We start from the raw sequence: 57,671 nt of genomic DNA, 5'->3' as shown, positions 1-57,671 counted from the left end.
ATTGTAATATTTTAGGTTCTCCATCAATATTCTCTTCATCCAATTCATAATCTGCATAAATATTGATTCCTGTTTGAAAAACTGCTCTTACTTGTTCAGGATCATCAATCATTGTTTCTATGAAAATACGTACTAACCATCGAAACTGCTCTTCCATTGATAAGTTTTGTTTCTTCTTTAATTCCTTATCAACCGTTTCCACAATTTCTGTTGATTTGCGAATAATTATACTTTTAATTATATCTGCCTTATTTTGATAATAATTATAAATATTGGTTGCTGAATAATCTATTTTAGCAGCAATCTTCCGTAACGATAATTTATCATACCCTTCACTTCTTATTATTTCGATAGCAGCGTTTTGAATCTTCACCTTCATTGCTTGCTTCTCTTCCACTCTTCGCTTACTCAAATTATCATCACCTTTCATTAACATCGTTAATTTTATTAACACTGTTAATAATACTCCATTATTTTATATATGTCAAAAAAAGCTGATCCTTTTTGGACCAGCTATTATTTAAATACTTTTACTTTTTCATCAATTGGCATAAATTCTTTATCTCCAGGTTCCCCTGTTGGTTTTCCAATTGGCATTTGTGCATATAACTTCCAAGACTTTGGTAAGTTCCACGTTTCTTTAACCTCATCATCAATGATTGGGTTATAGTGCTGCAATGATGCTCCATATCCTTCAGATTCTAAGGTTGTCCATAAAGCATACTGCAACATTCCATTTGCTTGAGTTGACCACGTATTAAAGTTTTCTCGATATGATGGAAACTTGTCGCCCATACTCTTTACTACATCTTCATCTTCAAAATATAAAATTGTTGCATATCCTGCATCAAATGCTGTTTTAATTTTTGCTTCTGTTGTTCCAAACTTTTCCTCTGGAACCATTTTACGAAGTGTTTCTAATACGATGTTCCATAATTTATGATGTTCTTCCCCTAACAACAATACAACCCTTTGACTTTGCATATTGTAAGGTGATGGAACATGTTTTGTAACTTCCTTTATCAATTTCTCTAATTCTTCATCCTTTAATACTGGATTATCGTTTATTGTATAAATTGATCTTCTATCCTTAATACTATCCAAAATTGTTTTCATATAAATATCCTCCTATTATGTGTCTTCATTATAACATCACCTGTTTTTAATGCCATGAAAGTGCTCAAAAAAAAAGACTTGCGTCTTTTTATAACTTCACAAATTGTTCTACATCTAATACAAATATAGTTGCTCCACCTACCTGTACTTCCACAGGGAATGAGGCAAAACGACCAATATCATAAGATGCTGTTGAAGGTACTACTTCTGTTCTCTTTCTACTGTATTCTCCAATTACTTCAATTGCTCGATCAACTTTATCGTTATCTGTTCCAACAATTAAAGTTGTGTTTCCAGCTCTTAAAAATCCACCTGTTGTTGCCAATCTAGTAACTTGGAAATTATCCTTTGTTAATGCACTTGAAACACTGTGACTATCATCATTTGACATAATTGCTAAAATTAATTTCATATCTTTCACTTCCTTTACTAAATTATATCAACTTCTTTAAAACAAGTCTACGTTTTAACTAGCAAATCTTTTTTCATTTCATTAATATATACTTGTTAATTTCAGATTTTTTTGTTATCATTTGAAACTATATAGAGGTGATATTTATGTATAAATCTTCTTTACTTTTAGAAGGTGGAGGTATGCGTGGCGTTTATACTGCAGGTGTTCTTGATTTTCTTTTAGAAAAGCAAATTGAATTCGAAACCGTCATTGGTGTAAGTGCAGGTTCTTGTCATGGCTGTAATTATTTATCAAAGCAAATAGGAAGGAACTTTCAGATAAATACCGACTATCTTGATGGAAGTGATTATTTAAGTTTTCGAAATTTGATTAAGACAAAAAGTGCTTTTGGGATGGACTTTATGTTTGATGATATTCCTAACAAACTAAATTTATTTGACTATGAAGCATATCACAACAATAAAGCTCAACTAATTGCAGTTTCCAGTGATGTTGAAACAGGATTGCCTGTATACCGCAATATAGTTAATATGTATACAGATATCGATTACTTAAAGGCTAGTATTTCTATACCCCTATTAGCTCCAATTGTTGAAGTCGATGGTAGAAAATTATTGGATGGTGGAATTGCTGATTCTATACCACTTCGTTATGCTGAAAGTTTAGGTTATGAGAAGCATGTATTAATTCTTACTCGTGATCCTGCATATCGCAAAGGAAAAAACCGTTTAATGCCATTGATTCGTAAACAATTTAAAAAGTATCCAAACTTTGTAAAGGCGGTTGAAGAACGACATCTCAATTACAACAATACACTTAACTATATTGAGTTGATGAAAAGACAAAAGAAAGTATTTGTTATTCAACCACAGAGTGAAGTGAAAATATCACAATTAGAAAAAAACAAACAAAAATTACGCTCTTTATATGAACAAGGCTATCAAGATGCGAAAGATAGTTATGATGATTTACTAAGTTTTTTAAAATAACTTGTATACCTTTAAAGTGAAAGCTTTAGAGGTTTTTATTAATGCAAATAAAAGCAGTTAGTCCTAGATCTAACTGCTTTATGTATATAGATATAGAATTGAATTTAATCTTGAATAGGTATCCAAATCTCAATAACTGAATTATCTCTTTTCCAATGAAAACGGTGATCATATTTTTCAAAGTGTAGGATAACATCTTTTATAGGCGTATATGGTGTACTAGGAATAATTTCTTGATATATCTTTCTATAAGTTTCATATATTTTATCCATGGCACCAATATGTTGTGCAACTAAATATTTATAAGAAGGTATTTCTTTATACAGAAAGCCCTCTGGAGTAATTGTCTTCTTTGGAATAGAACAAAAATAATAAAGTTTCCCGTTTCTTCTTTCCATAAAAGCATATTTTACCCAATTCCCCGATTGTGAAAGATGTGATTTTTTTAAATTACTATTAAACTTTCTCCAAAACTGTGTACTAATTTGAATATTCTTTTTTTGATGCTTAGTAACTTCTATTTCCTGTCCGATAACTGAAAATGCGTTTAATTCCTTTATAGAATAATTCATCATTTTTTATGAGCAGTAATCATGGTATAACTATACGCATTTACTGTAAAAATACAATTATCATTCATTATATACCTGCTTTTTCCTTTTCTTTTGATTTCCGCATTGGAAAGCCTAATTTTTTCTTTGCACCTTTTAATCACATTTTCTATATTCTGACACCTCAATTTACAATCCGTTTATTTATACTTCATATTCAATTATATCATTCTCATATTAACACCACAATGTAAATCTAAAGGCTTATTTAATGGCCGTGAATTGATATTTTTGTTTCTTTAAAGTTTTGATAGATATTGTGTTTTAGTCATAAACAAAATACACCTTGCATAACACAAGGTGTACTTTATTCATTTCCTATTTCATTTTATTACGGCCTTCTAATGCTTTAATTAAGGTCAACTCATCTGCATAATCTAAATGACCTCCCATAGGTAAGCCATGCGCAATTCTCGTCACAGTAATATTTTTATTCTCTAATAACTTTGATATATATAATGCTGTTGTTTCCCCTTCTACTGTTGGATTTGTAGCGATTATTACTTCTTCTACTTGATCATTTAATCGCTCCAATAGTGATGCTAGATTAATATCTTCTGGCATGACTCCCTTCGAAGTTGAGATTACTCCATTTAATACATGATATAACCCATGATATTCATTTGTCTTTTCCATTGCAACCACATCTTTAGGGTTTTGCACTACAAAGATTACTTTTTGATTTCTACTCTCATCTTTACAAATATCACAAAGTGTATCTTCAGCAAGATTACCACATCTTTCACAACGATGAATAGAATCTTTTAATCCTTGTAAACTTTCAATGAAGGCTTCTATATCTTCATCAGAATAATCCAACATATCAAAGGCATAACGTTCTGCACTTTTTAATCCTACCCCAGGAAGTTTACGCAAACAATCAATTAAATTTTCAAACTTCTTTGGATACATCAAAACATTCCTGGCATATTGATACCAGAAGTCAATGCTGCCATCCTTTCATCTTTATCTTTGGTTGCTTGTTCTAACACTTTATTTATAGCTAATTGAACCAAATCTTCTACAACACCTTTATTATCTTTTTCTAATAATTCATCACTTATAGAAACGTTTTCTAATTGAAAGTGACCATTGAGTGTTACTTCCACAACACCTCCACCAACACTTTCCGTATATTTTTTTTCTTTTAATTCTTTTTCGGTTTCCTGTAAATCATCTTGCATCTTCTGTGCTTGTTTCATTAATGCATTTAAATCCATTATTCATCCTCCTTAATATCAATATTCTTACCAAATAAAATATTTAATGATTCCATTGTTTCATCTCTTTCTTCTTCTATATCGTTAACCTGTACGATGATAGGTTCAGGTAACGCATTGATTCTTTGTTTATTTCTAAATTCATCAACAACTCTTTCATATTGAACATTCGTAATAGCAAATACTTTTTTCTTTTTCTTTATTAATAGATTTATAAAAGAAATAAATTCTCCCTGTTTATCTAATTCATTGATTTCATTTGCCAACGCTTGCGAATTGGTACACATGATTAAGAAGCCTTCTCCACTTGCAATAATTTCATTTGATCCTAACAAATTCGCATATTTTGCATAATCTAAATCAAGTCTATAATCATAAATACCTTTCATCTGTTCTTTATCTTCTTCTTTTTCTTTCTTATTAGCACTCACTAATAATTGAAGAATATAAGAATCATCTAAAGTTTTAAATTCCCTTGGTTTATCCTCTACGTATTCTTCAGCAACCTGATCAATCGTTTCAATTATTTCTTCTTCATAGTCTTTATCAGTTTGTTCAATATCTGTTTCTCCAAGAATATATGAATTATCTTCTTCGGGTTCTGTTTCAGATTGTTCAAACAAAGCATTTTCACTGCTTACTTCCTCTACCTGTGAAGGTTCCTGCTCTTCCACTGGTTTTACTTCTTCGCTTTGTATTTCTTCACTTTCTGATATTTCTTCCTCTATTTCAATAGGTTCATCAGCAACTACTGGTTCAACCACTTCTTTTTCTTCAAAAATTGGTTTTGGAGCATCAATGACTTCTCTATCTTCTTTCTCTACTCTTAATATTGGTGTTTCTTCAAATGTTTCACGTGAAACAATTCCCATCATTTTTAGTAGCGCTATTTCCAAATAAGAAATTATATTAGATGCATTGCGATACTTTTCATAACTATCCATTAGAACATCAATCATTTCTAAGCTCTCTTTTGCATCCAAACCTGCACTTAGTGTTGCTACTGTTTCTTTTGTAAGAGAAACAAGCATTGTTTCGTCTTTTGTATAATCATAAATTATTTTTTCTTTTAGCAGTTCTACTAAATCACTTGTTAATCGTTTGATATCTACGCCTCGTTGATCCAATTGATTTATCTTATTCATTAATTCTGCAGTGTTTTTCTTTTTAATATATTCAAATATCTCTATTTTTTCCTGTGTTGTAAGAATTCCATAAATATCAAATACATCTTTTTGTTTAATGTTCTCAGGAGCATATGCATAACATTGATCTAGAATACTCAATGCATCCCGCATTCCTCCATCAGCTAACTCAGCAATTATCTCTAATACTCCATTTTCGTATTTGATTCCTTCTTTATCACAAACAAAGGATAAACGCTTGATAATTTCTTTTGGACTAATTTTCGCAAAATCAAATCGCTGACATCTTGAAATTATAGTTGGTAATACTTTATATGGCTCTGTTGTTGCGAAAATAAAAATGACATGTGCTGGTGGTTCTTCAATTGTTTTCAATAGAGCATTATACGCTCCTTGTGACATCATATGAACCTCATCAATAATATAAACTTTATATTTTCCTTTAATAGGAGCATATTTTACTTTATCGATTAGATTACGCACTTCTTCAACACCATTATTACTCGCTGCATCAATTTCAATAATATCTGGATGTATTCCTTCATTTACACTTTTACAACTTTCACACATCCCACAAGGTTTTACCTCGCCTTGACAGTTTACTGCTTTCGCAAAGATTTTTGCAGTTGATGTTTTTCCTGTTCCTCTTGGCCCACAAAATAAATAGGCGTGTGCTATCTTATTATTGTTTACTGCATTTTCCAATGTTTTGATAATATGTTTTTGTCCAGCCATATCTTCAAAACCTTCTGGACGATAGGTTCTATAAAGTGCTTTATATGCCATATGTTTTTTACCTTCTTTCTTAAATTCTATTATACCAAATTTACATATCCTTCACTATAAAAAAAACAAGAACTCTTTTAGATCTTGTTTTGCTTTTTCACTAATCGTTTATTTTTAAAAAAGTCGGATAACAATGTAGAGCATTCATCTTCTAATACTCCTGATATAACATCTGGATAATGGTTAAACCCTTGTTGTTCATACAATTGTAAACAACTTTCAATACATCCACCTTTTGGATCTTTAGCACCATAAATGACATGATCGACTCTTGAAAGAATTGTTGCTCCTGCACACATAGCACAAGGTTCTAGAGTAACGTACAAAGAACAATCGTTTAATCTCCATGTTCCTAATTTCTTACATGCCTTTTCAATTGCTAATATTTCCGCATGTGCTGTTGACATTTGTTTGCTTTCTCTTAAATTATGCGCTCTAGCAATTACTTTATCATCTTTTACAATTACAGCTCCAATAGGAACCTCATCTTTAAGTTGTGCTTTCTTCGCTTCTTTAATAGCTTCTTTCATGAATTTTTCATTCATTATCATTACCTCGAATAAATTAAAAGCTACCACACACAATAGAGCTTCCACGTGGCTGCTTCGTTCCCGACCTGACCAGATTAGTTAGATATTGTTGTAGTAGCATTGTTATTATACCACATCAGATTATTTCTTCAAGATGCAAATATGTTCCACGTGAAACATTTTTATTTTCTTCTTTTTATTAATCTATAGATTCCATGTACAATTAGTAATATACCAATAATTGTTTGAATAATAACACCTATCTCAAAACCAAAAATATCATAGAAGAAAGTCATAAATCTTGGTATTTGAACACTTGAAACAGTAGACATATCTACAACAAGCCACATTAGCAATCCCATTGCTCCCCAAATAAAACCAAAAATAATTTCAAATATACATCCACTCTTTGAACTATTGTTATTCATATTGCCTCCTTTGTATCATATATAACTAGATGAATTATTTATAGATAAGGTTCATTGTAGTAAGAGACTATAGTATAAAATTAAAAATACGCTTCATAGTAAACTATAAAGCGTATCATTATGTATTCTATTATTTATTTTTTGGTTCTAAACGTTTTTTACCACCCATATATGGTTGAAGTGCTTCTGGTATGTCAATAGATCCATCTTTATTTAAATTATTTTCTAAAAAGGCAATCAACATTCTTGGAGGAGCTACAACTGTATTATTTAATGTATGAGCATAGTATTTTCCTTTTTCTCCATTTACTCGTATTTTTAATCTTCTCGCTTGAGCATCAGTTAAGTTTGAACAACTTCCAACTTCAAAATATTTCTTTTGCCGTGGGCTCCATGCTTCTACATCCACACTTTTATTTTTTAAATCTGCTAAGTCACCAGAACAACATTCTAATGCACGAACAGGAATATCAAGGGTTCTAAACAAGTCAACCGTGTTCATATATAGTTTTTCAAACCACATTGCACTTTCTTCAGGTGCACATACAACAATCATCTCTTGTTTTTCAAATTGATGAATACGATACACTCCACGTTCTTCAATTCCATGAGCTCCCTTTTCTTTTCTAAAACAAGGAGAATAACTTGTATAAGTTTGTGGTAATGTTTTTTCATCAACAATAGTATCGATAAACTTACCAATCATTGAGTGTTCACTTGTACCAATTAAATATAAATCCTCTCCTTCTATTTTATACATCATGCTTTCCATTTCCGCAAAACTCATAACTCCAGTAACAACATTGCTACGAATCATGAATGGAGGAACACAATAGGTAAAACCTCGATCAATCATAAAATCTCTGGCATAAGTAATAACTGCCGAATGAATTCTTGCAATATCGCCCATTAAATAATAAAAACCATTTCCAGCTACTTTTCTAGCACTATCTAAATCAATCCCATCAAAGTTCTCCATGATTTCTGTATGATAAGGAATTTCAAAGTCTGGTACAATAGGATCCCCAAATTTTTCTAGTTCTACATTTTCACTATCATCCTTACCAATAGGAACACTATCATCAATCATGTTTGGTATTACCATCATGATTTCTTTTACTTTTTCTTGTAATTGTTCTTCTTTTGCTTCAAGACTTTCTAACTCTGTAGCCATAGACTGTACTTCTTCTTTACACTTCATAGCCTCTTCTTTTTTCCCTTGCGACATCAGTGCACCTATTTCTTTACTAATTTTATTTCGCTTAGAGCGAAGTTCATCAGCCCTTGTTTGTGCTGCTCTACTTTCTTTATCATAAGTAATTACTTCATCTACCAAAGGTAACTTTTGATCTTGAAATTTCTTTTTAATATTTTCTTTTACTGCCTCTGGGTTTTCTCTTAAAAATTTTATATCTATCATATTTCCTCCTTAAAAACAAAAGAAAGGTGGCATAAAGGGACGTATTCTTACGTGTTGCCACCCTTCTTCAAACTTTCGTTTCTCTAAGCTATAACGTTACTACCGTAATTGAATACTTTATTCTTCAATTCACTCCTAGGCTGATTTCATTAATATTTCTTATTGATTTACACCAAACATCAACTCTCTATAAATAAAATATTAATTACTTTTCCTTATCATTGCTTTATCTATTTTATACAATAATTAATTTTCACTGTCAACTACTTCCTCATTAGATTCTGAAGCTTCTTCATTTTCTTCATCTTCAGCTTTTACAATCGCAATTCTAGCGACCGCTTCATTTTCAGCTACATTAATTAATTTAACTCCTTGGGTATTTCTTCCATATACGCCAACATTTTCTAAAGAGATACGAATAATGATACCTTCGTTCGTAATAATCATTGCATCTTCATCACCATTTACGGAACGAACAGCAACTAAATTACCTGTCTTTTCTGTAATATTGATTGTTTTAACACCTTTGGTTCCACGTGATGTTAAGCGATAATCTACAATTTCACTACGTTTTCCATATCCATTTTCACTAACTGAAAGTAAATATTTTCCTTCATTATTTGTAGCAGCACCAACAACATATGATCCATCAATATTAAATCCTTTTACACCACTTGCTGTTCTTCCCATTGGACGAACATTATTTTCATTAAATCGAACCGCTTTTCCATTTGAACCAGCGATGATAACTTCACACTCACCACTTGTTCCTTTTACGGTTACAAGTTCATCTTCATCTTTTAAAGTAATTGCAATCTTACCATTTTGACGAATAGATTCAAATTCTGTAACATTTACACGCTTAACAATTCCATTACGTGTAACAAAGAATAAATATTTTGTTTCTTCACGATTCACTTCTGGAACCAATGCACAAATCTTTTCATCACTTGCCAAATTCAATAAATTAACAACTGGCAATCCTTTTGATGTTCTTGAACCTGCTGGAATCTTATATCCTTTCATTCGATATACTTTTCCTTTATTTGTAAATAACAATAAATAATCATGGGTCGACATTGTAATTAAAATATCTACAATATCATCTTCATTCATTGTCATTCCTTTTACACCACGTCCACCTCTATTTTGTGTACGGTATGTATCTGTAGGTAAGCGTTTGATGTATCCTGTAGCAGTCATTGAAATAACGACATCTTCTACTGGAATCAAATCTTCATCTTCAATATCAATACCTTGATCACTAATTTCTGTACGACGCTCATCCCCATACTTTTCTTTTATTTCTTCTAATTCATTACAAATAATTTCAAGTACACGTTCATGATTTGCAAGAATATCTTTTAAATCCTTAATCAATTCGATTAATTCATTATATTCTGCTTCAATTTTTTCTCTTTGTAATCCTGTCAAACGACGTAATTGCATTTCTAAGATTGCCTTTGCTTGAATTTCAGACAATTCAAACTTACTCATCAATCCATTTCTTGCCTCTTCATCATCTTTTGAATTACGAATTAAGGTAATAATTTCATCAATATGATCTAAAGCAATACGTAACCCTTCTAAAATATGAGCACGATCCTCTGCTTTTTTCAAATCAAATCTAGTTCTTCTTTCAATTACTTCAATTTGATGTTTTATATATACTTCAAGAGCTTCTTTAATACTTAATTGTTTTGGAGCTCCATCTACCAATGCTAAGAAATTAACACCAAAAGAAGATTGTAATGGAGTTAATCTATATAATTGATTTAGAACTACTTCTGCTTGTACATCTTTTCTAAGTTCAATTACAATACGAACTCCATCACGATTGGATTCATCACGTAAATCAGTAATTCCTTCAATCATTTTTTCACGAACTAAATCTGCTATTTTTTTAACTAATGTTGATTTATTTACCTGATAAGGAATTTCATTAAATATTAACCATGATTTTCCATTATCTTTTTCTTCAATATTTACTTTTGCACGAGTAATAATAGAACCTTTACCTGTTTCAAAAGCACTTTTAATTCCACTTCTTCCTAAAATAACACCACCTGTTGGAAAGTCTGGACCAAAAATATGATTTTCCATAAGTTCCATCACTGTTATCTCAGGATTTTTAATAACAGCTAAAGCTGCATCAATGGTTTCATTAAGATTATGAGGTGGAATATTAGTTGCCATCCCAACAGCAATACCCATAGAACCATTTACAATTAAATTTGGAAATTTTGCTGGCAATACTGATGGTTCTTTTTCTTCACCATCATAGTTATCTACAAAATCAACTGTGTCTTTATTAATATCACGGATTAACTCCATCGATATTTTTGACATACGTGCTTCTGTATAACGCATTGCTGCTGCACCATCTCCATCCATTGAACCAAAGTTACCATGACCTTGAACCAAAGGATAACGATAAGAAAAATCTTGTGCCATACGAACCATTGCTTCATAAATAGAAGAATCACCATGAGGGTGATATTTCCCCATTACATCCCCAACAATTCTAGCTGATTTTTTATATGGTTTATCACTATACATTCCTTGTTCATTCATACCATGTAAGATACGACGATGAACTGGTTTCATTCCATCTCTTGCATCTGGCAATGCCCGAGATACAATAACTGACATTGAGTAATCAAGAAAACTATCTCGCATATCACTGGCAATGTCTAACTGAATTACTTTATTAATATCATCCATTAAAATTGCCTCCTATATATCTAAATTCTTAACGTAGACAGCATTCTCTTGAATAAATTTTCTACGTGGTTCTACTTCATCACCCATCAACATTGAAAATACTTCATCAGCTTCAATTGCATCCTCAATCGTAACTTGAATAAGCGTACGATTTTCAGGATTCATTGTCGTTTCCCATAATTGATCAGCATTCATTTCTCCCAATCCTTTATAACGTTGAATATTTGTACGTTCTCCCATTTCTCCTCTAATAATTTCCATCTGTTCATCTGAATAAGCATATTTGATGCTATTTCCTTTTTGAACTTTATATAATGGAGGTTGTGCTATATAAATATAACCTCCTTCAATAACTGGTTTTAAGTATCGATAGAAGAAAGTAAGTAATAAAGTACGAATATGTGCTCCATCGACATCCGCGTCGGTCATAATTACAATTTTATGATACCTTAATTTATCTGGTTCTAATTCTTCACCAATACCAGTACCAAAAGCAGTAACCATAGAACGAATTTCATTATTTTCAAATATTTTATGTAGTCTTGCTTTTTCAACATTCAAAATTTTACCACGTAATGGCAAAATAGCTTGATATTTTGGATTACGTCCTTGCTTTGCACTTCCTCCGGCTGAATCCCCTTCGACTATATATATTTCACACATACTTGCATCTTTACTTGAACAATCAGCTAATTTTCCAGGTAAAGAAGAAATTTCTAGTGCATTTTTACGTCTTGTAAGTTCTCTTGCTTTTTTTGCAGCCATTCTCGCTTTAGAAGCTACAACTGATTTTTCCATAATTACTTTTGCAGTATCTGGATTTTCCATTAAAAAGCGTTCTAACTGTGTTCCTAAGATTGAAGAAACAATTTTACGAACTTCTGAATTTCCTAATTTTGTCTTTGTTTGTCCTTCATATTGAGGATTTGGATGCTTAATAGAAATAATCGCTGTAATTCCCTCACGGACATCATCTCCAATTAAAGATTCATCTTTCTTAATAAATCCATTTTCCTGAGCATATTTATTAATAACTCTTGTAAGAGCTAAACGGAATCCATCCTCATGAGTTCCTCCTTCTGCAGTATTAATGTTATTACAGAAAGAATAAATATTAGGTAAGTATCCATTGTTATATTGAAGAGCAATCTCCGCGATAATATCATCTTCAATTCCTTCAACATATACAACTTCATCATGAAGAACTTCTTTATTCTTATTAAGATATTCAACATATTCTTTTATACCACCTTCATAGTGATAAACTAATTTCTTAACTTCATCTTCACGCTCATCAATAAGAACCATACGAATTCCTTTATTCAAGAAAGCCAATTGGCGAATTCGTGCTTTTAAAGTTTCAAAATTATATGTTGTTGTTTCGGTGAAAATAGTTGGATCAGCTTTAAAGCGAACAATAGATCCATGTTTATCTGTTTTTCCTGTAACTTTTAAAGGAGCCACTGCTTTACCACCATTTTCAAAACGAATAAAGTTAATATTTCCATCTTGATGAACTTCTACTTCTAACCATTCAGAAAGAGCATTAACTACCGATGCACCTACACCATGTAGACCACCACTTACTTTATATGCTCCACCACCAAATTTACCACCGGCATGAAGAACGGTAAAAATAGTTTCTACTGTAGATATATTTGTTTTCTTATGTAATCCTACAGGCATCCCACGACCATTATCTTCTACTTTAATAATATTATCTTTTTCAATTGTAAGAATAATATCACTTGCATATCCAGCCAATGCCTCATCAATACCATTATCGACAATTTCCCATACCAAATGATGCAATCCACGCTCTGCAGTAGATCCAATATACATACCAGGTCTTTTTCTAACAGCTTCTAAACCTTCTAAGACCTGTATATCATCGGCCGTATACGAATGCTCTACTTTTTCTTCATTCATTAGCAATTCCCCCTTATTTTTTCAATATTTCCATCATCAACCATCCAATAGTTAATGTTCTTATCATCTTCAATTTTTATAAAATCAGTTGTTGAAATAAAAATTTGAATTTCATCAGGCAATAAAGTCAATAATCGTTTTCGCCTTTCCTCATCTAGTTCTGAAAATACATCATCTAATATCAAAACCGGATAATCTTTTGTTAACTCATAAATGGTATAAACAATACCTAATTTTAAACTCAACAACAAGATTCTTTTTTGACCTTGTGAAGCAAACGTATTTACTTCATTACCATTCATATAAAATATATAATCATCTCGATGTATACCAATACTACTACTTTTAAAATACAAATCTTTTTCTCTAACTTTTAAATATTTAGCTTTTAATTCTTTACACATTACCATTTCATCTTCATCATACATAACATCACTTACATATCGATAATCAATCACTGTATTATCATTTGATAAAGAAAGATAGAAATCATTACTCTTACGTAAAATATCTTCAATAAATTTTTTACGTTGCTTAACTATCTTCATCTGATAAGTAATCAATTGATCATCCAGTGTATCCAAAAACAACGGATCAACACTTCCATTTTTTAAATAACTATTACGCTCTTTTAAAACTTTATAATAATTATTTAAAGTATTTGTATATGTCTTTGATAATTTTCCCAATTCTAAATCAATAAATTGTCTTCTTCTTTTTGGTGTTGATCCAAATAAATTCATATCATCTGGATAAAACATAACGGCATTAAAGAAACCAATAAAATCACTTACTTTTTGAATTGGATTTCGATATAAAAATAAATTTTTGCCACTATCACTTACATTACAACGAATTTCTACATCTTTTTGATTCTTTGTAATACATGCATCTAAATTAAAAAATGAAGAGTTTTTATTTATCAAACTATGATCATCTTTAATTCGATGACTCTTTGTACATGATAAATAATATATACTCTCAAGTAAGTTTGTTTTACCTTGTCCATTTTTACCAATGATTACATGAATACCATTATCAAAATGCAATTCTTCATTTTGATAATTACGAAAATTTAAAATTTTCAGTTTTTTAATTTTCATTCAATTTCAAATGTTTGGTCTTCAATCTTAATAATATCTGTTTTATATAGTTTGCGGCCTCTACGATTTTCAGCTTCTCCGTTTACTGTTATATGTAATTCTTTCACAGCAAATTTAGCTTCCCCACCACTACTAATAAAATCAGTCATTTTCAAGAATTGTCCAAGTGTAACATATTCTGTATTTATTGGTATTTTCATTAGCAAAAACTCCATTTCACATCAGTCATATTATACCATATTTTCCACATTTAACCTAACTTTTTTAAACCTTCATAAAATCAAAAAAAAGAGGATTAAATCCTCTCTTTATCACTATAAATAAGTTCTTACTGGAAGTACTAATTGAAGAACATTATCAATGCCTTCTCCTTCAATTATAAAGGGTTTCATATCGCCACTAAATTTAAATTTAATTGTAGAAGCATTGATAGCTTTAATTGCTTCAAATACATAACGACCATTAAATGAAATATTAAGATCATTTCCTTGAAAATTAGCTGTTCTAAGAATTTCAGTAGCCGATCCTATTTCTTGAGATTTACTAGATAATATACATTCTCCACTTGTTAATTCTAATTTAATGATATTTACTCCATCATTCTTAATAAAACTAACACGATCAATAGACCCTAAGATATCTCTAATATCTAAACTTAATTCATAATCGAATGATGTAGGTATCAATTGTTGTGTATCTGGAAATTTTCCATCAATAAGTCTTGTTTGAATTGTTGTATTATCAATTAAAAATTGTACTTTTTTATTTGATAAGAAAAGTTCTATTTCTCTATCTTCATCTAAAGATTTCATAAGTTCATTTAAACTCTTTGAAGGAATGATAATATTGTAACTAAAATCTTTTTCAATCGTAAAAGAAGTTTTTGCTAAACGATAAGAATCAGTTGCTGTACATTCTACATTATTTCCTTCAATTTTAAAATTAATACCATTTAGATAAGGACGAGTATCTTTATCACTAGTAGCAAAAATAGTTTTATTAATAATTTTTTTAAGTTCTAAACTATTGATTTTAAATGAATCTTCACTCTTATCAAAATCAATAAGAGGATATTCATTTGCATACATACCTATAATTTTAAATTCAGAACTTTCATCACTAATTTTTATATTACATCCATCCAATACTTCAATTTCCACAACTTCAGTATCCATTTTACGAACGATATCTAAAATGTATTTTGCTTCAATTACAATAGATCCAGGTTTTATAATTTCCATATAAAATTCATCATTGATTGTTAGATAAGTTTTTATTGATATATCTGAATCACTTGCCATTAAACAAATCTCTTGTTCACTTACATCAAATTTAATTCCTGAGAATGCAGGTAATGGAGAATAATTTGAAATGGCTCTAGATACAACATTTAAACTGTTTAATAATTCTTTTTTGTTAATTTTGAAAAACATGATTTTTCCTCCTCTTTTATATTAAGTATTTTAAATAGTATTACTATTAGTGTGTGGAAAATGTTTAAAACTTAATTTAAAACACTATTCATCGTCTATTTTAGACTTTTTTAGTGTTCATAATTTTGGTAAAAAATGTTTAGTTTATACCAAGCTTTTCTTTTATCTCATCAATGACATCTTTATAGATACTCTTTTCTTTTGATAACTTACTTATTTTATCATAAGAAGTCATAATTGTGGAGTGATCTCGATTACCAAATTCAGATCCAATCTTTTTAAATGGAGTATCCAATAATTCTCGACTTAAATATATAGCTATATGTCTTGCATTTGCAATATCTGCAGTACGAGATTTTGATTCTATTTGCTTCAATGTAATATTATAGAAATTACATACTTCCTTTTTGATTTTCTTAATGGTTAATTCATCATTTTGATTGATAATAGGATTTTCTTTAAACATTTCAATTGTAAATTTTTCATCAATGATAGGAGGATTGTAAATGATTGCCTTAAATAATAATTCATTCAAAGCTCCTTCTAATTTTCTAACATCCTCATTAAATTTATGAGCAATATAATATAAAGCATCTTCACTAATATTAATTTCCTTATTTCTACCTTCTAACTTTTTTTGTAAGATAGAAACAGCTGTTTCAAATTCAGGTGATGTTATACTAACCGATAATCCTGAAGTAAATCTTGAAATAATACGATCATTTATATTTTTTAATTCTGATGGATAGACATCACTTGTTAAAACAATCTGTTTTCCATTGGATTTTAATTTATTGTAAATATTAAAAAATAATTCTTGTGATTGATTTGTTTTTGCTAAATGTTGAATATCATCAATAAGTAAATAGTCCAATTTTATAATTTCTTCAATCAATTGATCTGTATTTTTTTCTTTTAAAGAATTTATAATCAATGAAATGAAATCATTTCCATCAATATATAAATATTTTATGTCTGGACGATTCTCTTTTAAATAATTACAAATAGCATGCAGTAAGTGGGTTTTTCCCAATCCTGAGTTTCCATAAATAAATAATGGATTAAAAAAGCTCTTTTCTTTAGAATAAGCACAACCATAGGCAGCTGCGAATGATTGTTGATTACTTTGACCTTGAATAAAATTATCAAAGGTATATTGATCTAAAATTTTATTTCCATATTCAAAAATAAAATCTTTCTTTTCTTCCCTGTTTACGTTTGATATTTCACTTGATAGTACAACTTGGCAATGAAGTTCTCTATTAAATGCTTGACTCAATAATTTTTGAAACTCGTCAATATTTTGAATAAAGAAATTTTTGTTTGTAACGTAAGGAACCTCAATAATTGCCATTTCATCGCTTATATTATAAAGAAGAGAACTTTTTATGTAAGAGTGGAAAACTGGTTCATCAAAGATATTATCTTCTTTGATTTTTGTTAGAATTTGCCCCCAAACAGTCTGTAAATCATTTTGTACAAACTGATTCATAAAAACCTCCTTTCTTAATGTTTAAAATCTATAAAATATATTACACTAAAATTGTATATAAAGCTATATTGAAAAAAGTTTTCCACAATAAATTAGAAGATAAAAAACCCTATTATAAACGATATATAGGGTTTAAAAAAAGTTTTAAACATCTTTTGAATGTGGAAAACATGTGTAAAACAATATAAACAAAATTTCCATAGTGGAAAATAGGGAAAACTTTTTTACAACTTACATATTTCAACACCCCTTTGTAGATAAAATAATCTAGTAAACTAATGCGTTATGAAACATTTCAACACTTTCCACACAATGTGGAAAACCCTAGGAAAAAAAATATGGAAAATATTTTTTCATGATAGCTATTTTATATATTTTTATATCTTAATCATCAAAAATTATTTTAAATTCACGGTTTTTAAAATCTATATTTATATTGACTTATGAATACAAATTAAGGTATAATCATAAGGCAATGTTGATTTTATGTAAAAAGTAGAAAAAAGAAAGAATTGGAGGTGTCTCTTGTGAAAAGAACATATCAACCATGTAAAAGAAAACATCAAAAGACTCACGGGTTTAGAGCTCGTATGAAAACACCTGGAGGACGTAACGTATTAGCTAGAAGACGTAGCAAAGGTAGAAAAGTTTTATCGGCTTAAAAATATCTCGTAATGAGATATTTTTATTTTAAGAGAGGTTCTTTATGAAAAAGAAATACCGAATTAAAAAGGCAGACGAATTTACAACTATTATTAAAGGAAGAAAGTATTATCCAGGTAATGGTATTGTTTTGTATGTAAATGAAAAAAAAGAAGCTATTCCTAGAGTGGGAATAACGGTAAAAAAGAAAATTGGAAATGCAGTTATTCGTAATAAAGTAAAGCGTCAAATACGAATGATGATATCAGAAATATATGATTTTGATGAGAATTTTGATTCAATTATCTTAGTGAAAGAAGATTTTTTAAAGAATAACTATAAAAACAATAAAAAGAACTTGGAAAGATTGTATAAACAAGTTAAAATGAATGGGTAAGCTTTTTTTAGAAATGAGGAAAAAAAATGAAGAAAATTAATAAATTTTTAAAGGACAATAAAAAAATATTATTGTTTGCTGTTTTTCTTCTTGTATTTGTATCAGCGTGTACAAGTGTAAGGAATTCAGATGGAACGATTGATCCAAGTAAACTTATCTATCTTGATACACCATATATGGATAGTATTAGCGAGGGATGGTTTAATATAATTGTTTGGCCAGTAGCACAACTTATTAACTTAGTTGCTAAGTATTTGGATGCTGGATGGGGAATTATTATTGTTACAATATTAATTAACCTTGTAACAGCAGCAATGTCAATCAAACAACAAGTTGCAACGCAAAAGATGCAAATGATTCAACCAGAACAACAACGTATTCAAGCGAAGTATGAAGGAAAAACAGATCAAGCATCAAAAATGCGTCAAGCACAAGAATTACAAAACTTATATAAGAAACATGATATAAATCCAATGGGATCATTGGTGACAATGTTTATTCAATTACCAGTTATTCTTGCTGTTTATCAAGCAGTAATGAGAGCTGATTCAGTTTATAAAGGTGAATTTATGGGTGTTGACTTAACAACAACACCAATGCAAGGAATTACAAAAGGACAAATTGCAATTATTATTATCTTTGCTCTTATGGTTATATTCCAATTTGTATCACTTAAATTACCTCAATATCTTGCTAAAAAACGTAAAGAAAATAGTAATATCAAAACCAAAGATTATGCAAATCCAAAAGATAAAAAAGGTGGAATGCAAGGTTCTATGAATATGATGATGTATATGTCAGTAGGGATGATTGTAATCTTTGCCATTAACTGGCCTTTGGGGATGTCATTTTACTGGTTAGTATCTGCTTTTACTAGAATTATTCAAAATATTGTTATTCAAAAATTCTTTATTAAAGATATGTAGGAGCAATTCTATGAAACAATATACAGGAAAAAATGTTGATGAAATTCTAGCATCTATCGCTGCTGAAAAAAATGTTACGACAGAAGATATAACATATACCGTAATTGAAGAAAAAGCAGGATTTTTAGGTGTTGGTAAAGAAGTAACAATTGAAGCATATACAAAAGCAGATATAAAAGATTATATTTATGATTATTTACAACAATACTTTGAAAATATCGAAATGGATATTGAAATGATGATTGAAGAACAAGATAATTTTTATAAAATTAATCTTAATGCATCTAATAATGCTATTTTAATTGGAAAAGCAGGACAAACATTACAAGCGATGAACAATGTTTTAAAAGCTGCTGTATCAAGTCATTTCAAAAAACGTGTTTCATGTTTAATTGATATTAATGGATATAAAGATGAACGATATAAAAAAGTTATTGGAATTGCAACAAGAGTTGCAAAAACCGTTGTTTATTCAAAAACCGATGCTCTTTTGGATCCAATGCCAAATGATGAACGTAAAGCAATTCATAATCATTTGACGACAATGCCACATGTGGCAACCGTATCTGAAGGAGAAGGAAATCAAAGAAGATTAAAAATAGTTTATGTAGAAGAGGATTAAATCCTCTTTTTTTAATAAAAAAGATATGCTTTCTAACATATCCTTTATAAGTAAAAATAGAATGAATTGAATTTGTTCTATTTGGCATAATTCAATATATAACTATTTTGTTTTTCTTTAGAATCCATCTTTTTAAAAGTATACAAAACACATAAAATAGCAGCAAGAAAGGAAATGATATCAGCAATTGGTGCTGAATATAAAATACCTGTTAAGCCAAACTTCATTGGTAAAAACAAAACGAGAGGAACACCTAAAATAAAATCTTTCAATAAGGATAATCCAGTAGATAAAAAAGGTTTACCTAAAGATTGAAGGAAGATACTTATTGATTTTTGAATACAACATAAAATAATTGTGGATAGATAAATACGAAAAGATATAACAGCGAATTCATTATATAATGCACTTTCACTACCAAATATTTGAATAATGTTATTAGGAAATATTTCAAATAATATCATAGCTATAAATCCAACAATGAATTGAGCAATCATCATCGTTTTAAATATTTCTTTTACACGGTCAAAGCGACCAGCTCCATAGTTATAACCAATGATAGGTTGTGATCCAGCTGCAATTCCAACAACAATGGATATTACAATCTGAAATACTTTCATAACGATTCCCATCACAGTTAAGGGAATATCAGCCCCATATGGAGATTGTGTTCCAAAAGTAATTAGTGTATTATTCATAACAATCATAATGATAACAATGGATACTTGTGTTAGAAAACTACTCATTCCTAATGGTAAAAAGGATTTTATTGTTGAAATAGATAATTGAAAACTCCTTTTTTCTAAATGGAAAGATTTTGCATTACGTAAATAATGGAAACCCAAAATAGCAGTTACAATTTGACCACTGATAGTAGCTAAGGCAGCACCTTTCATCCCCCATCCAAAAACAAAAATAGCAAGGGGATCTAAAATGATATTAATGATGGCACCAAGCAAGGTAATCATCATGGAATAGCGTGGATTTCCATCGGCTCTTATAATTGAGCACATGAAATTACCAAACATGAAAAAAGGAATTCCAAGAACAATATAGATATAATATTCACGAGCATAATCAATATTGTTTTTGGTAGCTCCAAATGCAGATAAAAGCTGTTCTTTAAAAATAAAAAATAAAATTGTTACAATAAGGCCGATTCCAATGGTGATAATAATTGCATTTCCTACACTGATGTGTGCTTTATCACTATTCTTTCGCCCCTGACAAATACTTAAGAATGCTGCACATCCATATCCAATCATCAAAGCAATTGCTAAAGCGATAATCGTGATAGGAAAGACTACATTCGTTGCTCCATTTCCTAAATACCCAATCCCTTGACCAATGAATATTTGATCTACAATGTTGTATAGGGAAGATACTAATAAAGCCATAATACATGGAATTGAAAATTTCAACATCAATTTTCCAATTCGCTCTTTTTCTAAATAATGATTCATAATTAACCTCCTAAAAAAAGCAGCACCATTACGAGAGGCCTTCTCATAAATGGTACTGCCTAGGAGTTGATTATAGCACTTGAAAAAAATTTGTGTAAGTATTTTTTTTATAGTTTAATGTGGTAATTTTTATTTAAGTTAATATAAAATTACCACATTAAAGTGTCCAAAAGTTTTTTTTAAAAGATGGGAAAGTTGGTATTGTTTAGTATAGGAGGAAATATGAAAGTAGAAAAGCGAAATTATTACTTCACGAAAATTTTAGAATGTTTATTGGAAAATGAACTCGTCACAACCAAAGATATTGCTGAACAGGTAAAAATATCGGAAAAGACAACACGTACAAAGATAAGTGAAATCAATGAATATCTAGAAGATAATCAACTAGGAATAATTTTAAAAAAACCTAGGATTGGAAATTGGCTTGAAGTAGATGAAGCGCAACGTGGAAGAATCCGTCAAATCATTTATAACAACGATGAACTCTTAACAATTCAAGATGAAGATGAACGGATGTATGATGTTTTAAGTTATATATTTAAACATCGTAAAAAAGAAATTATTACGACAATGAAACTTGCAAATCATTTATATCTTAGTACGCCAACCATTTTAAAGATTTTAAAGGATTGTGAAAAATATTTGAATGAACATCATGTGAAATTAAAAAATACCCGTAATGATGGTATCATCATTATTTTCAATGAGTCCAATTATCGCAATGTGTTGAAACGAATTATCATGCGCAGTTCACAAACCAAAGCAATTGAAAAAAATATCATGGATATCTTACCAGGAATTCATATTGATGCTGTGAAAAAGATTATGCTGGATGTTGAAAACGAATGGAAGTTTGAATTTAGCGATGAATCGTTTTATGAAATTCTAGTATATTACTGTATGGCTATCCATCGTTGTAATAAGGGTACTTTTAAAATAGATACAAAAGATTATAAAACCCTTGAACAATATCATGAATATACATTTGCGAAAGCTATTTTTGAAAAAATTGAAAAAGCTTTTAAATTAAAATTTTCAAGAGAAGAAATTCATTTTCTTGTCATACAAATCCTGTGTTCAAGATTTTTAGGAGAGGAAGTAGATTTTGAAAATCGTGAAATTTTAAAACGATATGATGCAAAGTTAATTGCTTTCACAAATGAATTAATCGATATGGCTTCGCAAATTTTATCGACAGATTTACAAGATGATAGTGTTTTAAGAAATAGTTTATTGAATCACTTACGTTCTACAATCTTTCGTATGGAATATGGAAAGCCATCATCAAATTCATTAATATATTTTATAAAAAAAGAGTACAAACATCTTTTTCGTCAGATGTGGAGTACGAGTGTATTGTTTGAAAAATACTTTAACTTTAAGATTACAGAAGATGAACTTGGCTTTATTTGTTTGTATATTCAAGCAGCATTAGATCGTAAAGAACAACAATATAAATTGTTGATTATTTCTAATCAAACAAACAGTACTACACAATTTATGATTCAAAAAATTCAAAAGATGTATCCTGAAATAAATGAAGTAAAAGTTACAGGGTCCCATGATTTTGATATTAAACGATATGATGATTATAGAATCATTGTAAGCTTAGTTGATCTTTCTATAAAAGATCGAAGAATGTTATATATAACCGAATTTCTAAATGAAGATTGGATTCATGATTTGGCTAAAAAGATTAAAGATTTATCATTGACTTCAGATATGGAGACAACTATTTTTAATCCAATTTGTCATCAATTGTTTGATCCTGATTTGATTTTTAAAAATTTAGCTTGTAAGAATAAAGATGAATTATTAAAAATTATGTCAAAAAGAATGACAAAGAAAGGCTTTGTTACACAAGAGTTTGGAAATAGTGTATTGGATCGAGAACAAGCAACAACAACTGAAATTGGAAATGGAATAGCATTACCGCATGGAAATCAATTTTATGTGAATGAACCAAAGGTAGCAATTGCAATATTAGATAAACCAATTGTTTGGGATCGTGAAGAAGTCGATATTGTTTTTCTTTTAGCGATGCGGATGATAAGCAAAGAAGAAAGCAAACAAGCACAAGCATTTTATAAAGAATATGTTTCATTAGTAGAAAGTAATGAGAAACTTCAGAAACTTAAAAATATGCGAACAAATTTAGATTTATATAGATATTTAATACGATAGGAGAAGGCGTGAGATGAAGGTTATCGATGCAATAGATGAAAGAATTATTGATTTATCAATGAATACAAAAAACAAGAAAGAAACCATTAAGGCATTAGCAGATAAGTTACATGATGCAGGATATATTAATGATGTTGGAGCTTTTATAAAGGATATTTATGAGCGAGAAGCACAAGGAATAACGGGGATTGGAAACTATATTGCAATTCCTCATGGAAAGAGTGATTCTGTAACTCAAGTAGGGATTGCAATTGGAAAGTTGAATGATGAAATTGAGTGGGAAACACTGGATGGAAAAGGTGTGAAGTTAGTCTTTTTATTTGCTGTTAGTAATGATCATGAGTATGCGAAAAACCATATGAAATTACTAGCAGAAATAGCTACCAAATTAGGAAATGATGAAGCGGTAGAAAAATTAAATAAGATGCAGGAAGTTAGTGAATTAAGGGAAATTTTCACAGCCGTGTAAAAAAAATTACCAGATTAAAATTACTGAACATGTTTTTAGAAGAAAAAAATAAGTGATAAATTAAGACGTGTTAAGAGTTTAAGGAGGACAAATATGAAAATCGTTGGGATTGCAGCTTGTACATCAGGAATTGCGCATACATATATTGCAAAAGAAAAACTGATGCGTGCGGCAGAAGCATTGGGTCATGATGTACATGTTGAAACACAAGGGACAATCGGTACAGAAGATGAACTGACAAAAGAAGATATCGAACAAGCGGATGTAGTTATCATCGCTGCGGATATCAAAGTAGGAGGAAAGGAACGTTTTGCTGGGAAAAAGGTTGTTGAAGTACCTACTCATATTGTGATTAAATCACCAAAAGCGTTACTTACAAAAATTCAAAAGGAACTAGGTTTATAAGAGAGGAAAGTAAAATGAAAAACTTACAATTGAAAAAACATGCACTTACGGCAATATCATATATGTTGCCACTTGTTGTAACAGCAGGGCTTTTAATTGCTATTGGAAATCTTACAGATGGACAAGTAATTAGTGATTATAAAGCTGCATACAGTGTACCAGATGCACTTGTATCATTAGGTGTATTAGGAATGGGATTAATCGCTCCTGTAATGGCAGCGGGAATAGCATATTCAATCGCCGATCGACCAGGAATTGCACCAGGGTTATTTATGGGACTTATTGCAAATTCGATTGGAGCAGGATTCTTAGGGGGAATGTTAGGAGGATATCTAATAGGGTTCTTCTTAAACTGGATGAAAAATACAATTAAAGTACCAAAATGGGCAGAAGGTTTAATGCCAATGATGATCTTACCTATGGTATCAACGACAATCATTGGATTGTTGATGTTCTTCGTATTAGGAGTACCAATTGTTTGGTTATCAGATTGGTTAACAGAAACATTACAAGGATTACAAGGTGGATCAAGCTTTATCTTTGGTGCTGTTATGGGTGGTATGGCAGCCTTTGATTTTGGAGGTCCAGTAAACAAAGTAGCTTCTTTATTTGCAGATGGATTATTATTAGAAGGAATCTATGGACCTGAAGCATGTAAGATATGTGCATCAATGATTCCTCCATTCGGAGTTACATTAGCATGGATTATAAATCGTAAAAAATATACGAAGCAAGAAGCAGATAATATTAAAATTGCTTTCCCAATGGGAGTTTGTATGATTACTGAAGGAGTTATTCCAATTGCAGCAAATGATCCGCTTAGAGTAATTGGTGCTTGTACAGCTGGTGGAGCATTAGGAGGAGCATTGATCATGACATTAGGAGTTGGTTCACCAGTTCCAAGTGGGGGAATGTTTATCGTACCAGCAATGGAAAATCCAATTGGTTTCTTAATTGCCTTAGGAGCAGGAACATTGCTTACAGCAATAATCTTAGTAATTACAAAAAAAGAAGCTGTAGAGCAAGTAGTTATTGAAGAAGAGGAAGAAGAAGTAGATTTATCAGACGTAGTAATTACAGGCTAGTGGGAGAAAAATTATGTATGTTTCAATGAAAGGAATGCTTGAAAGAGCAAACAAAGAAAATTATGCAGTTATGGCAATCAATTGCTTTAATATTGAAACAGCAAGAGCTGTCATTGATGCTGCTCAACAAGAGCGGGCACCAATCATCGTAAACATTGTTCAAGAACACATGGTCGAACATTGCGACAGTGCATTGATCGCACCAATCGTTCGTGAATTGGCACAGCGTGCAAGTGTTGAGGTAGCATTAAACTTTGACCATGGAGAAGAAATAGGCTTATTGAAAAAAGCAATTGTTGATGGCTATTCTTCCGTTATGGTAGATGCTTCACGTTTTGACCTTGAAGGCAATATCAAGATGACAAAAGAGATTGTTGATTTTGCGAAGGCTTACGATGTCAGTGTAGAAGGAGAAATTGGTTGTATGGGTGGTAGTGAAGGTGGAAAATTCACGAAGGAATCAATGCTAACAGATGTAGCAGAAGCAAAGCGTTTTGCTTATGAAACAGGCATTGATGCATTGGCAATTTCCATTGGAACATCACACGGAAATTATCCAGAAGGATATGTACCAGAATTTGACTTTAATCGCTTAAAAGAAATAAAAGAAGCAACAAAGATGCCACTCGTATTACATGGTGGTTCAGGTTCAGGTGATGAAAATATAAAACAATGTGTTGCATATGGGATTAATAAAATCAATGTTGGTTGTGATTTTATGAATGCCAATGTAGCAAGTATAAAAAAGCATTTAGAAAAAGATCCAGATATCAATTATTGGGTTATGATGCATCAGGTAGAAAAAGATAGTCAACAACTTGTGAGACATTATATTCAATTATCAAAATCAAGTGGAAAATCATTATAGAAAGAAGGATATGAACTATGTTAATGAATATGAAAGATTTATTAGAAGTAGCAAATAAAAATGGCTTTGCTGTTCCTGCATTTAATATTGGAAGTGATCAATTATTGAAAGCAGTTATGCAAGAGTCAATCGCAAAAAATGCACCAGTAATATTAGAATTGTCACCAGATGAATTAAAGTTTGTGGAAGAAAGCTTAATTGAAAGTATGATTTATGAAGCAAAGAAAGCAAGTATTCCCGTTGTGATTCATTTGGATCATGGCGATAATATTGATATTGTGAAAAGAGCAATTCAGGCTGGCTTTACATCTGTAATGATTGATGCTTCAAAAATGCCTTATGATGCAAATGTGGAAATTACAAAACAAGTAGTTGCCCTTGCGCATCCTAAAAATGTTTCTGTTGAAGCAGAATTAGGAACAATCGGAGTAACTGGAAACTCAATTGAAGGCGGAACAAAGGATGTAATTTATACAGATCCAGAACAAGCTGTAGATTTTGTGGAAAAGACAGGCGTTGACACCCTTGCTGTTGCAATTGGTACGGCTCATGGTATTTATCCAAAAGATATGAAACCAGAATTACGCTTAGATATCTTACAAAAGATAAAAGATAAAGTTGAGATTCCATTAGTACTTCATGGTGGTTCTTCAAACAAAGATGAAGAAATTGCAGAAGCAGTAAAAATTGGAATATCAAAAATTAATATATCAAGTGATATTAAAGTAGCATTCTATGAAAAATGTAGAGAAGTATTAAATGCCAATCCTGGATATAGAGAACCTTTAGAAATTTATCCAGAGAGTATAAAAGCGTGTCGTTGTGTTGTTGGAAATAAAATAGACTTATTTAATGCCACAGATAAAGCGTCACTATATCGTTAAAAAATAGACATCCTCAAAGGATGTCTGTTTTCATATGCCTTATAAATGCATATAATATTTCTTTGTTATACAATATATGTACAAGGAGGAAGTAGAAATGATGGATAGAATAGCACCAGTTTTAGATACCTTAGCAACAATCATTGATATTTTCTCAGTAATTGTACTTACTTATGGAGTGCTTTGTAGTGCAAAAGATTTTATTATATCAAGATTTACTACAAACAATCGAAAACAAGAATTTATTGAAACAACAAAGATAAAAAATCAATTGGCTTCTTATATTTTATTAAGTTTAGAAATCTTAATTGCTGCTGATATCATTGAAACGATTGTAAGTCCAACCCTTACTGATATTGCCTTATTAGCAGCAACCGTTATTATTCGTACGGTTATCTCTTATTTCTTAAATAAAGAAATCAAAGATGCGAGTGTAAATGAAGGAATATAAACTTTCATGTTTTATAATTATAAAAAATAATATAAATGCTTGCAATTTTAGTTGTTTTGTTATAATGTTATGCTGTAAATATTTTCTTTGAAGAAAGGGTTCCTTTTTTTAGATACTCTAACTTTGGGGAGAATATTTTTATTTGTATAGCTTCAAATTAACCATTTTGGAGGGTTGAAGCAGAAGGGCGGTATAATGAAAAATTTAAAATGGAAGGCACTATGCATTGTGATGTGTCTTTGTTTTGCAGTGTTTACTGCATATGCACAAAAAAATATAAATGCTTATAATTATGGAAATGAAGAGGTTTTCCCTATTGCTGATGGTCTTGCATCAGATGATGAAGGAGTTTATGTAAATGCAGCACAATTACCAAATGGAAAGGTCGTGAGTGTTGGATATTTAAGTAATGATGTTTTAGTAAGTGTGTTTGACCCGCAAACACAAACAGCAACAAGAATTACATTACCAGAAGTAATCAGTAGTGGAGAAGCTCATTCTGTTATTCCTTTAGCTGATAATTCTTATATGATTTTTGGGCTAGGAGGAAATGAAGTGACCAAAGGTCTTGCAGCTAAGATTGATAGTGCTGGTAATGTAGAAGTGCTAGCAGCACCGGCATCGCAAGAGTTGAAAAGAGTAAACTATGTGTATGGAGATGTATTGAATGATGGATCTGTTATTGTTGCAGGAATCGGAACGTTTACAAATGATAAAAAACAACCAGTGGTTGTGAAATTTAATACGGATGGTACAAGTCAGTTATTAAATCTACCAGAATTGGTTATGGATGGAGGTCATTTTAGCGATGTTTGTGCTTTAGCAGATGGATCTTTTATTGCTGTTGGACAACGTGATTCTAATAGCATACCATTGATTGTGAAATTTAGTGCGGATGGCCAAGGAAAAGTCATTCCAACACCTGCAGAAATTACAAATGGTGAATTTATGAAGCTTACTAAAGATGCAAATGGAAATGTGGTTGCAGTAGGTGAAGGAAGAATAAATGAAGAAGCGCAACAGATTGCAGTAAAAATAAAACCAGATGAAAGTGTTAGTGTTTTTGAAAAGCCATCAAATGTTACAAATTATGAAAGGGTGTACTTTTATCATGTTATGGCACAGGATGATGGATCTTTCCTTGCTTCAGGAACAGCAGAAATAAATGGAGTAGAAACAGGAGTTGTCGTTCGATTAAGTGATGAAGGATCACTTCTATTAAATCCACAAATGGATTTAAGCAATGGACTATTTTATGCAACAAAAGCATTACCAGATGGAACTGTTGTTTCAGTTGGAACAGCATATAATTCGATAAGTGGTTTGTCAGAACCTTGTGTTATTCAATTTGATACAAATGGAAATGGTAAAAGAATAGCAATGAGTGCAGAAATAGGTATGTTAGTTGATGTAATTGCCTTAGCAGATGGATCATTTATGGTTTTTGGAATGAGTGGTAATACCCAAACTTGGGAAATCATTCCTGCTGTATCAAGATTTACACTGATTGCACATACAGTGAATTTCCAAACCTTTGATGGAAGTCAAGTAGCGAGTCAAACGTTATATGATGAAGGTTTCGTGACGATACCAAATGAACCAACTAAAGAAGGATATATATTTGAAGGATGGTATACAGATGAACAATGTACAATAGCATATGACTTCAATAGTCCAGTAAAAAGTTCATTTACGTTATATGCAAAATGGGAAGAAAAACTTGAAATACCTTCAAATCCAGGAAATGAAAATCCAAAAGATGGAAACACAACAAATAAGACGCCAAACAAGGCTTCGGAAATACAAGCTTCTGTGAAAGCAGGAGATTCAACAAATAAAAATGTATTCTTTATTGCAGCAGTAGGATCACTTATGAGTATCATCTTACTGAGAGCTAGAAAAAGATTGAATAAGTAAAGAAGAGATCGCTTCCTATGAAGCGATTTTTTCTTTATGAACAGAAATATACATTTTTTGGAAGATGTTCAGAATGGAATGGGGTTGTAAGAATTTTTGTAAACGCAGAAGACAATGCAAAACAAATAATTCCTTCTTCCTCTTTTTTACTGGCATCAGCTACTAAAAAAGTTTGTTTACTTTGTTGCATAGCATGATTTTTATAACTTGACGATTGTAAAGAAGTACAAGTGCAGTGAAGGTTCTCAATGTTAAATCCACTGCAGCCAATGAATGCATGGCTAAATTGAAACTGTTTGATAATATCTAAATATAATGTTCCATTCAATGTGTGGTGGGCAAAGTCATAAGTTCCAGCTCCAAAGATTACTGATGCCTTATCTTTCTCTTTGATTTTATCTAAAAGAAATAAATTGTTTGTTACAATCGTAATATTTTTATGACGTATATAATCATAGATATACGCAGGAGTAGAGCCACTGTCCAAATAGATGCAATCACCATCATTAAGAATGGTTGCTACATAACGGGCGATGTTTATTTTTTCTTGTTTGTGAATATCTATTTTCTTTTTAATTGGCAATTCAAAGTCAGCACTTTGTGAGTGATTAAGATCTTTTATTTTTGCTCCACCATGTTCACGAAGCAAAAAACCTTCTTTTTCTAAAGATACTAGATCTCGACGAATCGTTGCACTTGATACATTTAAGTATGTTACTAGTTCACTAACAGTTGTATATTTTTGTGAATAAAGTAGTTCCATGATTTGATGATGTCGCTTGGATAATTTCATATGATCACCTCTATACTTAGTATAATACAAAATGCTCAAAAGTGCGCAAATGATCATATTTATTCTGATTTTCATTTGCTAAGTGACAGATTAATAAAATAGCGATTAATTTTGTGTATTGTTTATGGTTATATATATTGTCTTCATAAACAGGTTGTTTATACTGAAGATAAGAGGAGGTTTAGTCATGAAAAAAATATATCATATTTTACCAGTGTTCAATGAACGTATTTGGGGAGGTCAGGAATTAATAAAACGTTATGGTTATAAAACGGATTTAAAAAATATTGGTGAATGCTATAATGTTATTGCGATGCCAAATCATTTAGACTGTGATGTTCTTGAGACCAATGAGAAACTATCTGCTTTTTATCATAATCATAAAGATTTGTTTGGTAGTGATACAAAAGAGATGCCTGTTCGTGTTGCAATGGCCAATCCAATTATTCCAATGTCTGTACAAGTTCATCCCAATGATGAATATGCTTTAAAACACGATCATCGTTTAGGAAAACCAGATGGAGTGTATTTCATTGAAGGTGAAGGAACAATGGAACTTGGTCATTATGCGAAAACCAGAGAGGAGTTTATTGAGAAAGTAAACGAAGGAGACTGGGATAATTTATTGCGATATATTCCAATCAAAGCTGGTGAATTTGTTGATGTACCATATGGTACATTGCATGCTTTTGGGGGTGGATTTGTTTTAATTGAATTTTCACAGAATGCAGATCTTACATATCGTCTTTATGATTATGATCGAATTGATGAAACAACAAACCAACCAAGAGATTTACACGTTCAGAAAGTGTTTGAGTGTGTAAATATACCCAATGATAAAATTGGTTTAGTTGATTTGAATAAGATTGAAAAAGATTGTTGCATCCTTACATCCTTCCACGATGAACCAGGGGTTTATAGTGCTGGACATATTGAAATAGAAACAAAAGGTAATTATGAACGTGATGAATTCTATTTCTTAACTTGTTTAGGTGGAGAAGGAAAGGTTAATGATATTGCAATCAAGGGTGGTGAAACATTATTTATACCTTGTGAGTTTGGTCCAATTACATTAACAGGAAGTTTAGACTTAAGCTATGTCACATATGTAAAAAAGGAACTGTAATACGAAAGCAATCCTGTGATATTCGTATCACGATTTTTAATACACCTAAAATATAAAAAAAGAGCTGTAACTCTTATAGTTAATCATCTGATTAATCTATTTCGTTACGGCTCTATCTACTTCTTTTAAAAGCTTAACAGCTTTATGCAAGTTATCATGTTGAGTACCAATGTTCAATCTAAAGAAAGGTGTTCCAGCTTCGCCAAATTGTTTTCCCATTTGGATTCCTAAACCAGCATTAATTAATCGTTTTTCCATTTCATCAGAAGATAAGTTAAACTTACGATAGTCAATCCAAACAAGGAAAGTTCCTTCACTTTCTAAACAGTGGAACTTAGTGTTCTTTAATCCATCTCTAATAATTTGATAGCCTTCTTGTAAATAGTCACAAAGCTCATCAACCCAATAAGCACACTTAGTATAAGCAGCGAGGGTAGCTTCAATTGCTAGAATATTTAAAGATGAATAATTCATCTTTTTAGTTTCTAAAGTAAAACGTTTCTTCATATTATCATTATAGAAAATGGTATAAGCTGCTTTTATACCTGCAATATTGAAGATTTTTGTTGGTGCTGTAATTGTAAAGATATGTTCTTTATACGTCGTTGTCATATTTATCATTGGCGTATAGGTAATATAAGGGAAAACGATATCTTTATGAATATCATCAGAGATGATTTCAATATGATAACGTTCACAAAGTTCGATAACCTTTTTTAATTCTTCTTGATTCCAAACTCTACCTCCAGGATTGTGAGGGTTACAGAATAACAAAACTTTTGGTTTTTGTTCAATGATTTGTTTTTCTAAATCATCAAAATCTATTGCATAACGATCATCAACAACTTTCATTTCTGAATAGATAGGCACTCGTTTCAACATATTCACAATATTAAAGAAAGGAAAGTATACAGGTGTAAGCATTAAGATGCCATCTCCTTCTTTACTTAAAATACGCAACAGTGCATTAATGGAAGAAAGGACATTGTTATTAAAAACAATGTTCGCTTTTTCTATTTTCCATTCATGACGTTTCCAGTTCCAATCGATGACAGCATCATATAGTTTATCAGGAATATCTGTGTAACCAAAGATGCCATGTTGAATTCGTTTTTGCATTGCTTCTATCACTTCTTTTGGTGTTTCAAAATCCATGTCAGCAACCCATAAAGGAAGAACATCTTCTTTACCAAATACTTCTTTACGATTATCCCATTTAATCGCGTTTGTATGTACACGATTTGTTTCTTTATCAAAATTTACCATAGTTTCTCCTTAATAGTTTTTTACTACTAGTATTGTAATATGGTAGAATGTAAATGTAAACGGTTGTAATAGAAGGGATAGGGAAAACACTATCTTTTTTAATTTTGTGGAGGAACGCATGATTGATGTATTAACAGAAAAGACCATTCGTGTTTTATTAAAAAGTGATCAACCAATCACTTCAAAGATGATTGCTACAGAGATTGGAATGTCGATAAGTAGTATAAAACACAATATGGATTATGTACGAAAAACGATTCAAACAAGTGGAGCAGTTTTAAACTCGGTTCCAGGAAAAGGGTTTTGGATCGAAGGGGAAGTATTTGAAAAACAAAAGCTATCAGAACTCATCAATCAGAATCATGATAAGTCGTATTCTTTCGCATATCGAAAAAATTATATCTTAGATATTTTATTTAAACACAACTCCAATTATACAATTCAAATTTTTGCGGATGACCTTGGAGTGGGTAGAAATATCATTCTTCGAGATTTAGAAGTAATTGAAAAATGGTTACAGTACTTTGATTTAAAAATTATCAAAGTAAGAAATAAAGGTGTATGTATTGAAGGTGGTGAGTTTCATATTCGCCAAGCGATGATGTACAACAACAGTGTTCGTTTAGAAGATATACAACTAAAATATTTACGACCTGATGAAATCTTAGATTATCGAATAGACCAACGAAATTACAATTACTTTAAAGAAGTATATCCCAAAGTGGATATTATCGAAATTCAAAAATTACTCCAACAAGTAGAAAAAGATACCGATTTTGTCTATGATGATGTTTCTTTTGTTCAATTATTAGAATATATCAGTGTCTCTTTGATGCGGGTGAAAGATGGAAATATCATTTTAGAAAAAAACATTTTAAATAATTGTAAAATCACCAACCGCGATTATACTGCTGCAAAAAAGCTATTTGATATCGCTATTGATGATGTCCAAGCATATTTATCAATCGAAGTTCGTTGTATGGCTGCTCAATTTGTATTGCATGGTTCTTATGATGTAGCTACCAGTCTTATCAAAGAAGAATATTATGATGAAATTGCTCGTCAGTTTGTAGAACGATTAAAAAACATCATTGCAAATAAAACACTATTTATCAATGAAGGTTTAATCAGTGATATCGGTCTCTTTTTTCAAAAAAAGAAAATGCAACAAAGCTATCAGATGATTACAGGAAATTATTTCCGTCGTGATATAAAAAAACAATTACCTAGTTTATATGGAATTGTATTAGCAAATATTTTACCAATTGAAAACAAACTAAATGTGAAATTTACCGAAAATGACATTGCTTATTTTGTAATGTTAATTGATAATGCAATGGAAGATACCATCTATGATTTAAAAACGTTATTAATTACATCATACGATTATAATACCTCTAAATACATTGAGAATAAAATTAAACGTAGTATTGATAATATCAATATATCGAAAGTTGTATATAGTGAAAATATCAATGAAGTAAATCCTGAAAAGTATGATTTAATCATTACGACAACCCCTGTTCCTTTTGATAATGTTTTGAAAATATCAAGACGTGTAGGAACACCAGATTTTGCTTTGATTGAAAAGCGAGTAAAAGAAATTCAAGCGGAAAAGCAAGAGATTATTGTGAAAGATTATCATTTATTCTCAGAGTCTTTGATTATTCCTAAATATAATGCAAAACGAAAAGAAGATGTAATTGAAAAAGGATGTAAGCTTTTGATGGAACAAGGTTTTGTAAGTGAAGGCTTTGAAGAAAAGATTCTGCAACGTGAGAATATAACACCTACGTCCATTGGAAATGGCATAGCGATTCCCCATGGATATCGAACTCATGTGATAAAGAGTGGTGTTGCAGTAATTAAATTGGAGCGTCCTATAAATTGGACGGAAGATGATAAGGTGGATATTGTGTTTGTTATTGCTATCGACTTTGAAACTCAGGGTGAAATTTATAGTTTCTTCTCACAGTTTTATGAATTGATTGATGATCATGAACGCGTAGCTTCTATACGTGATGCGAAAAGTATAACTAGTATCTTAAAAGCAGTAGATGATAGTGGTATTGTTTTAAGAGAAGTATAAAAAAATTATTCACTAAGAATAATTTTTTTAATTATGAAATTAGTCCATTAACATTCCCATGTAAGGAATGCTTGAGACGATGTTGATATCTTTTAAATTACCTCCAAGCAATAAGCGTTTGGTTAATTCACCAATGCTTATGGTATCTTCATTTGTACTATTTGAAATTTTTTCGCAATCTCCATCACAAAGAGAGAAGACCCCTGTATTTTGATAAAGGTAATCATCTTGGATGGATAAGGTTAGTTTTAATTCAAGATTTTTTCTAGCAAGCATAGAAAGAACTTCATAAACATTTAAAATTCTAGCCATACCATACGCTTTTTGTATACTATCCATAGTTGGAAGTGCACTTTTTACTAAGATTTTAGTAAGTGCATAGTGCTGCAATACAGCATTTAACAGGGGAATATATAAAGTAGTAGATACAAACATTTCACGAACATGAAGTTCTTTTTTAGTATCGATAAAAACAATTCCACAAACATTGTCTATATCCAATCCATAATGGATGACACCACCGTTAAGAAGGTGTTCATCAACCATAATTTTAAAATCGTCTTTCGTCTTACAAAGAAGATTAGAAGATGGCTTCATCATTATTTCATAATACGTATATATATCATCAAACATAGAATCTTCATATACGTGTAAAGAAACAACCTTCGTCGTTGGTTGTTTTTTATAATATTTTTCCCAAGTTGAAAAGCAAGAAACAAATCCATACTTTTCATATAATGAAAATAAAGAAGTAGAAGAAGGAACCAACCCTCCTAAGATAATTTCTTTATTGTAAAGATCACGAAAGGTACATCCTAATAGTTCTTTCATTAACCCTTGATTACGTTGTTCTTTGTTTGTCATAATGGCATGAAAATAACCAAATCGTAAGTTTTCATCCATCAACCGATAGGTATATGGATGAACTTGTAAACTGGATACAATGGTATCATTTTCCTCAATCAAATAAGAAAAATCCGTATTATATTTATGTTTAAAATAATAATCAAGATAGTCATCTTGGTCTTGAAAGATATCTTTCCACAAAGTGTGAATCATGGGAAGGTCTTTTTTTTCTGTGTTACGAAACATGCATACTCTCCTTTAAAGCGATACGCCCTTTTTAATAATTTGACAGGGTTAAGCTTATGATGATACTGCCAAATAAGAAAGCGATAACCTTATTATCAGTAGCATAATGATAAACCTTAAATAGAAGTAATTCATTGAAATAAAGGTATTGCTTTTTACTTCTTTTTAAACGTCTAAATCTATTATAGTAAAGAAATCATGTTTGGACAATCGAAAAGACAGATTTACTAAGATTAATCAAAAAAACGAAACAACATTATTGTTTAAAAAATATTTTTTTGCAACGAGCTGCTTCTTTTTTGTTTTTTTGATATTTAAAAAAAGCTGATAAATAAAGGGTGAAAAGCAATTAGTTTAATTATGAACTAGACCTAGTGCAAAACAAAGACTTAAGCGATTGGATTTTTATAGGTTGTTTTGTTTATCATAAAATTAGAAAGGAAGCGCTACCAAAACTTCCTGTATAGAAAGGAGAGAGAAATGAAGATTAGATTTGGAGTAGACTCGTTTATCTGGAGTGAAGTTTTTAGTGAGAAGGACTTATGGATCATTCCAAAAGCAGAAGCATTAGGGTTTGAAACGATTGATATAGCAATCGCTCATCCATTTACCTTTCCAACGGAAAAGGTAAAAGCAGAATTGGAAAAAACCAATCTAGAAGTAGTAACGACAACCACCCTAGGAGCAGATACGAATTTAATATCGGAAGATGCTGCAATTCGTCGTAAGGGAATTGATAGTCTAAAGAAATTAGTAGATATCAATCTAGCGTTGGGTTCAAATATTCTAGGTGGAGTAAATTATGCCGGATGGGGATGTTTGAGTGGAAAACCTAAAACGGAACGAGAGTGGAAAGATTCGGTAGAAGCGATGCGAGAAGTTGGAGAATATGCTTTAAAGAAACATCCAAAGCTAAAAATTTGTGTGGAACCAGTAAATCGATTTGAGACACATTTCATCAATACAGCAGAAGATGGAGTGAAGTATTGCAAAGATGTAGGAACTGGAAATATGGCAGTACATTTAGATTGTTTCCACATGATACGAGAAGAGACAAGTTATACAAGAGCAGTAGAGACATGTGGGAAAGAGTATTTAGGGTATGTGCATGTATGTGAGAGTAATCGAGGGATACCAGGAACGGGGTTAGTACCGTTTAAGGAATTCTTTATTGCCCTAAAAAAAGTAGGATATGAAGGACCATGTGTAATAGAAAGTTTTGATCCAAGTTTTGAAGAGTTGAATGCGAATTGTGCGATATGGCGAAAGTTTGCAGATACGGGAGAAGATCTAGCAGTTCAAGGATTAGCAAACCTGAAAAAGATTGCTATGGAAATAGAATAATACAACAGGAGGAAAATAATTATGTTAGTAAACATGAAACAGATTTTAGAAGAAGCAGAAAAGGGTGGGTATGCGATTGGCTGTATTAATACGCCAAACGTTGAAACGCTTCGTGCTGTTATTGGTGCAGCTGAGGATTTAAATGTACCAATTATTATTGACCACGCACAAGTGCACGATCCACTAATTCCAATTGAAGAGATTGGACCAAAGATGGTAGAATACGCAAAAAAAGCGAAAGTACCAGTTTGTGTACATTTGGATCATGGTAGTGATTATAACTTTGTAATGCGTGCGATTCGCTGTGGATTTTCTTCCATTATGTATGATTTAAGTGCATTGCCATTTGAAGAAAACAAAGCAAAATTAAAAGCATTTACCAAGCTTGCACATGCTTTAGATATTACGGTTGAAGCTGAACTTGGAATCATGACATCAACAGAAGATGATACCCATGGAGATGATACGGTATGGGATAATGAATCCATTAAAATTACCTTTACAGATCCTGAACAAGCAGCAGAGTTTGCTAGAGATACAGGTGTTGATGCATTAGCAGTATGCTTTGGTACAGCCCATGGAATTTATTCAGAACCACCAATTCTTGATATTGAAAGAGTAAAAGAAATGCGTAAAAAAATGCCAAAAGAAACACGTATTGTAATGCATGGTGGTAGTGGGGTAGATAGTGATCAAGTACAAGCAGCAATCAGTGCTGGTTGTTCAAAGATTAACTATTACTCATACATGGCAAAAGCAGCAGCGAAACATATCTATGAAGAATTGGATAAAACACAAGGAAGTGCTTACTGGCATGAAGTTCAAGAAAGTGCATATCGTTTTATGAGAGAGTATGCAAGAGAAGTTCTAACAGTATTTAAAAACGGGAAATAATTATGGAAAAAGTTAATTTAGCCGATGTATTAGTAAAAGAAGCCTTCGTTTTGGATCATGAACCATTTCATTCAAAAGAAGAAATGTTTGCTTTTATGGCATCGAAATTTAAGGAAGCAGGAATCATTGATGATGAAGCTAAATACATCGTTTCATTAGAAGAACGTGAAGCCATTGGTTCAACTTTTATGGGAAATTTAATTGGTTTACCGCATGGGAAATGTGAAGCAGTTAAAAAACCAGGAATTGGGTTTTGCCGTTGCAAAGAACCGTTTATATATAACAGTTTTGGTGAAAGCGGTGAAGTAAAATATGTCTTCATGTTGGCTATTTCAATGGATCAAGGAGCAGATCACTATATGCGAGTACTTGCAAAGTTAGCAGGTTTACTTACGCATGAGGAATTCATTGATATCTTAGAACATGGTAAGAGTTATGAAGAAGTAATGGAAATGATTCAGAAATACGAAAATTAGAGGTGAGCTTATGAAAGTAGTAGCAATTACATCTTGTGCGACAGGAATTGCACATACATATATGGCAGCAGAAGCCATTAAAAAAATCTGTAAAGAAAAAGGGTATGATTGCAAGGTTGAAATGCAAGGAGCGTTAGGTATAGAAAACAAATTAAAAGATAAGGATATCAAAGAAGCAGATATGATTATCTTTGCTAATGATGTAGGAGTCTCAAAAGCAGAACGCTTTGATGCATACAAAGATAAGATTAAGAAATTGACACCTCATGCAGTCATCCAAAACCCTAAGATTATATTCGAAGATTAGAAATATAAAGAGAGAAAAAGGTGAGAAAAATGAAAGAACAATTAAATGAAATCAAAAGTGCATTATTAACAGGTGTATCGTACATGTTGCCATTTGTTATTGCTGGTGGTGTTATGATCGCGATTGGTTTTGCCATCGGTGGTTATGATATTCCCAATACAGTTGAACAATATGGAAACTTCCCATCCACTGTTTTCTGGTTAGGAAAACAAGCATTTGCACTTATGGTACCAGTACTTGGTGCATATGTTGCTTACTCAATTGCTGATAAACCTGGGTTGGCACCAGGAATGGTTGGTGGAGCATTGGCTGATGTACAAGGATCAGGTTTCCTTGGTGGGCTTATTGCGGGGATTGTTGCAGGGTATATTGTAAATCTATTGAAGAAAATTGCATTGCCTGCACAATTACGTTCCTTATTACCAACTTTGATTATTCCTATTTTAGGAGTTGGTGCCATTGGTTTAATCATGGTTTATGTAATTGGTGAACCTATTTCAATGCTTACAACAGCATTGACAGATATGTTGAATTCACTCGGTACAGGAAATTTAGTAGTACTAGGAATCGTTCAAGGATGTATGCTTGCATTTGATATGGGTGGTCCTTGTAACAAGGTTGCATATGCATTTGCATTAGCAGCAATGGAAGCTGGAAACTTTGCTCCAATGGCAGCAAACTTCATTGGAAGTATGGCACCTCCACTAGGAATTGCAATTGCTTGTTTAATCGCAAAAAAGAAATTTACTAGTGAAGAACGTGCTGCTGTACCTGGATTGTTTGCTGGAGCATTTGGAATGATTACCGAATTTGCAATTCCGTTTGCAGCTGCAGATCCAATTAAAGTAATTCCATCATTGATGGCAGGTTCAGCTGTAGGATGTGCATTATCATACGTGTTTGGATTAACAATGAGAGCACCTCATGGTGGATTGTTCGTATTGTTCGCATTGAATAATGCCATTATGTTTATTGTTGCATTATTAATTGCAGGAGCAGTAAGTGCAGGATTATTAGTGTTATTGAAAAAACCAGTAAATGAAGAAGTAGAATTAGCTGAGTAAAAAGGAGAAATAAAACATGGCTAAATTAGTAGATATATTAGAAAACTTCCCGTTTTCAAAGGAAGATAAAAAACCAATGTTGATAAAGAAAAGTGAGTATTCAACGGCTCTTTATCCACCCAACAATGCATTTACATCAGATAATACCTTTACGATGGTAACAACAGATACCTTTATGCTTGGTATTTATGAATTGGGACCTGGAGGTGTATTTGCACCATTGGATGTTCATCCAGGAGATGAATCGTATTACATTTTGAATGGGCCAGTTGTTCAACGTAGTGGGAATGGACAATTTGCCTATTTGGAAACAGGAGAAGGTTTGTTTATGCCAGAAGGTGCATGGCATTGTTGTCATAACTTCTCAGATCAAAAAGCGAGAATTCTATATTTTATTACACCAAAGGCTTGGAGTGAAGAAATTCCTCCAGCAGTTATTCCTAGTGAGGAAGAAACAAAGTTCTATAAAGGACCAAACAATGATAATCTTCCAAACATGAAAGATAAAATCAAAGATATTTCTCGACAAGGATGTACAGATGATATTGGATCATGGCCAGTAGATCCAAAGGAAGCAAGAGAAACTGGAGCCGTATATGCAGTTCGTGATTTTGAAAAACTAAATAATGTGCATGGGGTAAAGCACCCAATGTTGATGCGCTTTATAACAAGTAATGATTATGGACACTTTGGTGAATTTATCTTGCCAGCTGGAGGATATGGACCACGATGCTCCGATCCAGATTCACATGCAGGAGATGCAGCACTATATTGTGTTGATGGGCCAGTGACGGTGAATTTATCGGAATTGGAAGAGAGTTATGTATTAGAACCAGAAGATACATTCTTTATTCCAGCCGGGGTGAAATATCAGTTAGTGAACTTTGAAGCAAAACCAATTAAAGTAGTTTTCGCAATTACTGAACTATAAGAAATTATATAAAGAGTGTGGTTGTGATACCTCACTCTTTATTATTTAAGAAAGTGGGTGGTAAAGATGAAAATTGTAATCGGCTGTGATGAAGCAGCATATAAATTAAAAGAACAAATAAAACAATACCTTATAAAAAAAGGCGAAGAAGTAAAAGATATAGGTGTTTATGATGAGCATCCATCATCCTATCCAGATATAGCACAAACCTTGTGTAACAATATCTTAGATGGTAGTCACGAACGTGGTATTCTCTTATGTGGAACAGGTATTGGCATGGCAATTACAGCCAATAAAATTCCAGGTATTCGAGCAGCGGTATGTCATGATATGTTCTCATTGGAAAGAAGCATCAAAAGTAATAACTGTCAGGTATTGTGTATGGGAGCAAGAGTGATTGCTCCACAATATGCACAACTTCTTATCGATACGTGGCTAGAGTGTGAATTTGCTGGTGGCAAAAGTACACCAAAGGTAGAACGGATCATGGAGATAGAAGCACAATATACAAAATAGGAGGAACGATATGCAAAGAATTATAAATGATCCCAGTTTAGTAGTAGAAGATATGCTGAAAGGCTTTGAGCGATGTCATAAAGATATCATTCACATCGATGAAGAGAATCCAAGGGTTGTAATCTCAAACTTTGCGAAAGATAAAAAGAAAGTAGGGATTGTGACTGGTGGAGGAAGTGGACATAAGCCAGCCTTTATAGGCTATTGTGGAAAAAATATGGTAGATGCAGTAGCGGTTGGAGAAATCTTCTCTTCACCAACAGCGAAATCTTTTTACGATTGTATCCGCGCTGTAGATCAAGGGATGGGTGTTGCCTGCCTGTATGGAAACTATGCAGGAGATAACATGAATGTGAAGATGGCGATGGAATTGGCAGAAGACGATGATATTGAAGTGAAGACGGTAGTGGCGAATGATGATGTAGCAAGTGCGCCAAAAACAGAGATGCAAAAGCGAAGAGGTGTCGCAGGAGAAATCTTGATGTGGAAAGTAGGAGGAGCAAAAGCAAATCAAGGAGCAACATTAGAGGAAGTGATTGCTGCAGCTCAAAAAGCAATGGATAATACCCGCAGTGTAGGAGTAGGGTTAGGACCTTGTACAATTCCTGCAAATGGAAAACCTAACTTTTCTATCGCAGAAGGAACAATGGAGTTTGGGATTGGACATCATGGAGAGCCGGGAATACGCGTAGAATCGTTGGCGAGTGCAAAAGAAATCGCTGATGAGATGACAAGCTTGGTAGTAAATGATATTCCATATGTGGAAGGTGATGAAGTGGTGGTGTTGATATCTGGATTAGGAGCAACACCAGTGATGGAACAATATATCTTCTTTGATGAAGTAGCTAAGAATCTAGATGAGCTAGGAATAAAGATATATAAATCCTATGTAGGAAATTACTTTACATCATTGGAGATGAATGGGGTAACCTTGACGATGATGAAGGTAGATGAAGAGTTAAAAGAGTGTATGGACGAAGAGGTAGAGACAATGGGGATGACCCAGATTAGGAGATAGCCAATGGAATATGTAGCAAATCAAAAGAATGCCAAGATAACCTTAGCGATCATAGAAGCAATCCATGAGAATGCAGCATATCTAAGTGAGATAGATGGAGCGACTGGAGACGGGGATCATGGAGTGAACATGGATAAAGGATTTATGTTGGCAAAAGAGAGAATCCAAGAAGATATGGATTTTTCAGAGAGTTTAAAGGTATTAGGAAGAACATTGGTAATGGATATTGGTGGAAGTATGGGTCCTATCTATGGAACAATGTTCTCACGCTTAAGTAGAAGTTTGAAAAAACAAGACCAAATCACAAAAGAAGCAGTGTTAGAAGCTTTAAATAACGCAATCCAAGGACTGATGGATTTAGCAGGTGCAAAAGTAGGAGACAAGACATTGCTTGATACATTATACCCAGCAACAGAAAGTTATAAGGAAGCATTAAAACAAGAGAAATCATTTAAAGAATGTTTGAAAGCATTGCTAGATGGAGCTGAAGCGGGTAAGGAAAACACGAAAAATCTAGTAGCAAAGATTGGTCGTGCAGCTCGCTTGGGGGAACGTAGCAAAGGCTTTTTGGATGCAGGGGCAACATCTTGTTGTATCATTTTGAAAACGATGGCTTCATCAATGTGTGAGGATATTATCAATGAATAACTATAAAGGAGTAATTTTTGATTTGGATGGCACTTTACTAGATACCTTAAGTGATTTATCAAACAGTGTAAATAAAGTATTGGAAACCTATAATTATCCAATCCATGATAAAGCAACGTATAAAAAGAAAATCGGTAGAGGCTTCAAAGATTTAATTTGTAGAAGCATGCCAGAAGATACAGAAGCAAGTAAGGTAGAAGCAGGGTTACAAATGTTTTTAAAAATCTATGACCAAGATTTTATGAAAGAAACAAAGCCCTATGAAGGCATTGATAAAGTATTATCTACACTTCAAGAAAACCATATTAAAGTTGCTGTTAACTCAAATAAACGTACTGACTATACGAACGCATTGATTCAAAAGCATTTTCCTAATATTTGTTTTGTTGAATGCTTTGGTGAACGCCAAGGAATTCCTAAAAAACCAGACCCAACAAGTGCATTGGAATTAAGGAATCTCATGGAATTTAAATCCGATGAAATTCTTTATATTGGTGATTCTAAAACCGATATTCAAACCGCAAACAATGCAAGCATGGATAGTGTTGGTGTACTATGGGGATTTCGTGAAGAAGATGAGTTAGTAGCAAATGGAGCAACTTATATCGCTAGAACACCAGAAGATATTTTAAAGATTATTTTAAAAGGATAGCAAAGCTATCTTTTTAATTGCATGGGGGATAGAAAAAAGTGATCCAAGATCACTTTTCATAGGATAAACTTATTTGGTTTCACCTTGCTCTTTTGCAAGTCTCCAAATAGGTCTAAAATTATCTCTTGTCATCACTTTAAATGTTTCGTCCTTCTCTTTTTTACAGCGATAACAGATATGTGTATTTTTTAAGTTTACTCCACCACAAGGGCAAATCCAATAGTGCTCATGATCTTCACCAAAGACTCTGGCATTATTAACATGTTTCCTTGCTAGTGCAATTGCATAAGATGGTATTTCATCTTCTTTAACTTTTTCAATACAAGGTTCATTGATAAAAATAGAACCATCATCAAATGTGATTTCATGAACGGTAAGGGTAATACGAGCAATGGATGGATCCAGTAACTCAATAATAGAAGTACGATCATTTGAATACGTACTATAAGGATCTATAGATATATTATCAAGTTTGATAATATAATCTCCTTCTATATTAAATGTTAATTTAGAATCACTTGAACTATAACCTTCACAAATAAAATCAACAGCAGTGATAACACGATCACTCAAATTACGAATATTTAAAATCAAACCAGTACGATCATGTTCATTGTTTGTAAATAAGGAACAGCTTTCTAAACATATTGGTGAATTTACATCAATTCCCTCTTTCGCATTTGCAACATAAGAATAGACTTTAACTTCATAATCTTTACGACTAGAAAGGAACGCTAGAATAATACAGACAATAATAGGATTGATAATTAATCCTAATAAACACCAGCCGAGAAAACTTCTTCCTTTACTATGAGCAAGAAAGCCAGCTAATATAGATATTAGCATAAGAAAAATAATATATGCTTCCATAAAAAAACTCCCTCCAAAATATATACATTCGCCTTTGTAATTATATTTTATTAAGAATTCATTTGCAACATAAAGATATATAAATGAAAAATAGGTTTTGTTTTTTATGCTTATCTTATGTATACTTATGAGGTATATGGAGGGAATTATGGAAAATTTTTATACGATGAAAAAGAGTAGATGGCTTACGGTAGCTTTAGGAATTATATCAGGACTATATATTTATATTTCAAGAGCAGTACAAAGCATATCGAGCCTTAGTGAGGCCAGGACAATGTCTTTAGCTGCCAGTATTATACATTTTGCGATTTTGATTGCTTTAGTTTTGAATTTGGCTTGTTGTTATCATTTGTACTTTGTACAAAAACAGAAACGAACAGGACTATTGGTTACGACGATTGTAAATGCGATTTTTTTTGTTGTGTGGATCATTGGAATTCCAGTAGCATTAGCGTTCTTTGATGTATACCAATCTTATTCTTATACAAGTGGAATAAATTTATTATCATATGTTAATAAGCTTGAGACCATTTTACAACTGATGAGTTTATCATTGTTTATCTTTGCAGGAATGGGAATTTATCATGGTATACGACTTTTAGTAGGAAGCGAGAAAAAACAAGATAGTTAGCCTGTACGTAAAGGTGTTTGTTTTTGTTTTGTTTTCCTTTATAATAAAGATGGAGGAAAACAATGAGTGCAAAATACCAAAACATATATCAAGAATTATTAAATAAGATAGAAAATAAAGACATTGTAGCTGGTGAATATCTTCCTAGTGAAAGTGAGCTTATGAAACAGTTTAAAGCATCTCGAGATACCATTCGTAAGTCCTTAAATCTACTGTTACAAAATGGATACATCCAAAAAGTAGTAGGGAAAGGATCCATTGTTTTGGATGCAGATCGAATTGCTTTTCCCGTATCAGGGATAACGAGTTTCAAAGAGTTAAAAGAAACAATGCATGGAGAGATTGATACCATCGTTCATGAATTAAAAAAATTCCCAGCAGATGAGCAAATGAAAAAAGAACTATTTATGGAAGATGGAGATGTTTATAAAGTAGAGCGAATTCGAACAATCAATGGAGAAAAAGTGATTTTAGATGTGGATTATTTAAATGGCAATGTCGTTCATGGAATTACGGAAGCGATTGCTGCAGATTCACTATATAAATATATTGAAAAAGATTTAGGGTTAAAGGTGAGCTTTTCTAAAAAGGAAATCACTGTAATTCCTGCAACCAAAGAAGAAAAACAACTTTTAGATATGAAAGACTATGATTTATTAGTATGTGTAAAATCTTATTCTTATTTAGAAGATGCTACTCTTTTTGAATATACGATTTCAAAGCATCGTCCAGATAAGTTTCGTTTTGTGGATTTTGCTAGAAGAATATAAAAGAAAAAAGCCAAGAACAAATAATTATGTTTTGGCTTTTTTCTTTCTCCATCTTGTTTTTACTTCTCTTATTATTATTTTGAGAAGTTTGATGATTGATTCATCACATCAATCATCCCCATTTTGCTTCCATCACATCTTCTTGGATATCACCTCTTCTAAATGATATCCATATATAATATAACATATATTTGAAAGATTTCAATTTAGAAAATAAAAAAAATACAAAAAAGTTGACAAACCTGTACGTACAAGTTATATTATAGGTGAACAACCTGTACGTACAACTTAAGAATAGGGAGGACACTACGATGTCAAAATTTGAACAAGATGTAAAGCACTTACTTACACATGTAGGTGGAAAAGAAAATATTAAGGCTGTTACGCATTGTGTAACAAGAATGCGGTTTGTTTTGATTGATCCAAACCAAGCAGATATCAAACAGATTGAGGCACTACCTTCAGTAAAAGGAACGTTTACACAATCTGGGCAATTTCAGGTAATCATTGGAAATGATGTGGCAGATTTCTATAAGGAGTTTGTAGAAGCAAGTGGAATTGAAGGAATGGATAAGTCTGCTTTGAAAGATGTAGCGAAAGATAATCAAACACCATTACAAAAATTAATGTCGAATATCGCAGAGATATTTGCACCACTTATCCCAGCACTTGTATGTGGTGGTTTAATTCTAGGGTTTCGAAATGTTATTGGTGATATTAAGATGTTTGAAGATGGTACTAAAACATTGGCAGAAATCAATCAATTCTGGGGTGGGTTACACCATTTCTTATGGTTGATTGGAGAAGCGATTTTCCATTTTCTACCAGTTGGAATTGTTTGGTCGATTACAAAGAAGATGGGAACAACGCAGATTCTTGGAATTATTCTGGGGTTGACTCTGGTATCTCCACAATTGTTGAATGCATATGCAGTGAGTAGTACTGCAGCAGCAGATATTCCTATTTGGGACTTTGGTTTTACACAAATACAAATGATTGGGTACCAAGCACAAGTAATCCCAGCAATTATGGCAGGCTTTGTATTGGTTTACTTGGAACGCTTTTTTACCAAAGTTATTCCTGATGTAATTCGGTTGGTCCTTGTTCCATTTTTGGCACTGTTACCAGCGGTATTAGTTGCGCATGTATTGTTAGGACCAATCGGTTGGACCATCGGAGACTTTATTTCTAATGTGGTATATGGTGGATTGACATCTGCTTTTGGATGGTTATTTGCGGGTGTATTTGGATTCTTATATGCACCATTGGTTATTACTGGATTGCATCATATGACCAATGCGATTGATTTACAATTGATGGGGCAATTTGATGGTACTATTTTATGGCCAATGATTGCATTATCAAACATTGCTCAAGGATCGGCGGTAATGGCAATGGTATACTTGCAAAGAAAAAATGAAAATGCTAAACAAATTGCAATTCCTTCCGCTATCTCTTGTTACTTGGGAGTTACAGAACCTGCAATGTTTGGTGTAAACATCAAATATGGATTTCCATTTATTAGCGCAATGATTGGATCTGCAATCGCAGCCGTTATTTCTGTGGGAAGTGGTGTTATGGCAAATTCTATTGGAGTAGGTGGATTACCTGGTTTCTTAGCAATTCAATCACAACATTGGTTGATGTTCTTTGTAGCTATGGCAGTAGCAATTGTGGTACCGTTTGGCTTAACGCTAGTATTTGGAAAACGTAAACTTACCATTACTGATTTAGAAGGAGAACAAAGTGACCGTGTTGCATTTATTACACCAATGGAAGGTAGAGTCATGGAACTTTCAGAAGTGGATGACAAAGTATTTTCGCAAGGGTTGATGGGTGAAGGATTTGCCATTGAATTATCAAATGGTAAAATCGTTGCACCATTCAGTGGTGAAGTTAGTGTTGCTTTCCCAACTAAACATGCGTATGGCATAAAACGAAGTGATGGAACAGAAATTTTAATTCATATTGGTATGGATACTGTGGAATTAGATGGTAAAGGGTTTACAAGTCATGTGAAGGTAGGCGATTATGTAAAACAAGGGGATTTGATTGCAGAGGTGGATATCCAGTATATTCAAAACGAACAAAAGAGTTTAGTATCTCCAGTAGTTTTCACAAGTAAGGAGAAGATTGCAATCAAAAATAAGACAGAAAATATTCAATTCAAACAAGAAGTAGTAACAATTCGTTAGGTGGATTATGATAAATTTTAAAGAGAAAGTAGTATATCAAATTTATCCAAAATCATTTTATGATGCGGATAATGATGGACAGGGAGATTTTAAAGGGGTAATAGAAAAGTTAGATTACTTAGAATATTTAGGTATTGATTATATTTGGTTTAATGCATGTTTCTTATCCCCCCAAAATGATAATGGGTATGATGTAGAAGATTATTATCAAATCGATCCACAGTATGGAACGATGGAAGACTTTGAATTGCTTTGTAAGGAAGCAAAGAAGCATAAGATTGATATCATGTTAGATATGGTATTCAATCATACATCAACCAAACATGAGTGGTTTCAAAAAGCCTTAGCAGGTGAGCAAAAATATAAAGATTATTATATTTTCCGTAAAGGAAAACCAGATGGAACTTCCCCAACCAATTGGGTATCGAAGTTTGGGGGAAATGTTTGGCAGTATGTAGAAGCATTTGATGAATACTACCTGCATCTATTTGATAAAACCCAAGCCGATTTAAATTGGGACAATCCTGAAGTAAGAGATGAGATGAGTAAAGTTGTAAGGTATTGGATGGATAAGGGTGTTAAAGGCTTTCGCTTTGATGTCGTGAATCTAATATCAAAACCAGAAGAATTAAAAGATGATTTTGAAGGTGATGGAAGAAGGTTTTATACCGATGGTCCACATGTACATGAATATTTACGACAATTAAACTTACAAAGTTTTGGAAAGGATCCACAGTGTATTACAGCTGGTGAAATGTCATCAACTTCGCTTGAAAGCTGTGTAAAGTATGCTGGTGAAGATCGCAATGAATTAACGATGGTATTCAATTTTCATCATTTGAAAGTTGATTATAAAAATAAAGATAAATGGGCTTTAAAACCATTTGATTTCAAAGAATTAAAGATGTTGTTTAATATTTGGCAAGAAGAAATGCAACGACATAAAGCATGGAATGCACTCTTCTGGTGTAATCATGATCAACCTAGAGCTGTTTCTAGGTTTGGAAATGATAAACAGTATCATAAGCAATCGGCAAAGATGTTAGCAACTGCCATCCATTGTTTAAGAGGAACGCCTTATATTTACCAAGGGGAAGAAATTGGAATGACAAGTGCATACTTCGATACAATTGATGAATATCGAGATGTGGAGTCATTGAATTATTATCGTATCCTTGGAGAAAAAGGATATAACGAAAAAGAAAAGTTTGAAATCTTACAAGCCCGTTCGCGTGATAATTCAAGAACCCCAATGCAGTGGAATGATGAACCATATGCAGGTTTTACAAAAGCCACACCATGGATCGATATAAATAAAAATTATAAAACAATTAATGTCGAAGCAAATAAAAAAGATAAAGATTCCATCTTGGAACATTATCGAAAGTTAATCAAACTTCGTAAGCAATATCGGGTTATTCAAGATGGTTTATATGAGCGAATGATGGAAAATCATACAGAAGTATTTGCTTACAAACGAATTTTGGATGAAGAAGAATTAATTGTATTAAATAATTTTTATGGAAAAGAGACAAAGATTGATTTTATTGACAAAGAACAATATGAAGTATTACTTACAAACTATGACAATAGTAATGAACTTTCCTTGTTGAGACCTTATGAATCTATTGTTTTATACAAAAAATAAATGCCTAGCATAAGCTACGCATTTATTTTTTTAAGTGATGTCCAAAGTGTTTTTGTAGTGCGTTGTAATGATTTTGGAAATCTTCAACAATGCTTTTTTGTTCTTGTAATACATCATATGCATCTACAAGCATCTTTTTAAAAGTAACTGCTTCAACTTCAGGAAGGGAAGCAGGATCTATCTTCATAAGGTCTTGTATAAGATATCCAAGTTCATTGCGTTTCATGAAGTAGGTGTGTTCTTCATCTACTTCTTTTAGTAAAGCTGCTAGGGTCCAATGACGATTGTGTTCTGTTAGCATAGCTTTGCGCTCAATATCAAGATCTTGGTCTCTTAATTGTTTTGATAGGGCATTGATTTCTTCATGTTTCATTATTGGAAGAATCATCATGTCAAAAGCAAAGCTAGTATTTTCATCTTTGGTATTTTCAGTAAACCCAGGAAGCTGAAATAAGTATCCAATGGTTTGTTTTGTCTCTTGGTCACCAATGATGCGAACTTCGTATTGCTCTTGTAATATAGTTTTTATTTTCTCTGCTTTCGCTTGTTTTGATGATGTGTAAATTAATAACGTTTCTTTCATAATTGTTTTATAACTCCTTAGGACAACTATACCATGATGCTATTTGTTTTCCAAAATAAATGAGCATTTATCAAAGATTTATAGTATGATAAACAAGTAGATTTGGAGGGAATAAGAATGTATAAGCTTAGAAGATTACCAATTATGACGATGGTCATCTTTTTGATTGGAGGAGTGGTTTTATATTATGTATATGATACTATTTTTACTTATCAAAATTTAGAAGAAATTATTCAGGCACCAGTGTATTTCTATACAACAAGCAATGGCTTTGTCTGGATTGGCTTAATAGGAATGAGTTTGCTTAGTATGTATAGTATTTATAAACTTTTATTTACTGGTGATAAACCACGGACAAAGATTACAAACGCATTGCTTGTTTGTATGATACTATCTGTTTTATTAGATTTGTCATTATACTATATATTGCTTTTTTTAAGTAATGGAGCATTGCATAATGAATTAAAAATATTTGTTTGGTATAACGCATATTCTAGTTTGGTGTATGCATTTTATATAGCATTGGCTACAATGGTTTTAAAATTGGGTGCAGTGTTGTTGAGTTTAAAAGCAACTTATTTAGATGAACAACCACCAATGAATAATAAAACAGTAATTATCAAAGGGGCAATGGTGTTACTTTATGGAGGATTGATTTTTGGTACATGGTTTGTGCAAACAAAGGTTATTGCCAAAGAGATTACTTTACATCTAACATATGATATTCCATTCTACTTTTCTGGACAAAATGGATATGGGCAAATACGTATTGTATATGATTTAGATAATATAGTTATTGGTGGTGGAAGTGATCAACAATTGTTATTGCGTACAAAAAGTATAGAAGAAGTGATGAAGACTAGATATATGAAAGAAGGACGCATAGAAGTCATTAGTAAAAATAATGGAAAGTTAAAAAATGGGGAAGATATTGAAATACAATGGATGAAAAAAGATGAAGCTATTTCGAATGCTTTAAATATTACGGTGGAATCAAAACCTAAAAAATTTAAGATTGAAAAATTATCAACACAGATTTATAACATGGATATGTTGAATGATCAACAAGCAAAGATAGTAAATAATAAACTAAAAGAGTATGAAGAAAGTAATGCTTTTAAAGAAGAACTTGTTGCGCTTAAGCAATCTGATGATAAAGATTATGCCTTAGATAGTATAAAGAGAATGGCGATTATTAGTGAAAAATATGATAAAGATGATAAAAAGATAATGAATTCCTTTACTGTATCTAAAGAGCGTTCAATGACGGATATAAGTGGATTAAAAAAGGGAGAGGCAAGGGACTCTTATGTTTATGAAGTGATATTTAAAAATAATAATGGTGAAAAACACTATTATTATGCTGTTGGTGAGTTAAATGTGAATAGTGTGGATATTAAAAAAGAATACAATTTTGATAATCTTGAGGTTGCATTATATGATTCGAAAATATCTAATTATCCATTGGGGTTTGAAGAAATATTAGAAAAATTTCAAAAGCAATCTGAAACAGGAAAAAATTTAGTTTCGTTAAAATCTATTGAACAAAGTGCTCCAGCAACAAGTACTGTATTTCCAGTGCCTTGGGATAGTAATCAAATCTTGATAAATGGGGTTACAATTGAACTTCCAGTAAAAGGTCTTGATTTAGAAAAGACAGGTTATGATTTAGGAATTGAAGCGGCTTATCGAATTGATGCAAAGAAGACAGGGCCGGACTTTTATGATGTTATTGATAAAAATGGAAATAAAATTCCAATTATTTTGTATAATATGTCAGATAAAGCAGCACATCCTAAAGATTGTTATATTATGACGGTAGGAATCAATAATGGTTTAGAAGCTTCGATGAAGGAGATATATTTCCCAGGAGGTTTTCAAATGGGCTCCTCTATTCAAGATGTGCGTTTGGTTTATGGAAAACCTAAAAGTATTCGTATCAATTCAAATACGACAACGATGACTTATGAAAGTGATACATCAAAGGTGACTTTAAAATTTATATATGGGAAATTAAATAGTTACGAGTTAGGAATAAAATTTGAAACAGGAAAATAGCTGTAGTTATCAGAGGAAGAATTTCATTAAATGAATTGTAATATTATTTATTTATGATAGAATGAATACATTGATAAGGGAGTAGTCGCACGAAGTTGTGTGATTTAGTCAACATCACGGAATGAGAATTCCTGGCTAAATTTTAAAGACAAGACTTATTAAAAGTAATTTTTTGCTTTTAATGAGTCTTTTTTTATTAAAAGCATTTCAATTCAGGAGGATCATATATTGAAAAAGATTGTTAATTTGAATTTAAAAGATGTATTGGAAGATGTTCACTCTTCCAAAGAGGGAATTAGTGATGAGGAAGCGCAGAAGCGTTTGCAAAGAGATGGGAGAAATGAATTAGCGGCAGAAAAGCCTCCCGGAATAGCGAAGATTTTTGTTGAACAATTTAAAGATTTATTGGTAATCGTGTTGCTTGTAGCAAGTGCCATTTCAATTGTTGTTGGCGAAGCGCAAAGTGCAATTGTTATTTTGGTGGTTGTGACAATGAATTCAATTTTAGGAACAATACAAACGATACGTGCACAAAAATCATTGGATAGTTTAAAACAATTATCAACACCTTTTACACGGGTTGTTCGCTCTGGGGTTGTAAAGGAAATCAAATCTACAGATCTTGTTGTTGGTGATGTGTTCTTAGTCGAAGCAGGAGATGTAATTAGTGCAGATGGTAGAGTGATTGATGCTTTTTCTTTACAAGTTAATGAGTCTTCATTAACTGGAGAAGTAGAAAGTGTAGAAAAGCACAATGAACAAATTGACGATGAAGATTGTCCTATTGGAGATCAAAAAAATATGGTTTTCGCTAGTGGTCTAGTTACCTATGGGCGAGGGAAAGTCGTTGTAACGAGTACAGGGATGAATACGGAAATTGGACGAATTGCCCAATTGATGAATGCAACCAAAGAAAAGCGTACGCCCCTACAAAGAAATTTGGATGACTTTTCTAAAAAATTATCGTTTGCCATCATTGGTATTTGTATTATCGTATTTGGTTTAACCATGCTTCGTGGTGAAGCATTGTTGGATGCTTTCTTGTTTGCTGTTGCATTAGCCGTAGCAGCAATACCAGAAGCATTGGCATCGATTGTGACGATTGTATTATCCATCAGTACACAAAAGATGGTGAAAGAACATGCTATCATGAAGAACATCAATGCAGTAGAAACACTAGGGTGTGTATCCATTATCTGTAGTGATAAAACGGGAACTTTAACGCAAAACAAAATGAGTGTTGAAAATATTTATATGAATAAGACATTGACGCATGTTGATGATATAGATACGGAGAATAAAGATTTTCGATTATTGACGATAGCTGCAACCTTATGTAATGATGCAACCATTCATGAAGAGCAACGTATTGGTGATCCAACCGAGTTGGCGTTTGTGGATTTAGCACATAAATTTGGGATGAATGAAATGGACTTACGAGAAAAGTATTATCGTATAAAAGAATTACCATTTGATTCCGTACGTAAGTTAATGACAACGATGAACAATGTGCATGATAAGACCTTGTTATATGTAAAGGGTGCACCAGATGAATTATTAAAAATTTGCACAAAATATTATTTCCAGGGAAATGAGATAGCCTTGGATGATACAATACGCAAAGAGATTGCAAAGCAAAATGAAGGGTTCGCAAAAAAGGGACAACGGGTACTTGCCTTTGCCTATCGTGAATTTGATAAAAAGGATTTAACGTTAGACGATGAAGAAGAATTGGTGTTCCTAGGCTTGGCATCGATGATTGATCCACCAAGAGTAGAAAGTGAAGAAGCTGTTGCTAATTGTTTTACAGCCGGAATCAAACCAATCATGATTACTGGAGATCACCGTATTACAGCGGAGGCAATTGCTAAGCGAATTGGAATCTTCCATACAGGAGATATCAGTATCGAAGGTCGTGAATTGGAAAGCATGAGTGATGAAGAATTGCATGAGAAAATTGAGAAGATCAGCGTTTATGCCAGAGTGGCACCAGAGCATAAGATTCGAATTGTTGAAGCATGGCAAAGTCGTGGTCATAATGTAGCGATGACAGGTGATGGAGTAAACGATGCTCCAGCATTAAAACAAGCAGATATTGGAATTGCAATGGGAATTACAGGTACCGAAGTAAGTAAAGATGCAGCAAGTATGATTCTAACAGATGATAATTTCTCAACGATTGTGAAAGCAGTTGTTACCGGAAGAAATGTATATGCTAATATTAAGAATGCAATTGCATATTTATTATCAGGTAATTTCTCAGGAATATTAACTGTACTATATTGTACGATATTGGCGTTACCATTACCGTTTCTACCAGTTCATTTGTTATTTATTAATTTAGTTACGGATAGTCTTCCAGCAATTGCAATTGGAATGGAAAAAGCAAATAAATATCTACTATATGAAAAACCAAGAAAACAAGGAAGTTCCATATTAGATAAAACAACGTTAAAGCAAATAGGATATGAAGGATTTTTGATTGCTACAGCAACGATTATAGCGTTCTATCTTGGTTTAGAAACATCAACAACGATGGCTACAACCTTTGCCTTTTCGGTGCTTTGTCTATCAAGGTTATTTCATGGCTTTAACTGTCGTAGTGATAAACCAATTTGGAAAATTGGTTTATCATCAAACAAGTACAGCATCTATGCTTTCCTTGTTGGCTATATTTTATTAAATAGTATTCTATACTTTACAATCTTCCATGGTGTATTTGCTGTTGCACCTGTAAGTATTCAAGATATTTTGACTATAAATGGGTTAGCATTTATACCAACTATTATTATTCAATTAACAAAGACAATTATGAATAAACCTAAAAAATAATCGATATAATCAAAAAAAACTACCAAAAATACCGTTTCACCGACCAAATGTCACAGTTTTTACACAAGGGTAGTTTTTTTTGCTATACTAAAATCATAGATTTTAAAGGCAGAATAGGAGACGAACTTTATGGAGGAGCAAAGTTTATTTCTTACTCAGAAGCGCCAAGGGCGAGGGATAGCAGACGAAGTGAGAGAGAATACAAAGCAATTGAAAGTAGATCATGAAGAAAATGATCTTTTTGTCATTAAAGGTTCTTGTCGATAGATATACGATAGGAACTTTTTTGCTGTTTAAAATCGGAAGAGGAGAACTAAAAAATGAAAAGATTAGGGAGTTTATTAGTGATTGTATTTATGTTGTCATTAACGACAACAATGTATGGGGAGCAACAAGCAGAAGAACTTTGGGAGAAAACGGAAAGTCAAGTCAATGGAGGATTTTTAAGTGTCTCTGCAACGAAGGATGGAGGATCCATTTCTTCAGGAAGAATATATGGTGCTCTTCCTGGGCAAAAGGATAATGGCTATCAGGATGGAGTGCTCGCAAAACACGATGTGAATGGTAATTTACAGTGGCAGAAACAATATGGTAGTAATGAAACAGATGAGCTATGGTCGACTAGGGAAACGCAAGACGGTGGCTATATAGCTGCAGGGTATACACGAAATCAATCTGCTACAAAACGTGGCGATGGTTGGTTAGTAAAAACCGACGCAAATGGGAAGCAACAGTGGTCAAAACAATACGGAGGGGAGTATTTTGAAATGTTTTATGCCGTTGAACAGACTGCTGATGGAGGATATTTAGCTGCAGGAAGTGATGATAAACATGGTTTGATTGTTAAGACTGATGCGAATGGGAACCAAAAGAATTTTAATCTGATTACAGAACCTCAATATCAAATGTACTTATATAGATCGATGAAAGTATCAGATAATGAATATATTTTTGCTGGTTATGTTCAATATGAAAATACAGGATATCAAAGCTACATAATTAAAGTAGATGGAAATGGAAATAAGATTTGGAGTAAGACATATTCTGTTGGTAATCATGAAAGTATTTCAGGGTGTTCTTTATCTGCTGATGGAAATTTAATTTTCACAGGAACAGAGAGAACAAGTAAAGCAGGATTTTTATTAAAGCTAGATCGTGATGGAAATATGCTCTGGAAAAAATTGTATTATCCAGGAGAAGTGAGTGTAGATAGAGTTATAGGGGTTGAAGATGGATATGTACTAATTGGTTCAAAAACAATAAATGCAAAAGATTCATTATATTTGATTAAAACAGATTTGGATGGAAATGAAGTTTTTTCTCAAGTACTATTTGATGCAAATGCAGGGAATAAATATGTATATGGTTTCACAAGAACAGCAGATAATGGGTATGTCATAAATGGGTATGGATATACAACATGGATTGCGAAATTCAAAATAGAAGAATTAACTGCTGTTATACCAACACCAAATCCAACACCACAACCAAATAAACCAGCACCTTCAGATAATACTACATCTACAACTTTTGAAGCAGCATCAAAAGCACCAAGTGCTGGAGATGTAAGCAACAAAGGAGTATGGATTGTATTGCTTGTAGGATCATTAGTTGTAATTAAAAAAACAAAAGAAATATTTAATTAGGGGAAATATATGAAAGAGTTTTTAAATAAGATATTATTCTATATCAAGAAACGTCCTGTGAGGGTAAAAGATGTATTGATTATAATTCTTATTCTATTATTATTGTTAGCTCTTTGTAGGTGTAATAAAGAGAAGACAAAGGATCAAAAGATAGAGGACGCAGTAAGTGATATTTGTAAGTTTCCAAAACAAAATGCAAAAGATTTAACAGCATTATTATCAAGTGGGGACTTGTGTAGTGAAGCATGGTTTGAAGATGTAGATGATTTTATAGAACGTTTGGAAGTGCAAAATAAAGCGTTGAAAAAGAATCACAGTAAACAAGCGGAAGCACTTTATAAAAAGCAAGCAGAGTTAGTAAAGTGTTTAAAGGCGTTTCGAAAAGATCAAAGTAAGAAAACAATAGATGCTTTGGAGAAAGCATTTAAAGCATATCAAAAACAGGCGAAGAAAGGTTGTTAAGGGAAACAAGAATGAAAAAGATAAAGAAAATAGGAGCAGCATTTTTAGCTTGTTTAATGCTATTGCAAGCAATGGATGGAACGCTTCGTGTAGCAGCAGCGGAAAT

56 protein-coding genes, 1 other RNA gene, 1 pseudogene and 1 other annotated feature (1 of these 59 running past the window's edge) are annotated in these 57,671 nt (G+C 32.2%); of the genes and pseudogenes, 34 read left to right on the top strand and 24 right to left on the bottom strand.

Features of this window, described 5'->3' with window-relative positions; all coding sequences use genetic code 11:
- The 3 genes from M2475_RS03245 to M2475_RS03235 all read right to left on the bottom strand — a co-directional run.
- A protein-coding gene (locus M2475_RS03245) for a TetR/AcrR family transcriptional regulator (protein WP_277489550.1) crosses the window boundary here: on the bottom strand, positions 1–454 show its 5' portion. It extends 185 nt beyond the left edge of the window; the window shows 454 of its 639 coding nt (coding positions 1–454); the start codon lies at positions 452–454; the stop codon falls past the left edge of the window.
- A 62-nt stretch (positions 455–516) separates the two neighbouring features.
- Entirely contained in the window at positions 517–1,116 is a 600-nt protein-coding gene (locus M2475_RS03240; RefSeq protein WP_277489549.1) for a nitroreductase family protein, read from the bottom strand.
- A gap of 88 nt (positions 1,117–1,204) precedes the next feature.
- Entirely contained in the window at positions 1,205–1,528 is a 324-nt protein-coding gene (locus tag M2475_RS03235) for a cyclic-di-AMP receptor (protein ID WP_277489548.1), read from the bottom strand.
- Between the two features lie 146 nt (positions 1,529–1,674).
- Here M2475_RS03235 and M2475_RS03230 point away from each other — a divergent pair, with 146 nt between their 5' ends.
- Positions 1,675–2,520: a patatin family protein gene (locus tag M2475_RS03230; RefSeq protein ID WP_277489547.1), complete on the top strand. Its 846-nt coding sequence runs from the start codon at positions 1,675–1,677 to the stop codon at positions 2,518–2,520.
- Positions 2,521–2,624: 104 nt separating this feature from the next.
- Here the strand turns inward: M2475_RS03230 and M2475_RS03225 are convergent, their stop codons facing one another.
- The 15 genes and pseudogenes from M2475_RS03225 to dnaA form a co-directional block, all read right to left on the bottom strand.
- Positions 2,625–3,095 carry a GyrI-like domain-containing protein gene (locus M2475_RS03225; protein ID WP_277489546.1) on the bottom strand — a complete coding sequence of 157 codons (471 nt, stop codon included), beginning with the start codon at positions 3,093–3,095 and terminating at the stop codon, positions 2,625–2,627.
- Positions 3,092–3,247: pseudogene (locus M2475_RS03220) on the bottom strand (DUF3781 domain-containing protein); the annotation flags it as partial. The pseudogene M2475_RS03220 and the gene M2475_RS03225, both read right to left, overlap by 4 nt.
- Positions 3,248–3,449: 202 nt before the next feature.
- On the bottom strand, positions 3,450–4,043 hold the full coding sequence (recR, locus tag M2475_RS03215) for a recombination mediator RecR (RefSeq protein WP_277489545.1): 594 nt from the start codon (positions 4,041–4,043) through the stop codon (positions 3,450–3,452).
- Positions 4,043–4,351, bottom strand: a complete 309-nt coding sequence (locus tag M2475_RS03210; RefSeq protein WP_277489544.1) for a YbaB/EbfC family nucleoid-associated protein — start codon at positions 4,349–4,351, stop codon at positions 4,043–4,045. The genes recR and M2475_RS03210 overlap by 1 nt, the downstream gene beginning before the upstream one ends.
- Entirely contained in the window at positions 4,351–6,282 is a 1,932-nt protein-coding gene (gene dnaX / locus M2475_RS03205; protein WP_277489543.1) for a DNA polymerase III subunit gamma/tau, read from the bottom strand. Before dnaX ends, M2475_RS03210 begins: the two co-directional genes overlap by 1 nt.
- Positions 6,283–6,359: 77 nt before the next feature.
- A complete protein-coding gene (tadA, locus tag M2475_RS03200; RefSeq protein WP_346780373.1) occupies positions 6,360–6,833 on the bottom strand; it encodes a tRNA adenosine(34) deaminase TadA in 474 nt (157 codons plus the stop codon).
- A 10-nt stretch (positions 6,834–6,843) separates the two neighbouring features.
- Positions 6,844–6,937: signal recognition particle sRNA small type (ffs, locus tag M2475_RS03195), an RNA gene on the bottom strand.
- 57 nt (positions 6,938–6,994) lie between these two features.
- Entirely contained in the window at positions 6,995–7,240 is a 246-nt protein-coding gene (locus M2475_RS03190) for a hypothetical protein (RefSeq protein WP_277489541.1), read from the bottom strand.
- 130 nt (positions 7,241–7,370) lie between these two features.
- Complete coding sequence (gene serS / locus M2475_RS03185; RefSeq protein WP_277489539.1) at positions 7,371–8,660, bottom strand: serine--tRNA ligase; 1,290 nt, start codon at positions 8,658–8,660, stop codon at positions 7,371–7,373.
- Between the two features lie 32 nt (positions 8,661–8,692).
- Positions 8,693–8,891 (bottom strand) — a binding site (T-box leader).
- A gap of 15 nt (positions 8,892–8,906) precedes the next feature.
- A complete protein-coding gene (gene gyrA / locus M2475_RS03180; protein ID WP_277489538.1) occupies positions 8,907–11,384 on the bottom strand; it encodes a DNA gyrase subunit A in 2,478 nt (825 codons plus the stop codon).
- 12 nt (positions 11,385–11,396) lie between these two features.
- Positions 11,397–13,313, bottom strand: coding sequence for a DNA topoisomerase (ATP-hydrolyzing) subunit B (gene gyrB / locus M2475_RS03175; protein WP_277489537.1), 1,917 nt, complete (start codon positions 13,311–13,313; stop codon positions 11,397–11,399).
- Positions 13,313–14,416, bottom strand: a complete 1,104-nt coding sequence (recF, locus tag M2475_RS03170) for a DNA replication/repair protein RecF (protein WP_277489536.1) — start codon at positions 14,414–14,416, stop codon at positions 13,313–13,315. The genes gyrB and recF overlap by 1 nt, the downstream gene beginning before the upstream one ends.
- Positions 14,413–14,616 (bottom strand): S4 domain-containing protein YaaA, encoded by a 204-nt coding sequence (gene yaaA / locus M2475_RS03165; RefSeq protein ID WP_277489535.1) that lies wholly within the window; start codon positions 14,614–14,616, stop codon positions 14,413–14,415. The genes recF and yaaA overlap by 4 nt, the downstream gene beginning before the upstream one ends.
- Positions 14,617–14,730: 114 nt before the next feature.
- Complete coding sequence (gene dnaN / locus M2475_RS03160; protein WP_277489534.1) at positions 14,731–15,849, bottom strand: DNA polymerase III subunit beta; 1,119 nt, start codon at positions 15,847–15,849, stop codon at positions 14,731–14,733.
- Between the two features lie 139 nt (positions 15,850–15,988).
- The gene (gene dnaA / locus M2475_RS03155; RefSeq protein WP_277489533.1) at positions 15,989–17,341 is read right to left on the bottom strand and encodes a chromosomal replication initiator protein DnaA; all 1,353 of its coding nucleotides are present in this window, start codon (positions 17,339–17,341) and stop codon (positions 15,989–15,991) included.
- Positions 17,342–17,868: 527 nt separating this feature from the next.
- Between dnaA and rpmH the strand changes: the two genes are divergently transcribed.
- From rpmH to M2475_RS03135, 4 genes are read left to right on the top strand one after another with little or no spacing between them, the layout of a single operon-like run.
- Positions 17,869–18,003 (top strand): 50S ribosomal protein L34, encoded by a 135-nt coding sequence (rpmH, locus tag M2475_RS03150; RefSeq protein ID WP_277489531.1) that lies wholly within the window; start codon positions 17,869–17,871, stop codon positions 18,001–18,003.
- A gap of 44 nt (positions 18,004–18,047) precedes the next feature.
- Positions 18,048–18,380, top strand: coding sequence for a ribonuclease P protein component (gene rnpA, locus M2475_RS03145; RefSeq protein ID WP_277489530.1), 333 nt, complete (start codon positions 18,048–18,050; stop codon positions 18,378–18,380).
- A gap of 26 nt (positions 18,381–18,406) precedes the next feature.
- Complete coding sequence (gene yidC / locus M2475_RS03140) at positions 18,407–19,306, top strand: membrane protein insertase YidC (protein WP_277489529.1); 900 nt, start codon at positions 18,407–18,409, stop codon at positions 19,304–19,306.
- A 10-nt stretch (positions 19,307–19,316) separates the two neighbouring features.
- Positions 19,317–19,928 carry a KH domain-containing protein gene (locus tag M2475_RS03135; protein WP_277489528.1) on the top strand — a complete coding sequence of 204 codons (612 nt, stop codon included), beginning with the start codon at positions 19,317–19,319 and terminating at the stop codon, positions 19,926–19,928.
- Between the two features lie 77 nt (positions 19,929–20,005).
- Here M2475_RS03135 and M2475_RS03130 read toward each other — a convergent pair whose 3' ends face one another.
- On the bottom strand, positions 20,006–21,391 hold the full coding sequence (locus M2475_RS03130) for an MATE family efflux transporter (protein ID WP_277489527.1): 1,386 nt from the start codon (positions 21,389–21,391) through the stop codon (positions 20,006–20,008).
- Positions 21,392–21,613: 222 nt separating this feature from the next.
- On the opposite strand from M2475_RS03130, the gene M2475_RS03125 reads away from it, so the two are divergent.
- The 8 genes from M2475_RS03125 to M2475_RS03090 all read left to right on the top strand — a co-directional run bounded on the left by M2475_RS03125 (position 21,614) and on the right by M2475_RS03090 (position 29,654).
- Positions 21,614–23,575 (top strand): PTS sugar transporter subunit IIA, encoded by a 1,962-nt coding sequence (locus M2475_RS03125; protein WP_277489526.1) that lies wholly within the window; start codon positions 21,614–21,616, stop codon positions 23,573–23,575.
- 13 nt (positions 23,576–23,588) lie between these two features.
- Positions 23,589–24,044: a fructose PTS transporter subunit IIA gene (locus M2475_RS03120; RefSeq protein WP_277489525.1), complete on the top strand. Its 456-nt coding sequence runs from the start codon at positions 23,589–23,591 to the stop codon at positions 24,042–24,044.
- A gap of 93 nt (positions 24,045–24,137) precedes the next feature.
- Positions 24,138–24,449 carry a PTS fructose transporter subunit IIB gene (locus M2475_RS03115; RefSeq protein ID WP_277489524.1) on the top strand — a complete coding sequence of 104 codons (312 nt, stop codon included), beginning with the start codon at positions 24,138–24,140 and terminating at the stop codon, positions 24,447–24,449.
- Between the two features lie 14 nt (positions 24,450–24,463).
- Positions 24,464–25,534, top strand: coding sequence for a PTS fructose transporter subunit IIC (locus tag M2475_RS03110; protein WP_277489523.1), 1,071 nt, complete (start codon positions 24,464–24,466; stop codon positions 25,532–25,534).
- Positions 25,535–25,547: 13 nt separating this feature from the next.
- A complete protein-coding gene (locus M2475_RS03105; RefSeq protein ID WP_277489522.1) occupies positions 25,548–26,402 on the top strand; it encodes a class II fructose-bisphosphate aldolase in 855 nt (284 codons plus the stop codon).
- 17 nt (positions 26,403–26,419) lie between these two features.
- Positions 26,420–27,286, top strand: a complete 867-nt coding sequence (locus tag M2475_RS03100; protein ID WP_277489521.1) for a ketose-bisphosphate aldolase — start codon at positions 26,420–26,422, stop codon at positions 27,284–27,286.
- 97 nt (positions 27,287–27,383) lie between these two features.
- On the top strand, positions 27,384–27,737 hold the full coding sequence (locus M2475_RS03095; RefSeq protein WP_277489520.1) for a DUF1622 domain-containing protein: 354 nt from the start codon (positions 27,384–27,386) through the stop codon (positions 27,735–27,737).
- Between the two features lie 195 nt (positions 27,738–27,932).
- Positions 27,933–29,654, top strand: coding sequence for an InlB B-repeat-containing protein (locus M2475_RS03090; RefSeq protein ID WP_277489519.1), 1,722 nt, complete (start codon positions 27,933–27,935; stop codon positions 29,652–29,654).
- Between the two features lie 34 nt (positions 29,655–29,688).
- Here M2475_RS03090 and M2475_RS03085 read toward each other — a convergent pair whose 3' ends face one another.
- Entirely contained in the window at positions 29,689–30,447 is a 759-nt protein-coding gene (locus tag M2475_RS03085) for a DeoR/GlpR family DNA-binding transcription regulator (RefSeq protein ID WP_277489518.1), read from the bottom strand.
- A gap of 187 nt (positions 30,448–30,634) precedes the next feature.
- On the opposite strand from M2475_RS03085, the gene M2475_RS03080 reads away from it, so the two are divergent.
- Positions 30,635–31,573, top strand: coding sequence for a class I mannose-6-phosphate isomerase (locus M2475_RS03080; protein WP_277489517.1), 939 nt, complete (start codon positions 30,635–30,637; stop codon positions 31,571–31,573).
- A gap of 96 nt (positions 31,574–31,669) precedes the next feature.
- On the opposite strand, the gene M2475_RS03075 is transcribed toward M2475_RS03080, so the two are convergent.
- Complete coding sequence (locus M2475_RS03075; RefSeq protein WP_277489515.1) at positions 31,670–32,839, bottom strand: PatB family C-S lyase; 1,170 nt, start codon at positions 32,837–32,839, stop codon at positions 31,670–31,672.
- 118 nt (positions 32,840–32,957) lie between these two features.
- Here M2475_RS03075 and M2475_RS03070 point away from each other — a divergent pair, with 118 nt between their 5' ends.
- Positions 32,958–34,928: a PTS sugar transporter subunit IIA gene (locus M2475_RS03070; protein ID WP_277489514.1), complete on the top strand. Its 1,971-nt coding sequence runs from the start codon at positions 32,958–32,960 to the stop codon at positions 34,926–34,928.
- Between the two features lie 39 nt (positions 34,929–34,967).
- Here M2475_RS03070 and M2475_RS03065 read toward each other — a convergent pair whose 3' ends face one another.
- Positions 34,968–36,020, bottom strand: a complete 1,053-nt coding sequence (locus M2475_RS03065) for a GNAT family N-acetyltransferase (RefSeq protein WP_277489513.1) — start codon at positions 36,018–36,020, stop codon at positions 34,968–34,970.
- Between the two features lie 480 nt (positions 36,021–36,500).
- On the opposite strand from M2475_RS03065, the gene M2475_RS03060 reads away from it, so the two are divergent.
- The 10 genes from M2475_RS03060 to M2475_RS03015 all read left to right on the top strand — a co-directional run bounded on the left by M2475_RS03060 (position 36,501) and on the right by M2475_RS03015 (position 43,870).
- Positions 36,501–37,364 (top strand): sugar phosphate isomerase/epimerase family protein, encoded by an 864-nt coding sequence (locus M2475_RS03060; RefSeq protein ID WP_277489512.1) that lies wholly within the window; start codon positions 36,501–36,503, stop codon positions 37,362–37,364.
- 21 nt (positions 37,365–37,385) lie between these two features.
- A complete protein-coding gene (locus M2475_RS03055) occupies positions 37,386–38,258 on the top strand; it encodes a class II fructose-bisphosphate aldolase (RefSeq protein WP_277489511.1) in 873 nt (290 codons plus the stop codon).
- Between the two features lie 2 nt (positions 38,259–38,260).
- A complete protein-coding gene (locus M2475_RS03050) occupies positions 38,261–38,734 on the top strand; it encodes a PTS sugar transporter subunit IIA (protein WP_277489510.1) in 474 nt (157 codons plus the stop codon).
- Positions 38,735–38,744: 10 nt separating this feature from the next.
- Positions 38,745–39,041 carry a fructose PTS transporter subunit IIB gene (locus M2475_RS03045; protein ID WP_277489509.1) on the top strand — a complete coding sequence of 99 codons (297 nt, stop codon included), beginning with the start codon at positions 38,745–38,747 and terminating at the stop codon, positions 39,039–39,041.
- A gap of 29 nt (positions 39,042–39,070) precedes the next feature.
- Entirely contained in the window at positions 39,071–40,105 is a 1,035-nt protein-coding gene (locus tag M2475_RS03040) for a PTS fructose transporter subunit IIC (protein WP_277489508.1), read from the top strand.
- A 16-nt stretch (positions 40,106–40,121) separates the two neighbouring features.
- Positions 40,122–41,036, top strand: coding sequence for a cupin domain-containing protein (locus tag M2475_RS03035; protein ID WP_277489507.1), 915 nt, complete (start codon positions 40,122–40,124; stop codon positions 41,034–41,036).
- Between the two features lie 66 nt (positions 41,037–41,102).
- The gene (gene rpiB / locus M2475_RS03030; RefSeq protein ID WP_277489506.1) at positions 41,103–41,552 is read left to right on the top strand and encodes a ribose 5-phosphate isomerase B; all 450 of its coding nucleotides are present in this window, start codon (positions 41,103–41,105) and stop codon (positions 41,550–41,552) included.
- 10 nt (positions 41,553–41,562) lie between these two features.
- Positions 41,563–42,570 (top strand): dihydroxyacetone kinase subunit DhaK, encoded by a 1,008-nt coding sequence (locus M2475_RS03025; protein ID WP_277489505.1) that lies wholly within the window; start codon positions 41,563–41,565, stop codon positions 42,568–42,570.
- 3 nt (positions 42,571–42,573) lie between these two features.
- On the top strand, positions 42,574–43,218 hold the full coding sequence (dhaL, locus tag M2475_RS03020) for a dihydroxyacetone kinase subunit DhaL (RefSeq protein WP_277489504.1): 645 nt from the start codon (positions 42,574–42,576) through the stop codon (positions 43,216–43,218).
- On the top strand, positions 43,211–43,870 hold the full coding sequence (locus M2475_RS03015; protein ID WP_277489503.1) for an HAD family hydrolase: 660 nt from the start codon (positions 43,211–43,213) through the stop codon (positions 43,868–43,870). Before dhaL ends, M2475_RS03015 begins: the two co-directional genes overlap by 8 nt.
- 69 nt (positions 43,871–43,939) lie before the next feature.
- Here M2475_RS03015 and M2475_RS03010 read toward each other — a convergent pair whose 3' ends face one another.
- Positions 43,940–44,740: a hypothetical protein gene (locus M2475_RS03010; RefSeq protein ID WP_277489502.1), complete on the bottom strand. Its 801-nt coding sequence runs from the start codon at positions 44,738–44,740 to the stop codon at positions 43,940–43,942.
- A gap of 148 nt (positions 44,741–44,888) precedes the next feature.
- Here M2475_RS03010 and M2475_RS03005 point away from each other — a divergent pair, with 148 nt between their 5' ends.
- From M2475_RS03005 to treC, 4 genes are all read left to right on the top strand, one after another.
- Positions 44,889–45,371 (top strand): hypothetical protein, encoded by a 483-nt coding sequence (locus M2475_RS03005; protein ID WP_277489501.1) that lies wholly within the window; start codon positions 44,889–44,891, stop codon positions 45,369–45,371.
- Between the two features lie 62 nt (positions 45,372–45,433).
- A complete protein-coding gene (treR, locus tag M2475_RS03000) occupies positions 45,434–46,141 on the top strand; it encodes a trehalose operon repressor (protein WP_277489500.1) in 708 nt (235 codons plus the stop codon).
- A gap of 311 nt (positions 46,142–46,452) precedes the next feature.
- Entirely contained in the window at positions 46,453–48,336 is a 1,884-nt protein-coding gene (gene treP / locus M2475_RS02995; RefSeq protein WP_277489499.1) for a PTS system trehalose-specific EIIBC component, read from the top strand.
- A 7-nt stretch (positions 48,337–48,343) separates the two neighbouring features.
- On the top strand, positions 48,344–49,984 hold the full coding sequence (gene treC, locus M2475_RS02990) for an alpha,alpha-phosphotrehalase (RefSeq protein WP_277489498.1): 1,641 nt from the start codon (positions 48,344–48,346) through the stop codon (positions 49,982–49,984).
- A gap of 22 nt (positions 49,985–50,006) precedes the next feature.
- Here treC and M2475_RS02985 read toward each other — a convergent pair whose 3' ends face one another.
- The gene (locus M2475_RS02985; protein ID WP_277489497.1) at positions 50,007–50,567 is read right to left on the bottom strand and encodes a DUF3783 domain-containing protein; all 561 of its coding nucleotides are present in this window, start codon (positions 50,565–50,567) and stop codon (positions 50,007–50,009) included.
- Positions 50,568–50,684: 117 nt separating this feature from the next.
- Here M2475_RS02985 and M2475_RS02980 point away from each other — a divergent pair, with 117 nt between their 5' ends.
- From M2475_RS02980 to M2475_RS02960, 5 genes are all read left to right on the top strand, one after another.
- Positions 50,685–52,625, top strand: coding sequence for a hypothetical protein (locus M2475_RS02980; protein ID WP_277489496.1), 1,941 nt, complete (start codon positions 50,685–50,687; stop codon positions 52,623–52,625).
- A gap of 237 nt (positions 52,626–52,862) precedes the next feature.
- Positions 52,863–55,457: a cation-translocating P-type ATPase gene (locus M2475_RS02975; protein WP_277489560.1), complete on the top strand. Its 2,595-nt coding sequence runs from the start codon at positions 52,863–52,865 to the stop codon at positions 55,455–55,457.
- A gap of 129 nt (positions 55,458–55,586) precedes the next feature.
- Positions 55,587–55,724, top strand: coding sequence for a hypothetical protein (locus M2475_RS02970; RefSeq protein ID WP_277489495.1), 138 nt, complete (start codon positions 55,587–55,589; stop codon positions 55,722–55,724).
- 53 nt (positions 55,725–55,777) lie between these two features.
- Positions 55,778–57,103 (top strand): hypothetical protein, encoded by a 1,326-nt coding sequence (locus tag M2475_RS02965; protein ID WP_277489494.1) that lies wholly within the window; start codon positions 55,778–55,780, stop codon positions 57,101–57,103.
- Between the two features lie 9 nt (positions 57,104–57,112).
- Positions 57,113–57,565: a hypothetical protein gene (locus tag M2475_RS02960; RefSeq protein WP_277489493.1), complete on the top strand. Its 453-nt coding sequence runs from the start codon at positions 57,113–57,115 to the stop codon at positions 57,563–57,565.
- The last annotated feature ends 106 nt before the right edge of the window (positions 57,566–57,671 follow it).

It is taken from the genome of Breznakia sp. PF5-3 (assembly GCF_029504745.1).
In the GTDB taxonomy this organism is placed as follows: domain Bacteria; phylum Bacillota_I; class Bacilli_A; order Erysipelotrichales; family Erysipelotrichaceae; genus Breznakia.
The sequence above is the reverse complement of the archived record's forward strand: the minus strand, read 5'-3'. Positions and strand labels throughout refer to the sequence as shown.

What these genes read in the sequence shown, in the direction of transcription:
- M2475_RS03240 (WP_277489549.1), bottom strand. Translation starts at nt 1,116, where the DNA reads ATGAAAACAATTTTGGATAGTATTAAGGATAGAAGATCAATTTATACA.
- M2475_RS03235 (WP_277489548.1), bottom strand. Translation starts at nt 1,528, where the DNA reads ATGAAATTAATTTTAGCAATTATGTCAAATGATGATAGTCACAGTGTT.
- M2475_RS03230 (WP_277489547.1), top strand. Translation starts at nt 1,675, where the DNA reads ATGTATAAATCTTCTTTACTTTTAGAAGGTGGAGGTATGCGTGGCGTT.
- M2475_RS03225 (WP_277489546.1), bottom strand. Translation starts at nt 3,095, where the DNA reads ATGATGAATTATTCTATAAAGGAATTAAACGCATTTTCAGTTATCGGA.
- recR (WP_277489545.1), bottom strand. Translation starts at nt 4,043, where the DNA reads ATGTATCCAAAGAAGTTTGAAAATTTAATTGATTGTTTGCGTAAACTT.
- M2475_RS03210 (WP_277489544.1), bottom strand. Translation starts at nt 4,351, where the DNA reads ATGGATTTAAATGCATTAATGAAACAAGCACAGAAGATGCAAGATGAT.
- dnaX (WP_277489543.1), bottom strand. Translation starts at nt 6,282, where the DNA reads ATGGCATATAAAGCACTTTATAGAACCTATCGTCCAGAAGGTTTTGAA.
- tadA (WP_346780373.1), bottom strand. Translation starts at nt 6,833, where the DNA reads ATGATAATGAATGAAAAATTCATGAAAGAAGCTATTAAAGAAGCGAAG.
- M2475_RS03190 (WP_277489541.1), bottom strand. Translation starts at nt 7,240, where the DNA reads ATGAATAACAATAGTTCAAAGAGTGGATGTATATTTGAAATTATTTTT.
- serS (WP_277489539.1), bottom strand. Translation starts at nt 8,660, where the DNA reads ATGATAGATATAAAATTTTTAAGAGAAAACCCAGAGGCAGTAAAAGAA.
- gyrA (WP_277489538.1), bottom strand. Translation starts at nt 11,384, where the DNA reads ATGGATGATATTAATAAAGTAATTCAGTTAGACATTGCCAGTGATATG.
- gyrB (WP_277489537.1), bottom strand. Translation starts at nt 13,313, where the DNA reads ATGAATGAAGAAAAAGTAGAGCATTCGTATACGGCCGATGATATACAG.
- recF (WP_277489536.1), bottom strand. Translation starts at nt 14,416, where the DNA reads ATGAAAATTAAAAAACTGAAAATTTTAAATTTTCGTAATTATCAAAAT.
- yaaA (WP_277489535.1), bottom strand. Translation starts at nt 14,616, where the DNA reads ATGAAAATACCAATAAATACAGAATATGTTACACTTGGACAATTCTTG.
- dnaN (WP_277489534.1), bottom strand. Translation starts at nt 15,849, where the DNA reads ATGTTTTTCAAAATTAACAAAAAAGAATTATTAAACAGTTTAAATGTT.
- dnaA (WP_277489533.1), bottom strand. Translation starts at nt 17,341, where the DNA reads ATGAATCAGTTTGTACAAAATGATTTACAGACTGTTTGGGGGCAAATT.
- rnpA (WP_277489530.1), top strand. Translation starts at nt 18,048, where the DNA reads ATGAAAAAGAAATACCGAATTAAAAAGGCAGACGAATTTACAACTATT.
- yidC (WP_277489529.1), top strand. Translation starts at nt 18,407, where the DNA reads ATGAAGAAAATTAATAAATTTTTAAAGGACAATAAAAAAATATTATTG.
- M2475_RS03135 (WP_277489528.1), top strand. Translation starts at nt 19,317, where the DNA reads ATGAAACAATATACAGGAAAAAATGTTGATGAAATTCTAGCATCTATC.
- M2475_RS03130 (WP_277489527.1), bottom strand. Translation starts at nt 21,391, where the DNA reads ATGAATCATTATTTAGAAAAAGAGCGAATTGGAAAATTGATGTTGAAA.
- M2475_RS03125 (WP_277489526.1), top strand. Translation starts at nt 21,614, where the DNA reads ATGAAAGTAGAAAAGCGAAATTATTACTTCACGAAAATTTTAGAATGT.
- M2475_RS03120 (WP_277489525.1), top strand. Translation starts at nt 23,589, where the DNA reads ATGAAGGTTATCGATGCAATAGATGAAAGAATTATTGATTTATCAATG.
- M2475_RS03115 (WP_277489524.1), top strand. Translation starts at nt 24,138, where the DNA reads ATGAAAATCGTTGGGATTGCAGCTTGTACATCAGGAATTGCGCATACA.
- M2475_RS03110 (WP_277489523.1), top strand. Translation starts at nt 24,464, where the DNA reads ATGAAAAACTTACAATTGAAAAAACATGCACTTACGGCAATATCATAT.
- M2475_RS03105 (WP_277489522.1), top strand. Translation starts at nt 25,548, where the DNA reads ATGTATGTTTCAATGAAAGGAATGCTTGAAAGAGCAAACAAAGAAAAT.
- M2475_RS03100 (WP_277489521.1), top strand. Translation starts at nt 26,420, where the DNA reads ATGTTAATGAATATGAAAGATTTATTAGAAGTAGCAAATAAAAATGGC.
- M2475_RS03095 (WP_277489520.1), top strand. Translation starts at nt 27,384, where the DNA reads ATGATGGATAGAATAGCACCAGTTTTAGATACCTTAGCAACAATCATT.
- M2475_RS03090 (WP_277489519.1), top strand. Translation starts at nt 27,933, where the DNA reads ATGAAAAATTTAAAATGGAAGGCACTATGCATTGTGATGTGTCTTTGT.
- M2475_RS03085 (WP_277489518.1), bottom strand. Translation starts at nt 30,447, where the DNA reads ATGAAATTATCCAAGCGACATCATCAAATCATGGAACTACTTTATTCA.
- M2475_RS03080 (WP_277489517.1), top strand. Translation starts at nt 30,635, where the DNA reads ATGAAAAAAATATATCATATTTTACCAGTGTTCAATGAACGTATTTGG.
- M2475_RS03075 (WP_277489515.1), bottom strand. Translation starts at nt 32,839, where the DNA reads ATGGTAAATTTTGATAAAGAAACAAATCGTGTACATACAAACGCGATT.
- M2475_RS03070 (WP_277489514.1), top strand. Translation starts at nt 32,958, where the DNA reads ATGATTGATGTATTAACAGAAAAGACCATTCGTGTTTTATTAAAAAGT.
- M2475_RS03065 (WP_277489513.1), bottom strand. Translation starts at nt 36,020, where the DNA reads ATGTTTCGTAACACAGAAAAAAAAGACCTTCCCATGATTCACACTTTG.
- M2475_RS03060 (WP_277489512.1), top strand. Translation starts at nt 36,501, where the DNA reads ATGAAGATTAGATTTGGAGTAGACTCGTTTATCTGGAGTGAAGTTTTT.
- M2475_RS03055 (WP_277489511.1), top strand. Translation starts at nt 37,386, where the DNA reads ATGTTAGTAAACATGAAACAGATTTTAGAAGAAGCAGAAAAGGGTGGG.
- M2475_RS03050 (WP_277489510.1), top strand. Translation starts at nt 38,261, where the DNA reads ATGGAAAAAGTTAATTTAGCCGATGTATTAGTAAAAGAAGCCTTCGTT.
- M2475_RS03045 (WP_277489509.1), top strand. Translation starts at nt 38,745, where the DNA reads ATGAAAGTAGTAGCAATTACATCTTGTGCGACAGGAATTGCACATACA.
- M2475_RS03040 (WP_277489508.1), top strand. Translation starts at nt 39,071, where the DNA reads ATGAAAGAACAATTAAATGAAATCAAAAGTGCATTATTAACAGGTGTA.
- M2475_RS03035 (WP_277489507.1), top strand. Translation starts at nt 40,122, where the DNA reads ATGGCTAAATTAGTAGATATATTAGAAAACTTCCCGTTTTCAAAGGAA.
- rpiB (WP_277489506.1), top strand. Translation starts at nt 41,103, where the DNA reads ATGAAAATTGTAATCGGCTGTGATGAAGCAGCATATAAATTAAAAGAA.
- M2475_RS03025 (WP_277489505.1), top strand. Translation starts at nt 41,563, where the DNA reads ATGCAAAGAATTATAAATGATCCCAGTTTAGTAGTAGAAGATATGCTG.
- dhaL (WP_277489504.1), top strand. Translation starts at nt 42,574, where the DNA reads ATGGAATATGTAGCAAATCAAAAGAATGCCAAGATAACCTTAGCGATC.
- M2475_RS03015 (WP_277489503.1), top strand. Translation starts at nt 43,211, where the DNA reads ATGAATAACTATAAAGGAGTAATTTTTGATTTGGATGGCACTTTACTA.
- M2475_RS03010 (WP_277489502.1), bottom strand. Translation starts at nt 44,740, where the DNA reads ATGGAAGCATATATTATTTTTCTTATGCTAATATCTATATTAGCTGGC.
- M2475_RS03005 (WP_277489501.1), top strand. Translation starts at nt 44,889, where the DNA reads ATGGAAAATTTTTATACGATGAAAAAGAGTAGATGGCTTACGGTAGCT.
- treR (WP_277489500.1), top strand. Translation starts at nt 45,434, where the DNA reads ATGAGTGCAAAATACCAAAACATATATCAAGAATTATTAAATAAGATA.
- treP (WP_277489499.1), top strand. Translation starts at nt 46,453, where the DNA reads ATGTCAAAATTTGAACAAGATGTAAAGCACTTACTTACACATGTAGGT.
- treC (WP_277489498.1), top strand. Translation starts at nt 48,344, where the DNA reads ATGATAAATTTTAAAGAGAAAGTAGTATATCAAATTTATCCAAAATCA.
- M2475_RS02985 (WP_277489497.1), bottom strand. Translation starts at nt 50,567, where the DNA reads ATGAAAGAAACGTTATTAATTTACACATCATCAAAACAAGCGAAAGCA.
- M2475_RS02980 (WP_277489496.1), top strand. Translation starts at nt 50,685, where the DNA reads ATGTATAAGCTTAGAAGATTACCAATTATGACGATGGTCATCTTTTTG.
- M2475_RS02970 (WP_277489495.1), top strand. Translation starts at nt 55,587, where the DNA reads ATGGAGGAGCAAAGTTTATTTCTTACTCAGAAGCGCCAAGGGCGAGGG.
- M2475_RS02965 (WP_277489494.1), top strand. Translation starts at nt 55,778, where the DNA reads ATGAAAAGATTAGGGAGTTTATTAGTGATTGTATTTATGTTGTCATTA.
- M2475_RS02960 (WP_277489493.1), top strand. Translation starts at nt 57,113, where the DNA reads ATGAAAGAGTTTTTAAATAAGATATTATTCTATATCAAGAAACGTCCT.